Source organism: Arthrobacter globiformis (genome assembly GCF_030817195.1).
Classification (GTDB): Bacteria; Actinomycetota; Actinomycetes; order Actinomycetales; family Micrococcaceae; genus Arthrobacter; species Arthrobacter globiformis_D.
Map to the genome: position 1 here is coordinate 741,462 of NZ_JAUSYZ010000001.1, position 54,703 is coordinate 796,164.

At 66.3% G+C, this 54,703-nt stretch carries 56 protein-coding genes and 2 pseudogenes (1 of these 58 running past the window's edge); 36 read left to right on the forward strand and 22 right to left on the reverse strand.

Annotated elements, in window-relative coordinates; genetic code table 11:
• Window positions 1–82: 82 nt before the first annotated feature.
• Window positions 83–895: a putative protein N(5)-glutamine methyltransferase gene (locus tag QF036_RS03405; protein ID WP_307099251.1), complete on the forward strand. Its 813-nt coding sequence runs from the start codon at window positions 83–85 to the stop codon at window positions 893–895.
• A 379-nt stretch (window positions 896–1,274) separates the two neighbouring features.
• Here the strand turns inward: QF036_RS03405 and QF036_RS03410 are convergent, their stop codons facing one another.
• From QF036_RS03410 to QF036_RS03420, 3 genes are all read right to left on the reverse strand, one after another.
• Entirely contained in the window at window positions 1,275–1,757 is a 483-nt protein-coding gene (locus QF036_RS03410; RefSeq protein ID WP_307099253.1) for a hypothetical protein, read from the reverse strand.
• Window positions 1,758–1,869: 112 nt separating this feature from the next.
• Window positions 1,870–2,133: a GlsB/YeaQ/YmgE family stress response membrane protein gene (locus tag QF036_RS03415; RefSeq protein ID WP_214845850.1), complete on the reverse strand. Its 264-nt coding sequence runs from the start codon at window positions 2,131–2,133 to the stop codon at window positions 1,870–1,872.
• A gap of 147 nt (window positions 2,134–2,280) precedes the next feature.
• Window positions 2,281–3,111 carry an aldo/keto reductase gene (locus QF036_RS03420; RefSeq protein WP_307099255.1) on the reverse strand — a complete coding sequence of 277 codons (831 nt, stop codon included), beginning with the start codon at window positions 3,109–3,111 and terminating at the stop codon, window positions 2,281–2,283.
• A gap of 166 nt (window positions 3,112–3,277) precedes the next feature.
• On the opposite strand from QF036_RS03420, the gene QF036_RS03425 reads away from it, so the two are divergent.
• From QF036_RS03425 to QF036_RS03435, 3 genes are all read left to right on the forward strand, one after another.
• Window positions 3,278–3,994, forward strand: coding sequence for a CDP-alcohol phosphatidyltransferase family protein (locus QF036_RS03425; protein WP_307099257.1), 717 nt, complete (start codon window positions 3,278–3,280; stop codon window positions 3,992–3,994).
• Window positions 3,995–4,128: 134 nt separating this feature from the next.
• A complete protein-coding gene (locus QF036_RS03430) occupies window positions 4,129–4,338 on the forward strand; it encodes a hypothetical protein (RefSeq protein WP_307099259.1) in 210 nt (69 codons plus the stop codon).
• A 176-nt stretch (window positions 4,339–4,514) separates the two neighbouring features.
• A complete protein-coding gene (locus tag QF036_RS03435; protein ID WP_307099261.1) occupies window positions 4,515–4,706 on the forward strand; it encodes a hypothetical protein in 192 nt (63 codons plus the stop codon).
• Window positions 4,707–4,770: 64 nt separating this feature from the next.
• On the opposite strand, the gene QF036_RS03440 is transcribed toward QF036_RS03435, so the two are convergent.
• Both QF036_RS03440 and QF036_RS03445 read right to left on the reverse strand, forming a co-directional pair.
• A complete protein-coding gene (locus QF036_RS03440; protein ID WP_307099263.1) occupies window positions 4,771–4,983 on the reverse strand; it encodes a dodecin in 213 nt (70 codons plus the stop codon).
• A 75-nt stretch (window positions 4,984–5,058) separates the two neighbouring features.
• On the reverse strand, window positions 5,059–5,760 hold the full coding sequence (locus QF036_RS03445; protein WP_307099265.1) for a FadR/GntR family transcriptional regulator: 702 nt from the start codon (window positions 5,758–5,760) through the stop codon (window positions 5,059–5,061).
• A 153-nt stretch (window positions 5,761–5,913) separates the two neighbouring features.
• On the opposite strand from QF036_RS03445, the gene QF036_RS03450 reads away from it, so the two are divergent.
• From QF036_RS03450 to QF036_RS03475, 6 genes are all read left to right on the forward strand, one after another.
• Window positions 5,914–7,389 carry a four-carbon acid sugar kinase family protein gene (locus QF036_RS03450; protein ID WP_307099267.1) on the forward strand — a complete coding sequence of 492 codons (1,476 nt, stop codon included), beginning with the start codon at window positions 5,914–5,916 and terminating at the stop codon, window positions 7,387–7,389.
• Between the two features lie 22 nt (window positions 7,390–7,411).
• On the forward strand, window positions 7,412–8,320 hold the full coding sequence (locus QF036_RS03455; protein WP_307099268.1) for an NAD(P)-dependent oxidoreductase: 909 nt from the start codon (window positions 7,412–7,414) through the stop codon (window positions 8,318–8,320).
• Window positions 8,320–9,189 (forward strand): class II fructose-bisphosphate aldolase, encoded by an 870-nt coding sequence (locus tag QF036_RS03460; protein ID WP_307099270.1) that lies wholly within the window; start codon window positions 8,320–8,322, stop codon window positions 9,187–9,189. Before QF036_RS03455 ends, QF036_RS03460 begins: the two co-directional genes overlap by 1 nt.
• A 140-nt stretch (window positions 9,190–9,329) precedes the next feature.
• Entirely contained in the window at window positions 9,330–10,643 is a 1,314-nt protein-coding gene (locus QF036_RS03465) for an acyltransferase family protein (RefSeq protein WP_307099272.1), read from the forward strand.
• Window positions 10,640–10,993, forward strand: coding sequence for a GNAT family N-acetyltransferase (locus QF036_RS03470; RefSeq protein ID WP_307099273.1), 354 nt, complete (start codon window positions 10,640–10,642; stop codon window positions 10,991–10,993). The genes QF036_RS03465 and QF036_RS03470 overlap by 4 nt, the downstream gene beginning before the upstream one ends.
• 228 nt (window positions 10,994–11,221) lie before the next feature.
• Complete coding sequence (locus QF036_RS03475; RefSeq protein WP_307099275.1) at window positions 11,222–11,551, forward strand: hypothetical protein; 330 nt, start codon at window positions 11,222–11,224, stop codon at window positions 11,549–11,551.
• A 22-nt stretch (window positions 11,552–11,573) separates the two neighbouring features.
• Here QF036_RS03475 and QF036_RS03480 read toward each other — a convergent pair whose 3' ends face one another.
• Window positions 11,574–11,822: a hypothetical protein gene (locus QF036_RS03480; RefSeq protein ID WP_307099277.1), complete on the reverse strand. Its 249-nt coding sequence runs from the start codon at window positions 11,820–11,822 to the stop codon at window positions 11,574–11,576.
• 402 nt (window positions 11,823–12,224) lie between these two features.
• On the opposite strand from QF036_RS03480, the gene QF036_RS03485 reads away from it, so the two are divergent.
• From QF036_RS03485 to QF036_RS03505, 5 genes and pseudogenes are all read left to right on the forward strand, one after another.
• Window positions 12,225–13,862, forward strand: a complete 1,638-nt coding sequence (locus tag QF036_RS03485) for a pyridoxal phosphate-dependent decarboxylase family protein (protein ID WP_307099278.1) — start codon at window positions 12,225–12,227, stop codon at window positions 13,860–13,862.
• Window positions 13,859–15,229 (forward strand): lysine N(6)-hydroxylase/L-ornithine N(5)-oxygenase family protein, encoded by a 1,371-nt coding sequence (locus QF036_RS03490; RefSeq protein WP_307099280.1) that lies wholly within the window; start codon window positions 13,859–13,861, stop codon window positions 15,227–15,229. Before QF036_RS03485 ends, QF036_RS03490 begins: the two co-directional genes overlap by 4 nt.
• Window positions 15,226–15,798: a GNAT family N-acetyltransferase gene (locus tag QF036_RS03495; protein ID WP_307099282.1), complete on the forward strand. Its 573-nt coding sequence runs from the start codon at window positions 15,226–15,228 to the stop codon at window positions 15,796–15,798. Before QF036_RS03490 ends, QF036_RS03495 begins: the two co-directional genes overlap by 4 nt.
• Window positions 15,795–17,631, forward strand: a pseudogene (locus QF036_RS03500) (IucA/IucC family protein). The gene QF036_RS03495 and the pseudogene QF036_RS03500 overlap by 4 nt, the downstream one beginning before the upstream one ends.
• Before the next feature lie 54 nt (window positions 17,632–17,685).
• Window positions 17,686–18,489 (forward strand): SDR family NAD(P)-dependent oxidoreductase, encoded by an 804-nt coding sequence (locus QF036_RS03505; protein ID WP_307099284.1) that lies wholly within the window; start codon window positions 17,686–17,688, stop codon window positions 18,487–18,489.
• Here the strand turns inward: QF036_RS03505 and QF036_RS03510 are convergent.
• Together QF036_RS03510 and QF036_RS03515 are read right to left on the reverse strand one after the other, a co-directional pair.
• Window positions 18,428–19,513 carry an FUSC family protein gene (locus QF036_RS03510; protein ID WP_307099285.1) on the reverse strand — a complete coding sequence of 362 codons (1,086 nt, stop codon included), beginning with the start codon at window positions 19,511–19,513 and terminating at the stop codon, window positions 18,428–18,430. The genes QF036_RS03505 and QF036_RS03510 overlap by 62 nt on opposite strands.
• Before the next feature lie 226 nt (window positions 19,514–19,739).
• Entirely contained in the window at window positions 19,740–21,362 is a 1,623-nt protein-coding gene (locus QF036_RS03515) for an MFS transporter (protein WP_307099287.1), read from the reverse strand.
• Window positions 21,363–21,518: 156 nt separating this feature from the next.
• Between QF036_RS03515 and QF036_RS03520 the strand changes: the two genes are divergently transcribed.
• The 3 genes from QF036_RS03520 to QF036_RS03530 all read left to right on the forward strand — a co-directional run bounded on the left by QF036_RS03520 (window position 21,519) and on the right by QF036_RS03530 (window position 22,747).
• Complete coding sequence (locus tag QF036_RS03520; protein ID WP_307099289.1) at window positions 21,519–21,704, forward strand: hypothetical protein; 186 nt, start codon at window positions 21,519–21,521, stop codon at window positions 21,702–21,704.
• Between the two features lie 46 nt (window positions 21,705–21,750).
• Window positions 21,751–22,257, forward strand: coding sequence for a DUF2231 domain-containing protein (locus tag QF036_RS03525; RefSeq protein ID WP_307099292.1), 507 nt, complete (start codon window positions 21,751–21,753; stop codon window positions 22,255–22,257).
• Between the two features lie 229 nt (window positions 22,258–22,486).
• A complete protein-coding gene (locus QF036_RS03530) occupies window positions 22,487–22,747 on the forward strand; it encodes a hypothetical protein (RefSeq protein ID WP_307099294.1) in 261 nt (86 codons plus the stop codon).
• An 83-nt stretch (window positions 22,748–22,830) separates the two neighbouring features.
• On the opposite strand, the gene QF036_RS03535 is transcribed toward QF036_RS03530, so the two are convergent.
• A complete protein-coding gene (locus tag QF036_RS03535) occupies window positions 22,831–25,407 on the reverse strand; it encodes an ATP-dependent DNA ligase (protein ID WP_307099296.1) in 2,577 nt (858 codons plus the stop codon).
• A gap of 40 nt (window positions 25,408–25,447) precedes the next feature.
• Here QF036_RS03535 and ku point away from each other — a divergent pair, with 40 nt between their 5' ends.
• Entirely contained in the window at window positions 25,448–26,614 is a 1,167-nt protein-coding gene (gene ku / locus QF036_RS03540; RefSeq protein ID WP_307099298.1) for a non-homologous end joining protein Ku, read from the forward strand.
• 40 nt (window positions 26,615–26,654) lie between these two features.
• Here the strand turns inward: ku and QF036_RS03545 are convergent, their stop codons facing one another.
• From QF036_RS03545 to QF036_RS03575, 7 genes are all read right to left on the reverse strand, one after another.
• A complete protein-coding gene (locus tag QF036_RS03545) occupies window positions 26,655–26,921 on the reverse strand; it encodes a DUF7218 family protein (protein ID WP_307099300.1) in 267 nt (88 codons plus the stop codon).
• Window positions 26,922–26,974: 53 nt separating this feature from the next.
• On the reverse strand, window positions 26,975–27,454 hold the full coding sequence (locus tag QF036_RS03550) for an SRPBCC family protein (RefSeq protein WP_307099302.1): 480 nt from the start codon (window positions 27,452–27,454) through the stop codon (window positions 26,975–26,977).
• 257 nt (window positions 27,455–27,711) lie between these two features.
• A complete protein-coding gene (locus QF036_RS03555) occupies window positions 27,712–27,990 on the reverse strand; it encodes an HPr family phosphocarrier protein (protein ID WP_003799274.1) in 279 nt (92 codons plus the stop codon).
• 51 nt (window positions 27,991–28,041) lie between these two features.
• Window positions 28,042–30,099, reverse strand: coding sequence for a PTS fructose transporter subunit IIABC (locus QF036_RS03560; RefSeq protein ID WP_307099304.1), 2,058 nt, complete (start codon window positions 30,097–30,099; stop codon window positions 28,042–28,044).
• Window positions 30,100–30,101: 2 nt separating this feature from the next.
• Window positions 30,102–31,100 (reverse strand): 1-phosphofructokinase family hexose kinase, encoded by a 999-nt coding sequence (locus QF036_RS03565; protein ID WP_307099306.1) that lies wholly within the window; start codon window positions 31,098–31,100, stop codon window positions 30,102–30,104.
• Window positions 31,097–31,903, reverse strand: coding sequence for a DeoR/GlpR family DNA-binding transcription regulator (locus tag QF036_RS03570; protein ID WP_307099308.1), 807 nt, complete (start codon window positions 31,901–31,903; stop codon window positions 31,097–31,099). Before QF036_RS03570 ends, QF036_RS03565 begins: the two co-directional genes overlap by 4 nt.
• A 249-nt stretch (window positions 31,904–32,152) precedes the next feature.
• Window positions 32,153–32,410 (reverse strand): DUF6458 family protein, encoded by a 258-nt coding sequence (locus tag QF036_RS03575; protein WP_307099310.1) that lies wholly within the window; start codon window positions 32,408–32,410, stop codon window positions 32,153–32,155.
• A 170-nt stretch (window positions 32,411–32,580) separates the two neighbouring features.
• On the opposite strand from QF036_RS03575, the gene QF036_RS03580 reads away from it, so the two are divergent.
• The 3 genes from QF036_RS03580 (at window position 32,581) to QF036_RS03590 (ending at window position 37,037) form a co-directional block, all read left to right on the forward strand.
• Entirely contained in the window at window positions 32,581–33,198 is a 618-nt protein-coding gene (locus QF036_RS03580; RefSeq protein ID WP_307099312.1) for an alpha/beta hydrolase, read from the forward strand.
• A gap of 637 nt (window positions 33,199–33,835) precedes the next feature.
• Window positions 33,836–34,582 (forward strand): HAD family hydrolase, encoded by a 747-nt coding sequence (locus QF036_RS03585; protein WP_307099314.1) that lies wholly within the window; start codon window positions 33,836–33,838, stop codon window positions 34,580–34,582.
• 85 nt (window positions 34,583–34,667) lie between these two features.
• The gene (locus tag QF036_RS03590; RefSeq protein WP_307099316.1) at window positions 34,668–37,037 is read left to right on the forward strand and encodes a glycoside hydrolase family 65 protein; all 2,370 of its coding nucleotides are present in this window, start codon (window positions 34,668–34,670) and stop codon (window positions 37,035–37,037) included.
• 63 nt (window positions 37,038–37,100) lie between these two features.
• Here the strand turns inward: QF036_RS03590 and QF036_RS03595 are convergent.
• A pseudogene (locus tag QF036_RS03595) lies at window positions 37,101–38,421 on the reverse strand (MFS transporter).
• 61 nt (window positions 38,422–38,482) lie between these two features.
• Here QF036_RS03595 and QF036_RS03600 point away from each other — a divergent pair.
• The 3 genes from QF036_RS03600 (at window position 38,483) to QF036_RS03610 (ending at window position 40,732) form a co-directional block, all read left to right on the forward strand.
• Window positions 38,483–39,073 (forward strand): hypothetical protein, encoded by a 591-nt coding sequence (locus QF036_RS03600; protein WP_307099318.1) that lies wholly within the window; start codon window positions 38,483–38,485, stop codon window positions 39,071–39,073.
• Between the two features lie 128 nt (window positions 39,074–39,201).
• Window positions 39,202–39,999: a hypothetical protein gene (locus QF036_RS03605; RefSeq protein ID WP_307105745.1), complete on the forward strand. Its 798-nt coding sequence runs from the start codon at window positions 39,202–39,204 to the stop codon at window positions 39,997–39,999.
• Window positions 39,983–40,732 (forward strand): LamB/YcsF family protein, encoded by a 750-nt coding sequence (locus tag QF036_RS03610; protein WP_307099321.1) that lies wholly within the window; start codon window positions 39,983–39,985, stop codon window positions 40,730–40,732. Before QF036_RS03605 ends, QF036_RS03610 begins: the two co-directional genes overlap by 17 nt.
• A gap of 54 nt (window positions 40,733–40,786) precedes the next feature.
• Here QF036_RS03610 and QF036_RS03615 read toward each other — a convergent pair whose 3' ends face one another.
• Window positions 40,787–42,157 (reverse strand): DUF445 domain-containing protein, encoded by a 1,371-nt coding sequence (locus QF036_RS03615; RefSeq protein WP_307099322.1) that lies wholly within the window; start codon window positions 42,155–42,157, stop codon window positions 40,787–40,789.
• Window positions 42,158–42,207: 50 nt separating this feature from the next.
• On the opposite strand from QF036_RS03615, the gene QF036_RS03620 reads away from it, so the two are divergent.
• From QF036_RS03620 to QF036_RS03635, 4 genes are all read left to right on the forward strand, one after another.
• The gene (locus tag QF036_RS03620) at window positions 42,208–43,137 is read left to right on the forward strand and encodes a glycerophosphodiester phosphodiesterase (protein ID WP_307099324.1); all 930 of its coding nucleotides are present in this window, start codon (window positions 42,208–42,210) and stop codon (window positions 43,135–43,137) included.
• Between the two features lie 12 nt (window positions 43,138–43,149).
• Window positions 43,150–43,944, forward strand: a complete 795-nt coding sequence (locus QF036_RS03625) for an AzlC family ABC transporter permease (RefSeq protein ID WP_307099326.1) — start codon at window positions 43,150–43,152, stop codon at window positions 43,942–43,944.
• On the forward strand, window positions 43,941–44,252 hold the full coding sequence (locus QF036_RS03630) for an AzlD domain-containing protein (protein ID WP_307099328.1): 312 nt from the start codon (window positions 43,941–43,943) through the stop codon (window positions 44,250–44,252). Before QF036_RS03625 ends, QF036_RS03630 begins: the two co-directional genes overlap by 4 nt.
• 94 nt (window positions 44,253–44,346) lie before the next feature.
• Window positions 44,347–45,012 (forward strand): SIS domain-containing protein, encoded by a 666-nt coding sequence (locus QF036_RS03635; protein ID WP_307099330.1) that lies wholly within the window; start codon window positions 44,347–44,349, stop codon window positions 45,010–45,012.
• A 30-nt stretch (window positions 45,013–45,042) separates the two neighbouring features.
• On the opposite strand, the gene QF036_RS03640 is transcribed toward QF036_RS03635, so the two are convergent.
• Together QF036_RS03640 and QF036_RS03645 are read right to left on the reverse strand one after the other, a co-directional pair.
• Window positions 45,043–45,207 (reverse strand): hypothetical protein, encoded by a 165-nt coding sequence (locus QF036_RS03640; RefSeq protein WP_307099332.1) that lies wholly within the window; start codon window positions 45,205–45,207, stop codon window positions 45,043–45,045.
• A gap of 226 nt (window positions 45,208–45,433) precedes the next feature.
• Entirely contained in the window at window positions 45,434–46,054 is a 621-nt protein-coding gene (locus QF036_RS03645) for a TetR/AcrR family transcriptional regulator (protein ID WP_307099334.1), read from the reverse strand.
• Window positions 46,055–46,166: 112 nt separating this feature from the next.
• On the opposite strand from QF036_RS03645, the gene QF036_RS03650 reads away from it, so the two are divergent.
• Entirely contained in the window at window positions 46,167–46,514 is a 348-nt protein-coding gene (locus QF036_RS03650; RefSeq protein WP_307099336.1) for a thiamine-binding protein, read from the forward strand.
• A gap of 45 nt (window positions 46,515–46,559) precedes the next feature.
• The gene (locus tag QF036_RS03655; protein WP_307099338.1) at window positions 46,560–47,237 is read left to right on the forward strand and encodes an O-methyltransferase; all 678 of its coding nucleotides are present in this window, start codon (window positions 46,560–46,562) and stop codon (window positions 47,235–47,237) included.
• A gap of 102 nt (window positions 47,238–47,339) precedes the next feature.
• Here the strand turns inward: QF036_RS03655 and QF036_RS03660 are convergent, their stop codons facing one another.
• Entirely contained in the window at window positions 47,340–49,493 is a 2,154-nt protein-coding gene (locus QF036_RS03660) for a VCBS repeat-containing protein (RefSeq protein ID WP_307099340.1), read from the reverse strand.
• 360 nt (window positions 49,494–49,853) lie between these two features.
• Here QF036_RS03660 and QF036_RS03665 point away from each other — a divergent pair, with 360 nt between their 5' ends.
• From QF036_RS03665 to QF036_RS03685, 5 genes are all read left to right on the forward strand, one after another.
• A complete protein-coding gene (locus QF036_RS03665) occupies window positions 49,854–51,458 on the forward strand; it encodes a multicopper oxidase family protein (RefSeq protein WP_373460251.1) in 1,605 nt (534 codons plus the stop codon).
• Window positions 51,459–51,490: 32 nt separating this feature from the next.
• A complete protein-coding gene (gene lepB, locus QF036_RS03670) occupies window positions 51,491–52,021 on the forward strand; it encodes a signal peptidase I (protein ID WP_307099343.1) in 531 nt (176 codons plus the stop codon).
• A gap of 120 nt (window positions 52,022–52,141) precedes the next feature.
• On the forward strand, window positions 52,142–52,621 hold the full coding sequence (locus QF036_RS03675; protein ID WP_307099345.1) for a Dps family protein: 480 nt from the start codon (window positions 52,142–52,144) through the stop codon (window positions 52,619–52,621).
• Between the two features lie 42 nt (window positions 52,622–52,663).
• A complete protein-coding gene (locus tag QF036_RS03680) occupies window positions 52,664–53,872 on the forward strand; it encodes an acyl-CoA dehydrogenase family protein (RefSeq protein ID WP_373460067.1) in 1,209 nt (402 codons plus the stop codon).
• Window positions 53,869–54,057: a hypothetical protein gene (locus tag QF036_RS03685; protein WP_373460069.1), complete on the forward strand. Its 189-nt coding sequence runs from the start codon at window positions 53,869–53,871 to the stop codon at window positions 54,055–54,057. The genes QF036_RS03680 and QF036_RS03685 overlap by 4 nt, the downstream gene beginning before the upstream one ends.
• Before the next feature lie 60 nt (window positions 54,058–54,117).
• Here QF036_RS03685 and QF036_RS03690 read toward each other — a convergent pair whose 3' ends face one another.
• On the reverse strand, window positions 54,118–54,703 hold the end of the coding sequence (locus tag QF036_RS03690; protein WP_307099347.1) for a YihY/virulence factor BrkB family protein. Its footprint extends 593 nt past the window's final position; only the last 586 of its 1,179 coding nucleotides appear in the window; its start codon lies off the right edge, out of view — the gene reads right to left on this strand; the stop codon is at window positions 54,118–54,120.

The window sequence follows — 54,703 nt, forward strand, 5'->3', positions numbered from 1 at the left end:
TTCCTGCCCGCCGCCCTACCGACCGCCAAGGTTAGGCGGACGTATGCACGGAGCGCCCATCATTCAACCGAAGGACGCCTCCATGCCTGTTCAATCACCGCTTTCCCGCTCCACCGTCATCAGCAGACTGCGCGCCGCCGGCTGTGTCTTTGCCGAGGACGAAGCGGACCTCCTCCTTTCTGCCAGCCTGGCCCCCAATGAGCTGCTCAACGCCGTGCAGCGGCGAGTCGATGGGTTTCCGCTGGAGCATATTCTCGGCTGGGCCGAGTTTTGCTGTTTGCGGATCAGGGTCGAGCCAGGCGTTTTTGTGCCGCGCCGCCGGACGGAACTGCTGGTCTGCGAGGCTGCCGCGCTCCTTGGCGCAGCGTCCACAGGCTCACCGCCGTCGACCCCTCCGGTTGTTGTAGACCTGTGTTGCGGCTCCGGAGCAGTAGGTACCGCGTTGGCGGCCCTCGTGCCCGGCATTGAGGTGCACGCCTCCGACGTCGACCCTGCTGCGGTGCGTTGCGCCGGCCTCAACATCGTGCCGGTGGGCGGTGCGGTCCACGAGGGCGACCTCTACTCGGCGCTGCCGGCCCGGCTCAGGGGCAACGTTGAGATCCTGGCGGTAAATGCGCCGTATGTGCCCACCGCTTCAATCAGCAGCATGCCCCATGAAGCCCGCGTGCACGAGCCACGGGTGTCGCTCGACGGAGGACCCGACGGGCTCGACATCCAGCGCCGTGTCATCGCAGAAGCAGCCGTGTGGCTCAGCCCCGGCGGGCACCTTCTCATCGAAACGAGCCGGCGGCAGGCTCCCGTTACTGCAGCGGCCATGATCAGTGGGGGACTGAGCCCGCGGATCGCCACGTCAGCCGAACTGGACGCGACAGCGGTGATTGGGAAGCTGTTGTAGGTCGCGCTGCTTCCAGGTCAGGTATTGCCAGCGCCGGGACGCTTCGCTGGCTGACGCCAGGGCGGCCGTTCCGGCGCGGCGGTGGAAACGGGGCGTGCGGTGGCAAAAGCGGAGCCGGGCCCGGCTAAGCCCGGCGGCAGCACCGCCGTCGGACGAAGATGCGTCCGCAACGGCGGTGCCCGATCCGGCAGAAGCCGGACGTCCGGAAGCGGGGATGCCATGCAGCAGGGCGGCAGTCAGGCCGGGCAGTGTTGCCCGGCCTGACATACTGTCTGCGTTTTCCCCGGTGGCTTCCATAGAAAAAACATTGTCAGAGGGGTCTGACATTTTGTTTTTTGCCCACACCCGGGATGCAGGCTCAAGCAGCCAACTCTGGGAGTTACTGCTTGTCCGGATTTACATTCGTGGCGGCGCCGGCGGGAGTGGCTCCGCCCTCGTCCGACCAATCCTTCCCCGTGCTGTCGTTGAGTGCCGGATCGGACTCCACATCCGAGGTTCCGAGGTTGACCGTATCCGGGTGGGTGCTGTGGGCGGGCACGTGGCCGCTGTCTGCCGAGGTACCGGCTGCAGACGCAGTGCCGGCAGAAGCGGTGCCGGCGTCACCCGGCTTCGGCGTATCGTGGTGCATGGCCGAGCTGAGGACAGTTCCTGCCCGGCGCGCGGCTTCGGCCAGCTGGTCACCGACCTCAGGGGCCTTTTCCTTGACGGCTTCAGTTGCTGCCGTCACCTTGTCCTGGACCGGCTTGCTGTCCCAGATGCCTGCGGCCCGTGCTTTGAGCTTGTCGTAAGCTGCCCGGCCGGACCTGGATCCGAGCACGTAGCCTGCAGCGATTCCGGCGCCGAAGAGAAGCTTGGATTTCATGATGATCTCCTACTCGTGAGGGGGATCTGTACGAATTAATTCGGCCCGGTGGGCCTGGGGTGGGAAACCGGCTCCGGGAACTTTCCCGGAGCCGGTTCCGGCACTGTTCGGCCTAGTGGGCCGAGCGCTTGGTAATCATGCCGTAGACCAGCAGGACGATAAGTGCGCCACCGATCGCCAGCAGCCATGTGGACAGCGAGAAGAACTCGTTGATACCCACATTGAAGAGCGCGCTGCCGATGAAGCCGCCGAGAATCGCGCCGACCACACCGAGCAGAAGCGTGATGAAGATGCCGCCGCCCTGCCGGCCGGGGAGGATGGCCTTAGCAATGGCTCCAGCAATGAGGCCCAGAATCAGAAATGCAAAAAAACCCATTTTTTATCGTTCCTTCTTCAGCTAAAGGAGTTACCCGGATTGCCGGGTACGCTTCGTCCTTCTCCCCAATACTAAACATGCTTACTATTTTTCTTCCAGTCGCCCTCCGGTAAGGAGCGGCCGACAAAGCAAACGCCCGACCGGGCGTCAGTGGCCCTGGACGTCGGAATTGACGCCCGCCTCGGGCCCCTCATCGAGGGTGCTAATAGCGGTCAGGTCCTCCTCATCCAACGCGAAATCGAAGACGTCAATGTTCTCCGTCATCCGCTGCGGATCGGCGGACTTGGGGATGGCCACCAGCCCCTGCTGGACGTGCCAGCGCAGCACCACCTGGCTCACCGTCCGCCCATGTTTGCTGGCGATTCGGCTCAGAACGGGCGCGGACAGGAGGCCCGATCCTGCACCCAGCGGGCTGTACGATTCGGTGGCGATCCCGTGCCGCTCGTTGTAGGCGCAGTCCGCGGAGCGGGTCACGGACGGGTTGAGCTGGATCTGGTTCACGGCCGGTACAACGTCGGTCTCCCACATGAGCTTTTCCAGGTGGGCGGGCTTGAAGTTGGATACGCCGATCGACCGGACTTTCCCTTCGGCCTGCAGCCGCTCAAAGGTCTTCCATGTGGAGATGAAATCTCCGCGGCGGGGGAGCGGCCAGTGGATCAGCAGCAAGTCCACATAGTCCAGGTTCAGGCGCTTCAGCGCGCCTTCAAGGCCGGCCACGGCCAGATCCCCACCCTGGAATTCCCCGTCCAGCTTGGTGGTGATGAAGAACTCCGCCCGGTCCAGGCCGCTGGCTCGGATTCCGGATCCGACGCCGGCCTCGTTCCCGTATCGCACGGCCGTATCGATATGCCGGTACCCGGCTTCCGCAGCCCGTACGACGGCGTCACTCACCTCCCGGTCATTCAGCGGCCAGGTGCCAAGGCCGATTTGGGGTATCCGGTTGCCGTCGTTCAGCTCGATGACTGGTGCGAGTGCCATGCGGAAGAGTCTTTCCTATCGGGGGCTGTTTGCCCAGACCCCGGTTGCCGGCTTGAGCGCCCGTGTTGCTATCTTCCGAGGTCAGCCCGGGAATGCTTACGGGCCGCCTGTTGTTACGATGAGCGCAGGGAGGCACATGCAGGTCTTGCTCGGTAGGCGCGCTCTGGTGGACGTAGCCGTTGCCATGGCTGCTTTCCTTGTGTCCGGGACTTGGCTCCTGACCGCTACGGGTGCCGGGGCACCGCACTTCCTTGCCGCGATAGGTGCCGGGGTGGCGGTAGTGGGAAATGCTGCGGCTTCCGTGGTCAACCGCAAACCCCGGCTGACCACGGCCGCGGACCGCATTACCCTGATTCGTGCTGTCCTGGTGGCGTGCTGTGCGGCGGCAACGGTTCCGCCGTTGTTCAGCGGAAACGGACCCGGCATACCGGTGGTCGTGCTGGGTGCGGCGGCTTTTCTTCTTGACGCGGTGGACGGGGCCGTTGCACGGCGGTTTGCCTGCGTGAGCCCCGCGGGAGGTCGGCTGGACGTCCAGACCGACGCAGCGCTGGTCCTCGTGCTGTCGTGCGCAGCTGCACCTGTGGTCGGTCCCTGGGTGCTGGCCATCGGACTCATGTGGTACGCCTTCGTTGCCGCCGGATGGATCAGGCCTGAACTGAAACGAATGCTGCCCGTTAAAAGACTGCGCAAGGTTATCGGCGCCTACCAGCCCTTCGCCCTGCTGCTGGCACTCACGCCCGGAACACCCGGTGGAATCGGCATGGCTGCCGTTGTCCTGGCGCTCGCGGCGCTGGTGGCCTCGTTTGGCCGGGACGTCGTCGAACTGGAGCAAGGCCACCGCAAGTTGACCGGCCGCCACTCCAGGACTGAATTGGTGAACTGACGGCTACTGGTGAACTGACGACGCCGGCCCCTGCCGACGGGCTTGGTGCTCTGGACTAACCATGGCGGCGCTGGTAATCCTTGGAGTGGCCTGGCCGGAAAAGTCGGCCCTTCCAACAGCTAAGGATCCAGACCATGAGCGAAACGCCCGCCGATCCGGAGCAGAACCCGACGGACCAGCCCGAGGGAGGTTCACCCAAGGGATTCCCGTTCGACCCCAGCCAGGACCCGCCCCTGGAGGAGCCGGCAGTTCCGCACCAGGACACCCCGGGGCCACCCACCGGACGGGACGGCGAACCTGATGAGCCGGCGCTGGAGGATCCACAGCGGCCGCCCTCCCGCTAGCAACTGCCCCCTAGCAACCGCCCGCGAGCAACCGCCCGCGCCCCGGCGCTGGCCTGTGCTGATGCCCAGCCGGAGGGAAGGATTCTAGACATTCGTCCATTGGGCGCGTTTGGCGCGTTTCCTAGCCTTGGAGGAGAACCTCTCCCAGCCCTCCGACCCAAGGATGACCTTCAACGATGAAACGCATCGCACTGCTTCGGGAACGCTACACACCGTCCGCTTCGACCGGAACGCACTGCCCGGCGTCGGGAATGTGGGCCCCCGCCGACTCGCCGGACGAGGCGCACGCCTTCTTTGAAGGGCAGGTATTTCCCGCGTTCCGCGGCATGCCCACAGTGTGGCGCCGGAGGGTTGCCGGCCAGGATTAAACAAATGATGCGGCGCCGGCTGAACGACAGCCGGCGCCGCATTACTTGTTCCGCTGCCGCGGGGTCAGTCCCGCTCCAGGCGGAATCCAAGCTTGAGGGTGACCTGCCAGTCCGCCACCTGGCCGTTCTCGAGATGGCCGCGGATCTCTTTGACCTCGAACCAGTCCAGGTTGCGCAGGGTCTTTGAGGCGTCGGAAATGCCGTTGCGGACGGCCGCGTCGACGCCTTCGGTCGAGGTTCCGACAATTTCAGAAATGCTGTAGGTGTTATTAGACATCTTCGCTCCTCGTGATCGGCATCGATACCCGGCTGCGGGCCGTTCCTGCAGAGTATCGGACGAGGCGCCCGGGAACTAGGCTTCCAGCACGTAGCTTCTGAGGTCGTCGAGGGTCTGCTGCATGTGGGCGTCCATGGCGTTGCGTGCCTGCTGCGGATCGCGGGCAGCCAGGGCCCCGAAAATGTTCTGGTGGTGCCCGATCGCATGCTCCTGGATATCAGGCACCTTCGAGGTTTCGGTCCGCCCCTTTTCGAGGACGCGGTGCAGCGGTTCGAAGAGGACTGCCACGAAGACGTTCTCGGATGCTTGCAGAATCTGGTCATGGAATGCCAGGTCCGCGGCAACGAAGCTCGCCACGTCGTTGGCCTGGTGCGCCTTCCGCATGTCCGCCACGCAGTCCCGAAGACCATCAAGCTCGGCGTCCGTGATGCGCTGGGCCGCCAGCTCGCAGGCGCCTGTTTCCAGCATCCGGCGCAGCTCGATCAGCTGGATCGCGGCGGCCGCCCCGTTTTGGCCCTCGGAGGCGGCCCGGAGCACTGCCTCGAGGGACGACCAGCGGTTCAGCGGGTTCACGAACGTGCCGCGGCCGCGTTCCACGCTGAGGATGCGCTGCGCCTCAAGCGTCTTCATCGCCTCCCGCACCGTCATGCGGCTGACGTCGTGCCGTGCGCTGAGTTCGAGCTCTCCCGGCACGCTGCTGCCCGGCGGAAACTCGCCGGAGATGATGCGGTCAAGGAGTTCGTCGGCGACGACGCCCACCAATGATTTGCGTGCCATTTCTTCCGTTCAGCGTCTGCGGCTTACAGCCGTGAAGTCTGCAAAAGTGTACTTGCGCACGTGCTGTGCGTTATGCCACACTAGCACCAGACGCAAGATGTCTGACATCTGACAAATCATCCGCAAGACAGTTTCGACACAACGGAGTGCACAGTGCCCCTCGAATCCGACGTCCTGGCCGCCTTTCCCGCCGAGCTCCAGATCCCCGCCCGGCAGGTTGCCGATGCCGTCGCGGCCACGGCCGCAACGACCCCGCGCGTCCTCGTGGTGCTCGACGACGACCCCACCGGCACGCAGTCGGTGGCGGATCTCCCTGTGCTCACCCGCTGGGAAGTCGAGGACTTCCAGTGGGCTCTGCATCAGGGTAAGCCCGCCGTGTACGTGCTGACCAACACCCGCAGCCTCGACCCGGAAGAAGCAGCCGCCCGCAACGAAGAGGTGGTTCGCAACGCCCTGGCCGCTGCCCGCGACGGCGAGGGAGAGGTCCGGCTCGGCTTTGTGAGCCGCAGCGACTCGACCCTCCGCGGCCACTTCCCCCTGGAGCCGGACGTCATCGCCGCTACGGTGGCGGCCGAAAGCGGAGAGGCCACCGACGGCGTCGTGATGGTTCCCGCATTTCCCGACGCCGGCCGCATCACCATTGGCGGTGTCCACTACACGCGCGGGCCGGAGACCGGCCAGCTGACCCCCGTTGCCGAGACCGAATTCGCCAAGGATGCCACCTTCGGCTTCGCCAATTCCGAGATGGCCAAGTACGTCGAAGAGAAGTCGCAGGGGCGGTTTGCCGCAGACTCCGTGATCGTGCTGGACCTGAACATTATCCGCGCCGGTTCCGCCACCGGGCAGGCTGAGGTGTCGGCCAAGGCAATTGCTGACGCCATCGAGCCGGCCACGCAGTCCACGCCCATCGTGGTGGACATCGTCACGGAAAACGACATGCGCGCCCTGGCCCTCGGGCTGGAAGAGGCCGAGCGCCGCGGCAAGAAGCTGCTCTACCGGGTTGGCCCGCCGTTCATGCGCGCACGGATCGGCCAGGACATCCGGACCGAGCTCAGCGGCGAGGAAGCCTACGCGGGCAACACCCCGTCCGAAGCCGGCGGCCTGATCGTGGTCGGCTCGCATGTGGGCGTGACCACCAGGCAGCTCAAGGTGCTCACCGACCGGCACAGCAGTGCGCGCATTGTGGAGATCGACGTCGAAAAGCTCCTGGGCGAGGATGCGCCCGCCTACCTCGACCGGACGGTGGATGACGTGGTGGAGGCACTGCGCAGCGGCGACGTCATCGTCCACACCAGCCGCCTGCTCATCAAGACCGATGACCCGGCCGAAAGCCTGCGGATCGCGCGCACCGTGTCCGCCGCCGTCGTCGCCGTAGTGAACCGGACGCTGAAGACTTTCCCGCCGCGGTTCGTCATCGCCAAGGGCGGCATCACCTCCTCGGATGTTGCCGCGCACGGGCTGGAGATCCGGCACGCGATCGTCCGCGGGCCCATGCTGCCCGGCATCGTGAGCCTGTGGGAGCCGGTAGACGGCCCGGCCAAGGGGATCCCGTACATCGTTTTTGCCGGCAACGTCGGTGACGACGAGTCGCTCGCCCAGGTCACCAGCAAGCTCAGCAACACCTTCTAAGCAATTCAACGGAGAACTCACCATGACCTCGAATTACAAAGTCACCGTCCTCGGCCTGGGGGCCATGGGCCTGCCCATGGCCACCCGCCTCGCCAGCCAGCTGACCGTCCACGGATTCGACATCGCCGAACCGCGCCTGCGCCTCGCCGAAGAAGCCGGCGTGAAGACCTTCGCTTCAGCGCGGGACGCCGCCCAGGACACTGACGCCCTCCTGCTCGCCGTGCGCAACAGCGAACAGCTCGACGATGTTCTGTTCGGCGGGAACGGCGTGGCCTCGGTACTGAAGCCGGGCGCCGTCGTCATCCTGACCAGCACCGTGGGCACCGAGGCGATTCCGTCCACCGTCGCGCGCCTGGCCGAGTTCGGCGTCGGGCTCGTGGACGCCCCGCTGTCCGGCGGCCCGAAGCGTGCAGGCGAGGGCGACCTGCTGATCGTCGTCGGAGCCGAACCCACGGCGCTGGAATCTGCGCGTCCGGTCCTTGAGCTGCTCGCATCGACGCTGACCGTCGTGGGCGACAAACCCGGTGACGGCCAGGCGCTGAAGACAGTCAACCAGTTGCTGTGCGGTATCCACATCGCGGCCGCCGCTGAGGCAATGGCGCTGGCCGACGCGCTGGGCCTGGACCAGGCGAAGACCCTGGCCGCGCTGGAGGCGGGAGCGGCGGGCTCGTTCATGCTGTCCAACCGCGGACCGCGCATCCTGGAGGCCTACACGGAGGAGGGCGCCGAGGTGCTCAGCCGCCTGGACATCTTCGTCAAGGACATGGGCATCGTGGGCAAGGCCACGCGCAGTGCTGGCCTGGCGACCCCCGTTGCCGCCGCCGCCGAGCAGCTGTACCTGCTGGGCCAGGCCCACGGGCTGGCCGCCGCTGACGACTCCGCCGTCATCAAGGTTGTTGCCCCCACCAAGCGCACCGTCGGGGAAGGCTGATGCGGGCACAACTCGACGAGCTGGTGGTATCCGCCCTCAAACGGGGGTCGGCCGTGCCGGCGTTCACCTGCTACGACTTCACCACGGCCCTCGCGGTGGTGAGCGCCGCGGAGGAAGCAAAGCGCGGCGTCATCCTGCTGGTGGCACCCAAAACCGCCGCAACAGCCAACGGGCTCCGGCTCATCGCCGCGCTCCGGGGCCTGGCCGATGATGCGTCCGTGCCGGTTGCCGTGCAGCTCGACCACGCGACAGACCTTGACGTCATTTCCGCCGGCGTCGCCGCGGGGGCCGACTCCGTCCTGGCGGACGGTTCGGCGCTGCCGTACGAGGACAACATTGCCTTGGTGTGCGCAGTGCGTTCCGCGCTCGAAGCCCAAGGGCATGCCGGCGTGGTCCTGGAGGCTGAACTCGGCGGCCTGGCCGGCGACGAGGACAAGGCCTTCGGCGCGGAGGGCGACGGGGCGGGCAACGAGGTTGCCGGGCTCACCGACTCCGCCCAGGTGGAGGACTTCGTGGCACGGACGGGCGCGCAGCTGCTCGCGGTGGCGGTGGGCAACGTCCATGGGAAGTACAAGGGCGAGCCGCGGCTGCGCTGGGACGTCCTGCAGGACATTGCCGTGCGCACGCACATCCCGCTGGTGCTTCATGGCGCCTCGGGCATTCCGGCGGACGAGCTGGCCAAGGCGCCCGCCATGAACGTGGGCAAGGTCAACTTCAACACCGAACTCCGCACCGGCGTCCTCGCCACGCTCGAGCAACAGCTTCCCGCGCACCGGGCAGACGGCGAAAACCTGCAGGGACTCTTGAGCCGGTGGAACGCCGCCGCGAAGGATTTCGGCACGAGCACGCTGGCAATCCTCAGCCGCTGACTGGAGTTTTTGTACACGCATCGCGGGTTCGGGGGCCTTTAGGGGCCAATAAGTGGACAAAGACTCGAGGCCGCCACTTGTGGGGCAAGTTGGCGCACAATGGAAACTACAACGACGTAAGCGAGTTCCAGTGGGGCGCCATGAAGAATTCCACGGAGCCGGCGGCAGGAAAGGACATGGCCGGGACCGCCCGCGACCTGGCCATCGATCTCGCGCGCTTCGTCTGCCTGGCCCTTGTGGTGGTGGGGCACTGCATGATGACCAGCCCGGTACTGCATCCCGACGGCACCGTCACCACCGAAAACACCCTGGCCGAGCAGGACTGGTTCGAGCCGGTCATCTGGGTCTTCATGGTGATGCCGCTGTTCTTTGTGGCCGGGGGCATCACCGGGATTCAGTCCTGGCGGCGTATGCAGGCACGCGGCGGTAGCGGCCTTGAGTTCATCCAGTCCCGGCTGCTGCGCCTGGTCCGGCCGGCGGCGGCCCTGCTGGCGGTGATGTTCGTTGGCCTGTGGGGTGCGCTGCTGGCCGGTGTGGATCCGCAGGTGGTGCAGCTGCTGGCCAGCGGGGCCGGGATGCCGCTGTGGTTCCTCGCGGCCTATCTGGCGGCCCAGCTGAACATTCCGCTCCTGGTACGGCTGCACCGGCGTGCCCCGTGGCTGACGCTTCTGGGGCTGGTGGCGCTCGTGGTGACGGTGGACTGCTTCCGCGGCGCTTTCCCGACGTTCGCTTACATCAACATGGTGTTCGTCTGGTGCGCCGTGCAGCAACTCGGGTTCTTCATGGCCGACGGCTGGCTGGACCGGTGGAGGGGCTCCCAGCTGGTGGGGCTGATCGCCGCCTGCAACCTGGTGATGGTTGTCCTGGTGGTGCTGGGCCTGTACCGGGACAACATGCTGGTGAACCTGAATCCGCCCAACCTCAGCCTGGTCCTGCTGGGCGTCTCGCAGGCGGCGGTGCTGCAGCTCACCCGGCCCTTGCTGAACGCACTCGCCGCCGTGCGCTGGATCGGTGCAGTGGTGGCTGTTGCAGGCCGCCACGCGATGACGGTCTACCTGTGGCACCTGCCGCTGCTGGCCGCCATGACCGGGCTGCTCCTGCTGACCGACTTTCCCCAACCCGCCTCGGGCACGGCTGAATGGTGGTGGTCGCGTCCACTCGTTTTCCTCGGCGTGGTCCTCCTCCTGCTGCCCGCGGTTCTCCTGTTCGGGCGGCTTGAGGAACGGCCGACGCCGGCCATGCACTCACGCGGCCGGGCACCGGCCGCCGTGGTGACCGCCGTCGTCGTCGTTGTTGTCCCGGTGGCCGACGCCGCCGTCAACGGCCTGACGCTGGGACTCCTTGGCGGCGGTGCCGCCTGCTTTGCGATGGCTGTGCTGCTGCTGGGGCGCGTTCCCGCCCGCGGCACTCGACCATTGCCAGCACAGCCATTAAGTGCCAATGTCGAACCATGACGGAGAACACGGCAGCCACCGAGGACCATTTCACCCCGGACGTCACCACGTTCCGGAACGATGCGCTCCACCGCTACGAACTGCACGTGGGGGGAAAGCTGGCGGTGGAAGTCAGGTTCGAAGACAAGCCTGGGCACGTGGATTTCATCCACACCCAGACGTCCGAGCAGTTCCAGGGCCACGGCCTGGCCAAGGTGCTCATCCACTTTGCCCTCGACGATGTTGTGGCATCGGGTAAACGGATCATTCCGCATTGCCCCTTTACCGCCCGCTACCTGCGCAAACACGAGGTGTACACGCAGTGCATCGACTGGCCTGAGGCGGCCGCGCCCAAGCTTCTCGGCACCTGACGGGCGCCCAAGCCGGCACCGTCCCCGCGGCACTTGTGAGCCGCGATACTTGTGGGCCGCGGGACATTTCCGTACGATCGGGCAAGGCTATGCAGTTGGCCTTTGGACTCTCTTTCTGGGGATCTTTTTGAATCACAACTGCGTGGTGCCGGTGCGGGTCGAGTACTCCCGGCACGTCTCTTCCGGCCTCCGCGTGCCCGCCTGCCTGGTCCCGGCGGGGGCAGGGCGATGACTGATGAAATCTTGACTGACCCGGCGCTGAGCGACCGTGCCATGACAGGCGACCGTGCGATGGCAGACGAAGAACTGCGCCGTCACCTGGAGGGATGCCTGGACGAGGCCGTGGACCCGGCTGCAACCCTGGCTGCGGTGCCGGACGCGGAGCTGGCCCGGCTCGCGGACGGGCTGTACCGGCATTTGGACACGCCCAGCCCTGCCTTCGGCGCCCGGTTCTGGTACGTCCAGGTCACCGAGGAACTCAGGCGGCGCCGCCTTCGCCCGTCCCGCCCGGGCGCCGCTCCGGTGGACCCGGTGGCAAGCGAGGCCCCCGCCGGGTAGGTGCATTCGCGCTGGGTGGGGATTACGACGGCGGGGGCTGCTTGGCGCGGTTGCGTTGCCATTGCGCTGCGTGCCAGAAGAGCAGGCCGAGGAATCCAGCGAGGCCGGCGAAAAGCATCTGTGGCGCGAACGTGATCCACATGTAGCTCACGGGCATGACCTGTGACTGGGTGCCTGAGTTCAGTGACTCCTGCGCGAGCGTGAAGACTCCGAAGGGTGACACCAGCAGGATCGCCTCGATCACCCACAGCGCAACGATGAATGGGTTCACGGACAGGCGGCTCCGTTGCGTTGCGGGCTGCCCGGCGCCGGGCCCGTATCCGGTGGGATTTCCCTGCGAATCTACTTCCCGAAAATTTATCGGATCCTGCTCGTAGCCGGACATGTCCCCCTGCTTCCTGCTGCGGTCGACGCCTCGTGCAGAAACTCTACTCCGCCCGTCCCGCCGTGTCCCGGCTGGGCCTCCCGTCCTGACCAGGGCGGGCATTATGTGCGTTTCGGCTGTGCGGCGAAAGTCAATGAACCCGGATAACGGTGAAAAAACCTTGAATCTGCGCGAATTTGGGAAATACATCACACAAGTTTGACTAAAAGGCTCACCTAAGTAAGGCTTACCTTGCTTGGCGCCTGTTGCTGGTGCCTGGTGCATATCACGCCGAAAAAAGGATGATCTATGACGCTGCTGCCCGATGTGGAGGAACCACGCGCGGACTTCGATGCCGGAACTGGCCCTCATGCCCAAAACACGTCTGCCCAAGGCACTTCCCGCCTGGACTTCGGCTCCGGCGTGGAACTCGCGCTCGCGGCCAGCAACCAGCTGTTCAACGCCCGGAATGCGCCGCGCTACGTGGCCCAGGTGCTGCAGGGCGTCAACGCCGTGGCCACCAAACTCGAGCGCACCTCGCAGCCGTTCACCGGCGTCGGCCCGGCCGAGATGAAGCGCCGCGTCGAGGCAGTGGACCTGGAGCGGCCGCTGCCGGACACGGCGGCAGCCCTCGAGGAGCTGCAGCACACCTACCTGCGCGACGCCGTGTACTTCCATGACGCAAAGTACGCCGCCCACCTGAACTGCCCCGTGGTCATTCCCGCCCTCGTGGGCGAGGCAGTGCTTTCGGCCGTGAATTCGTCGATGGACACGTGGGACCAGAGCGCAGGCGCCACCATGATCGAGCGCCGCCTCATCGACTGGACCGCCGAGCGGCTCGGCCTGGGAAGCACGGCCGACGGCGTGTTCACGTCCGGCGGCAGCCAGTCCAACCTGCAGGCGCTGCTCATTGCCCGGAACCACGCGGTGGCCCGGCTGCGGCAGGATCCGGCCAACGAGGGGCTGCGCCTCCCGCTGCTGCTGGAGAAGCTGCGGATCTTCACCTCGGTGGACAGCCACTTCAGCATCCAGAAATCGGCGTCCATGCTGGGACTGGGCTTCGATGCTGTCGTGTCCGTTGCCTGTGCGGCCGACCACCGCATGGATCCGGCCGCGTTGGCCAACGCCCTGGCCACGGCCCACAACGACGGCCTGGTTCCGATGGCCGTTGTGGGTACGGCCGGGACCACGGACTTCGGCGCCGTGGATCCGCTGGCGGAACTGGCCGTCCTGGCCGGAGCCTACGGTGCATGGTTCCATGTTGACGCTGCCTACGGCGGCGGACTCATGGTTTCCAACCGCCACCGCCATCTCCTGGAAGGCATCAGGCTGGCGGACTCCGTCACGGTGGACTTCCACAAGACCTTCTTCCAGCCCGTCAGTTCCAGCGCGCTGCTGGTGCGCGAGGGCGCAATGCTGCGCCACGTCACCTACTACGCCGACTACCTGAACCCGGAAACCGCGGCCCGCGCCGAGATCCCCAACCAGGTGGACAAGAGCATCCAGACCACGCGCCGGTTCGACGCCCTCAAGCTCTGGCTGACGCTCCGCATCATGGGCGCCGATGCCGTGGGTGCGCTGCTCGACGAGGCGATCGACCTGGCGGCCCGCGTGGGCTCAGTTCTCGCAACAGACGACGACTTCGAACTGGCTGCAGAGCCGCAGCTGAGCACGCTGGTCTTCCGGTACCGGCCGCTCACGGCGGACGGGACACGGCTGTCCGAAGACGCGGCCGATGAGCTGAATCCGGCCATCCGCTCAGCCGTGTTCGCGTCGGGCCAGGCCGTCGTGGCAGGCACCAAGGTCGCAGGACGCCACTACCTGAAATTCACGCTCCTTAACGCCGAGGCAACGCTCGAGGATATCGGCGAGATCATCGCCCTGCTCCGAAGTGCGGGCGAGAGCCTGCTGGCCGGGTCGACCGCACGGGCGGAGGCACACGCATGAGCACCTCACCACTTAGCACCTCAGGCGCAGGCCGTATTTACGACTTCGCCGGCATCGGCGTCGGACCCTTCAACCTGGGTCTCGCCGCGCTGAGCGAGCCGATCGAGAGCCTGGAGGGCGTGTTCCTTGAGCGGCGCGAATCCTTCGACTGGCACCCCGGCATGATGCTGGAGCCGGCCCACCTGCAGGTACCGTTCATGGCGGATCTCGTGACCCTGGCGGATCCGACATCACCGTACTCCTTCCTGAACTTCCTCAAGCAGACCGGCAGGCTCTACCGCTTCTACATCCGCGAAAACTTCTACCCGCTGCGGGCCGAGTACAACCAGTACTGCCAGTGGGTGGCCGGCCAGCTGCCGTCGGTCCGGTTTGGCGCGGACGTCACCGACGTGGCGTACGACGGCGGCGTGTACACACTTTCGGTGGACGGCCCCGCGGGGCCGGAGGTGCTTCGTGCGCGCCGGCTGGTGCTCGGCACCGGAACATCGCCCTACGTTCCCGAAGCATGCCGCGGGATTCTGGGTGCGGGGGGACCGGTCCTCCACAACGCGGATTACCTGGCGCGGAAAAGCGAACTCCAACAGCGGCGGAGCATCACCATCGTGGGCAGTGGACAGAGCGCGGCGGAGATCTATTACGAGCTGCTTCAGGACATCGACGTGCACGGGTACCAGCTCAACTGGGTCACCCGCTCGGGGAGGTTCTTCCCGCTGGAGTACACCAAGCTCACCCTCGAGATGACCTCACCGGAGTACGTCGACTATTTCCACAGGCTTCCGCAGGACCGCCGCGACTCACTCATCAAAAACCAAAAGAACCTCTACAAGGGCATCAACTCCGAGCTCATCGACGCGATCTACGACCTCCTCTACACCAAGAGCCTCTCCGGCATGGTGGACACCCGGCTGCTCACGCATTCCGCCGTGACCGGTGCCGGCTGGAACGCCTCCACCGGGTCCCACACCCTGGAGCTGTCCCACGGGGAGCAGGGCGCGGATTATTCGCTGGAGACGGAGGCGGTGGTGCTCGCCACCGGATACGCCTACCGTGAGCCGGCGTTCCTTGCCGGCGTGCAGGAGCGCATTGCCCGCGACAGCGCCGGAAGGTTCGCCGTCCAGCGCACCTACAGCACCGGCGTCGAACCCGGCGAAATCTTCGTGCAGAACGCCGAACTCCACACCCACGGCTTCGTCACGCCGGACCTCGGCATGGCCGCCTACCGGAACTCCTGCATCCTCCGGGACATCCTGGGCCGCGAGGTCTATCCGGTGGAGCGCAGCATTGCTTTCCAGGAGTTCGGAGCGCCCACCGGAGTTGCGCCGGCCGATGCCGCCGGAGTAGCTGCGAAGGCGGAGGTGCCCGCATGAGCTTCACCTTCCGCTGCCTTGACGCAGCCGCCGACGCACCGCTCCTCCACAGCTGGGTCACCCGCCCGTACGCCTCCTTCTGGGGGATGCTGAACGCGTCAGTCGAGGACGTGGTGGAGGAGTATTCGAAGATCCAGTCCAGCGGACACCACCACGCGCTGCTGGGGATCGACGACGGCGTCCCGGCCTTCCTGATGGAGGAGTACCTGCCGGTATCGTCGCCGCTCAACAGCGTCTACGCTGTCCAGCCGGGCGATATCGGCATGCACCTGCTGGTCGCCCCGCCGCAGGGAATGCCGCGTCCGGGGTTCACTGCCGACGTCATGGAGTCGGTCCTGGACCGGCTCTTCCAAAAACCCGGCGTGGAACGCGTGGTGGTGGAACCCGACGCCCGCAACACGAACATCCACGTCCTCAACGCCCGGCTGGGCTTTGAGCCTGCCGGCGAGGTGACCCTTCCGGACAAGCAGGCCCTCCTGAGCTTTTGTACGCGTGAGTCATTCCACTCGGCCCGCGCTGCCCGTTCCCTAACCCCGAAACGCCAATCAACGCAGGAAGCATCACTGTGACCACCCTTGAATTTGCATCTGTCCTGACCGCAGGCAATGCGGCTCCCCACCTCACGCCGGAACGCTGGGCCGCTGCCAACCGGCACCTGGTCCGCAAAGCGCTCGCCGAGTTCTCGCACGAGCGGATCCTCGTCCCGGAACCGACCGGAAACGGCGACGGCGGGTACCGGGTCCGCAGCGACGACGGCACCGTTGAATACCGCTTCTCCGCCCGGATCCTGCAGCTGGACCACTGGTCCGTCGACGCGGCTTCACATTACCTGCAGCCGCGACGGCCAGGACGCCCCGCTGGACGCGCTGCGCTTCATTACTGAACTCTCCGGAACCTTGGGCATCCGCCAGGAAATGCTGCCCATTTACCTCGAGGAGATCAGCAGCACGCTCTCCAGCCATACGTTCAAACAGTGGATGGGCCAGCCGTCGTCGGCCGACCTGGCAGCCGGCGTGACCCGCGGGGCGGACGCAGCCACGGACTTCCAGACGATTGAACGCAGCATGACCGAGGGGCACCCGTGCTTTGTGGCCAACAACGGGCGGCTGGGGTTCGGAATCGGTGACTACCGCGCCTTTGCCCCCGAGGCAGCAGCCCCGGTGCAGCTGGAGTGGATCGCGGTGCACCGCAGCAAGGCGGTCTTCACGTCCAGCGAAGGGCTGGACTACGCCGCCCACCTGGACGCGGAACTGGGGGCAGGCACCCTGGCCTTCTTTGACGCCGAACTCGGCGCCCTCGGCCTGGACCCTGCCCAGTACTTCCTGATGCCCGTGCATCCGTGGCAGTGGGAGAACAAGCTGACGGTCACGTTTGCCGCCGAAATCGCCCAGCGGCACATCGTCCACCTCGGAATCGGGGCCGACAGTTACCAGGCCCAGCAGTCCATCCGCACGTTCTTCAACACCACCTCGCCGGGGAAGACGTACGTCAAAACAGCCATGTCCGTGCTCAACATGGGGTTCATGCGCGGGCTGTCGCCGCAGTACATGAAGGCGACGCCGGCGATCAATGACTGGCTCCAGGACCTGATCTCCCATGACGAGGCACTCCAGGGCCGCGGGCTTGCCATGATCCGTGAAGTGGCGGCCATCGGCTACCACAACGGCTACTACGAGGCAGCCGCTGCGAAGGAGTCGCCTTACCGGAAGATGCTCTCCGCGCTGTGGCGGGAGAGCCCGCTGCCGCTGCTCAAGGACGGCCAGCAGCTGGCCACCATGGCCTCGCTCCTGCACGTCGACGCCGCGGGCAAGCCCATGGTGTCCGCGCTGATCGAGCAGTCCGGGATGGAGCCGGGCGCGTGGCTGCGGCAGTACTTCGAGGCGTACCTCGTCCCGCTGGTGCACTGCCTGTGCCGCTACGAGCTGGCCTTCATGCCCCACGGCGAGAACGTGATTCTGGTCCTCGAGAACGGCGTGCCGGTCCGCGCCGTCATGAAGGACATCGCCGAGGAGATCGTGGTGATGGGGGACAGGCTTGACCTGCCCGAAGCGGTGTCCCGGATCAAGGTGGACATTCCCGACGGCGACAAGGTCCTGACCATCTTCACGGACGTGTTCGACTGCATCTTCCGCTTCCTCGCCGCCCTCCTGGAGGAAGACGGCGTGCTCAGCGGCGAGGAGTTCTGGCGCACCGCCGCGGCAACGGTTCGCGGCTACCAGGCGGAGCACCCGGAACTCGCGGACCAGTTTGCCCGCCACGATTTGTTCGCCCCGGACTTCGAACTGTCCTGCCTGAACCGGCTGCAGCTGCGCAACAACCAGCAGATGCTGGACCTGGCTGACCCGTCCGGGGGCCTGCAGAAGGCGGGACGGCTCGCGAATCCGCTGGCCAAATTCGCCTGAACACCGCCGTCAAGCAAGGCTGATTCATCGGTGCTGCGGGGCTAGGCTGTTGGCATGACGCCGAACACCGCCAGACCCACAGCCCTCGTCACCGGCGCCACCGCGGGACTTGGCGCCGAATTTGCCCGCCAGCTTGCCGAAAAGGGAAACAACCTGGTGCTCGTGGCGCGCGATACGGCACGGCTGCAGTCCACAGCGGATGAGCTGCAGCGGCGGTACGGAACCACGGCGGAGGTGCTGACCGCGGACCTGACCGACGACGGCGGCGTGGCCGCCGTCGTCGGACGCCTTTCCGACGCCTCGCGGCCGGTGGATGTGCTGGTGAACAACGCCGGAATCGGGCTGCTGCACAACTTCGACGAGAACCCGATCGAGGACGAGCGGAAGCACCTGAAGCTGCACGTGCAGACGGCCATGGAGCTCAGCCACGCCGCCCTGCAGGGCATGCTGGCCCGCGGTTCCGGCCGGATCATCAACGTGGCCAGTGTGGCGGCTTTCCTTCCCCGCGGTTCCTACTCGGCGGCGAAGGCCTGGCTGCTCAGCTTCAGCCGCTGGGCGAACCTCGCCTACTCGCCCCGCGGCGTTAAGGTAACCGCCGTCTGCCCGGGATTTGTCCACACCGAGTTCCATGACCGGATGGGGATGGACAAGTCCGTGGCCCCGGGCTGGACGTGGCTGCGGCCGGGGCGCGTGGTCCGGGAAGCGCTGGCCGACAATGAGCGCGGAAAGGCTGTTTCCATCCCGACCAAGCGCTACAAGGTGCTGGCCGCCGTCGTCCGCGTGGTGCCGGACAGGTTTACGGCCGGGCCGCCGCGCCGGCCGCAGGAGCCGGGCGTCGGTTCCGCCGCGAGCGGATAAGCAGCACCACGAGTATTCCGGTGCCGGCCCCCACCACGGTTTCGACGGCGCGTTCGACGATGAGCACCTGCGGGTCCGCCGGCGCCGCCAGCTGCGTCATCAGCAGGATCACCGGAGTGAACCAGACCATCGCCAGCCCGTAGTGCCGGGTCATGAACAGCTCGGTGCCGAACTGGAAGACGATCACCAGCAGCGCCAGCACCGCAGCCTCCGCCCCCGGGAAAAAGTGCAGCGGAGCCCATGGCCCCGGCAGAAGTACGACGGCGACCAGCACCAGCCCGAGGAACGTCCCCATGATCCTGTGGATGCCGCGGTGGACGCTGCTGGGCAGGTCCGCGCCGGCGAGGGGAACCGCCGCGGCGGCCATCGCCCAATGCGGGTGGCCGCTTCCGGTCAGGACGCCGATGGCGCCGGCGGCCCCGACGGCCAGCACGTAGCGGGCGGCGTCCAGGGCTGTCCGGCGGCGCAGTGCTCCGCGCAGCCGGGCGGACGGCCGCGCCGCGCCGCGGCGCCATGCCCTGCCGCGGACCCAGCCGCCGAATCCCACGAGCAGGGAGAAGGCGGCGGACGCGGCAGCGATGAGCAGCGCCACGTACCAAGGTACGGCGGTGGGAACGGACGCGCAGGCACCCAGGGCAAGGATCCCGAAGAAGGGGCCGTTGGGCCGGAGATGGACCTTGTCCGAATAGACGGAACCTGCGCCGGCCAGAAGGGCTTCGATGCCAACGAGCCACCAGGAGTGCAGGCCGTTGACCGAAAGGAACACGCCCACGGTCACGCCCGAAAGCAGGACCAGTGCCGCCTGGAGCTGGTGTTTGAGCCGGAGCTGGTGCGGCTCCGAGCGGCCGTACATGCCGGTAAGCGCGCCGAACACGGCGTAAATGGTGAGCTCCGGCCGGCCGGCGAGCAAGAGGACGAGGGAGGGGACGGCGACGCTGATGGCCACACGCCATGCGGAGAGGTGGTCGTTGTTGGCGGGGCCCAGGCTGTGGAGCTGCCGCAGGTGGTGCACTACAGACTGCACCGGCACGACCCCTTTCACCCTACGAAGGTAGCACCGCCGCAAAGATCTCACCGCGGGTTGCGTCACAAAGTGAGACAGGCAACAGGGCGGTTCGACTGGGCAGCGCTTTCGGCTTGGCAGCGCTTTCGACCAGGCAGCGCGAAGGCCCGCCCGGTATGCCCCTGGGAAAGGACAGCCCGGGCGGGCCTTCAGTCGCGTCAGCCTTCGGCACCAACAGCCTGCAGCATCAGGCGCGGGCGGGCACCTTGTTCAGTTCGTCGTCGAGGTCCTTATCCAGGTCCTCATCCAGATCCCTGTCGAGTTCATCGATGGTCTCGAACGGCAGTTCGTCGAGATCGATCAGCGGGTTCTCGTCCTGGGTGGCCACCAGTTCACGGGCCTCCGCCGGGGTGTCCACGCTGGGCATGGAGCCGGGCAGCGGGCGCTGGGCGGATTCCTTGAGGAAGTAGATCGCTACGGCACCAACAGCCGAAGTGGCCATCAGGTAGTAGGCAGGCATCATGTCGTTGCCGGTGGCGTTGATGAGGGCATCCACGATGAACGGTGTGGTGCCGCCGAAGATTGCCACAGAGAAGTTGTAGGCAATGCCCATGGCGCCGTAGCGGCTGGCGGTGGGGAACTGTGCCGGCAGCGCCGAGGCGAGGTTCGCAACGTAGAAGGTCACGGGGAATGCGATCAGCGACAGGCCGGCCAGGGTTGACCAGACGCTGCCGATGCCGATCAGCATGAACGCCGGGGCGGCCAGGACCACGGTGCTGACGGCACCGATCCAGAGAACCGGGCGGCGGCCGATGCGGTCAGAGAGCTTGCCGGTCAGCGGAATGCAGAGGCTCATGACCACGAGCACCGGGATGGTGAGCAGCGTGCCGTGGACGGGGTCGTACCCCTTGGATTCGGTGAGGTAGGTGGGCATGTAGGACGTCAGCGCGTAGCCGGCGGTGTTAGCCGCCGCCACGAGGATCATGGCCACGATGATCGAGCGCCAGTAAGCCTTGACGATGCCTACGGGCCCCTTTGCGGCAGCCTCATCACCGGCGGCAGCATCCTTGGCGAGTTCCTCCTGGGCGTCCAGGGTGGCCTGGAACTGGGGCGACTCCTCAATCTTGCTCCGGAAGTACACGGCGATCAGGCCCAGGGGACCCGCGATCAGGAACGGCAGGCGCCAGCCCCAGTCCTCCATGGCGGCCTGGCCCAGGGTCAGCTGCAGCGCGGACACCAGCGCGGCGCCCAGGGCGAAGCCGAGGTAGCTGCCCATGTCCAGGAAGCTGGCAAAGAAGCCGCGGCGCTTGTCAGGCGAGTACTCGCTCACAAAGGTGGTGGCGCCAGCGTATTCGCCGCCGGTGGAGAAGCCCTGCACGAGCTTGAGCACCACCAGGAGGGCCGCTGCCCACATCCCGATCTGCGCGTAGCCGGGCAGCAGGCCGACGGCGAAGGTGCTCGCCGCCATCAGCATCAGCGTGGCCGCGAGGACTTTCTGGCGGCCGATCTTATCGCCCAGCCAGCCGAACACGACGCCGCCGAGCGGGCGGGCGATGAAGGTGGCAGCGAACGTGCCAAGGAGGAACAGCGTCTGCACGCTCTTGTCAGCTTCCGGCAGGAACACGGGCCCCATGGTGGTGATGAGGTAGCCGAACACGCCGACGTCGTACCACTCCATGGTGTTGCCCACGATCGTGCCGCCGAGGGCCTTCTTGAGCATGGGCTGGTCGACGACGTTAACGTCGGATACCTTGAGCCGGCGCCGCGCGAGCAGCTTTGGTTTCTTCGCACCCCGGGGTGCGGCCTGGTTGGTTCCGCTGGCGTTCCTGGCGCCTGCTGAAGAGTCGGTCGTGCTTCGGTCTGTGGGCATTTGGGCAACTCCTGTGGAGGTCATTTGCTTGCGACTTATAGCTGCCCCGCTCCGGGCAGGCCTTCAATTTTACGGGATTTCCATGGAATTCGAGAGTTGGGTGCCGTATGATCACCCGGTTTCGGGGGGTGGAACGGGGCGAAAGTCAGATTTGTTTTGGCCGATCTGACCCCGCCATCCTCCGGATTTTCCGGCTCACCGGCGATCGTTATCAAACCTTTTTCTGGAACAGGGCTGCGGGGGCCCGATTTTCCGCCGATTCCGGCCCTGCCGGCGAGGGAAAACAGCCACGGACGGGTGCTGATTGAACCGTTCAACCGCGGTGCTCGTCTGATTGGTTAGGTCATAACTTCGAGCCAGTTCATCACTTCCAGACAGGGTGTTCGCCATGGACTACGAGATCAGCGGTCTGCCGATGCATGTGTTGCTCGTTCACGCCACGGTGGTCTTCGTTCCGTTGGCGGCCCTTTGCACGCTGCTCAGCCTTCTCTGGCCCGCCGCCCGGCGGCGTTTGGGGATCGTCACGCCGCTAATTGCCCTGTTGGCGCTGGTCCTGGTGCCGGTCACCGCCGCTGCCGGCGCGTGGCTCCTGGACCGCATTGATCCCACCCCGCGGATCAATGCCCATATGCAGCTTGCCGGGACGCTCCTGCCGTGGGTGGTAGGCGTATTCCTCGTGGCCCTGGCCCAGTGGCTGTGGTTCCGCTACGGCACCACACAGGCAGAAGGGATGCGGCGGCGAATGGGCACCGCCGGGTCCCGCATCGCGGGGATTGTCGCCGTCGTGGTCGCCCTGGTGCTCTGCGGCGGTGCCGTAGCTACCGTGGCGGTCATCGGGGAATCAGGGTCCAGGGCGGTATGGGAAGGATCCTTCCGGACCGGGGCTGAGGACTGAGAAAGTCTCTTCCCGGACGGCCTGTTTCTGCCTAAGGTGGACCCATGGGAACACTGATCTTCGAGTAATGCTGGCTCTGGCACTCGCCGCCGCAATCAACTCCGCCTGTTCAGGTTTCTGGCTTCGCACTGCTTCTTGGCTGGAGCAGGGCTAACTTGCCATCCGGTACCGGCGGAAGCACGGATCTCATATGGGGAACACTTCATTTCATCGCGGAAAGGAAGAACAAATGGCCGACTCCCACAACGGAAGCAGCATCAAGCCGGATGTCGCCGCGCATCTGGCGGAATCGATGGACACGCCGCCGCTGCCCACTCCGGAGACCCTGGCCGTGACCACGGCAATGGGTGGGGCGAAGCAGTGGCCGGACGGCAACGGCAAACGGCGCCACCCCAAGGAACACGGCGCAAGCCCCGGCCGCCTTGGACAGGGCGCTGCTGTCACGGCAATCCACCGGACCAGCCGCCCGCAGATGCCGCACTCGTCCTGACCAGCCGAAAATACTAAACAGCCTGGCTGCGCCCAATATTGGGTGCCGCCAGGCTGTTCTTTGTGGCTGGCAGGGCTGGGCCATCAAGGTTGCGGGGATTCCGTCACTACCTCCGCCGGTTCCTTGTCCAGCCGCCAGCCGCGCCACACCGGATGCCGGAGCTTGCCGCTTCCGGTCCATTCACCGAAGGTCACCTCACCCACCAGGGCGGGGTTCACCCAGTGCGCGTCTGCCGCGTCCGCCGAGGGAACGTCATCGAACGGCGACGTCTTCCGGGCCAGCCCCTCCATCTTTTTCCGCAGTTCCTCCAGTTCACGCATGCTGAAGCCGCTTCCCACACGGCCCACATACCGCAGCGCTTTGCCCTCCGGAATGCCGATCAGGAGGGAGCCCACGGTGTTGGACCTGTCGCCCCTGCCGGGGCGCCAGCCGCCCACCACCACTTCCTGGGTCTTCTCGATCTTGAGCTTGATCCACGTGTGGGTCCGCTGCCCGCTCACGTAGCGGCTGTCCGCCCGCTTTGCCATCACGCCCTCCAGGCCCAGCTCGCGGGCGCTTTCCAGGATGTGTTCCACCCTGTCGTCCAGGGTCTCCGATAGTTCCACCGGGCAATCGGCGGGCTTGAAAAAGTCAGCGAGGCGTTCCCGCCGTTTCCGCAGGGAAAGCCTGCGCAGGTCGTCGCCGCCATCGGCCAACAGGTCAAAGAGCATCATCCGGACCGGGATGGCAGCACGGGCACGTTTCACGTCGCCCGGCCTGGTCAGCTTCATCCTGCCCTGCAGGAGCCCGAAGTCAGGCGTGCCGGAAGGCCCGACGGCGATAATCTCGCCATCCGCGATGAAGTCCTGCGGTGGCCAGCAGCTCCGGTCCGTGAATTCGGGATAACTGGCCGACATGTCGTTGCCGTTGCGGCTCAGGAGCCGGATCCGGTCGCCGTCCGCCACTACGAGCGCACGGATCCCGTCCCATTTGAGTTCGAAGAGCCAGTCGCTGCCGTGCAAATCCGCCGGGGTGCCCGCCGAGGCCAGCATGGGGGCCGGGTCCTCCTGGAGGCTATCCCGTCGCGGTGCTGCCGGCCTGGAAGCTGCCGTGCGGGCAGGGCTGGCCGGTTCTTTGGCGCCAGCCGGTTCCCTGGTGCCACCCGGCCTTTTCCGTGCCCCTGGAACCCTGTCCATCAGATGGATGAGCCATTGTGACTCCTCGCCCTGGCCCTTCCCCGTGTGGATCAGGGCGAACCTCTTGCTGCCGCTTAGCCCGCCGCCCTCACGGCCCGTCAGCGTGGCAATGACTTCCTTGCCGTTGACCCATTTCTCGAGCTCATAGACGCCCTTGTCCCAGATGCTCACACTGCCCGCACCGTACTCGCCCTTGGGGATGTCGCCTTCAAAATCGGCGTAGTCCATGGGGTGGTCTTCGGTCTGTACCGCCAGATGGTTTTTGTCCCCTGACTCCGGCACACCCTTTGGCAGCGCCCAGGAGACAAGCACGCCCTCGTGCTCCAGCCGGAAGTCATAGTGGAGCCGGCTTGCGTGGTGTTCCTGGATGACGAAGATCTCCTTGCCCGCCTGCGCCGGTACGCCGTTGCTTTTTGCCGCGTGGTGCTCTTCCGCGGTGAACGGCTCGGGCGTCTTGCCCTGGTCGCGCAGGGACCGGTACTTGTTCAGCCGAGGGTCCGCGTGCCCGCCGCTGCGCGATCCGGCTGTTTTCGGAGGCTCGGGGGCTGCGTGGGTGGTGCCGGGGTGGACAGCATGAGCGGGGACGGGGTGGCCGGTGCCCGCACTGACCGGGGCGAAGGGGTCCTTGCCGGCCGCCACCCGGCGCATGACCTCCTCATAGTCCAGATGCTTGAGCGACGGCGAGCTCAACTCCCGCCAGGTCCGCGGAGCCGCCACGGTGGGGTGCAAGCGCCCGCGGAGCGAATACGGAACGATGGTGGTCTTCGCGGCGTTGTTCTGGCTCCAGTCCACCAGGACCTTGCCGGTCCGGAGGGTCTTCTTCATGTCACTGACGGCCAGGTCCGGGTGGTCGGCCTCCAGCGCCCGCGCCAGTTCACGGGCGAAAGCTGACACCTCATCCGAGGTCTGCGTACCTTTCAGGACCGCGTACAGGTGGATCCCCTTGCTGCCGCTGGTGACCGGAACCGGCTCAAGTCCCACGTCCTGCAGGATGGTCCGGGCCAACTTGGCCACCTCCACGCATTCAGGCAGTCCCGCGCCCTCCCCGGGATCGAGGTCCAGGACCAGCCGGTCGGGAGGCAGGGCACTGCCGTGGGAGTCCACTGTCCACTGCGGCACGTGGATCTCCAGCGAGGCGATCTGCGCCAGCCAGGTGAGGGTGGCAGGATCATTAACCAGCGGATAGTAGTTGGTGTTGCTCTTGTGCGTGATGGCGGCGCGGGGCACCCAGCCCGGGGCAGAGTCGTCCAGGTTCTTCTGGAAAAACATCTCGCCGGGCTGCGCCTCGGTTCCTACCCCGTGCACCCATCTTTTGCGGGTTGCCGGCCGGTTTCTGGCGGCGGGGATCAGCACCGGGGCCACAGCGGCGTAATAGGCGATGACGTCCGCCTTGGTGGTGCCGGTGGCGGGATACATCACTTTGTCGAGGTTGGTCAGGGTCAGTTCGCGGCCGCCGACCCGCACGCGTTCCTTACCGCCGGCCATGGGGCTTCACCTCCGGCGTTGTGTGCTGTTGACTTGTCCCATGAGAGCCATTTGGAAAGGCGCCATCGCGTTCGGGCTGGTCAACGTCCCGGTGAAGGTCTACAGCGCCACCGAGGACCACGACATCAGCCTCCATCAGGTGCACAACGCCGACGGCGGCCGGATCCGCTACCAGCGCCGCTGTGAGGTCTGCAGCGAGATCGTCGACTACTCCGACATTGAGAAGGCCTACGAGGACGACGGCCGGACAGTGATCCTCACCAAGGAGGAGCTCAAGTCCATTCCCGCAGAGAACAGCCACGAAATCGAAGTGGTGCAGTTCGTCCCCTCCGAACAGCTCGACCCCATCATGTTCGAGAAGAGCTATTACCTGGAGCCGGATTCCAAGTCGCCCAAGGCCTACATGCTGCTGCGCCGGGCCCTGGAGGACACCGAGCGCGTGGCCGTGGTGCAGTTCGCGCTGCGGGACAAGACCCGGCTGGGTGCTTTGCGGATCCGGGACGACGTCCTGATGCTGCAGGCGCTGCTGTGGGCGGATGAGGTCCGGGACGCCTCGTTCCCTTCCCTGGACACGTCCATCCGCATCTCCGCGCAGGAACGGGAGATGTCCGCCGCGCTGGTGGAGTCCATGGCCTCCGACTTCGAGCCCGAGCAGTTCACCGACGACTACCAGGCCCAGCTCCGGCAGCTTATCGAGGCAAAACTGGAAAAGGGCGATGCGCTGGACACCGAAGAGACGTTCGGTGCCGAGGCCGAGGGTGGCAAGGGAGAAGTCATCGACCTGATGGAGGCCCTGAAACGCAGCCTCGACAAGAAGCGCGGGGGAGGGGCGGCCGCACAGGAGACCTCTGAAGACGACTCGTCCGAGGACGAACCGTCCGGTCCGGCAAAGCGCAGCGGCCGCAGCAGCAGCCGGAGCAGCACCGCCCAAAAGGACGCCGAAGATTCCGACGCCGAAACTGCCAAGAGCGGTACCGCCAGGACCCGCAGCAAGACCGCCGGCGCCGCTAAGACGAGTGCTGCGTCCAAGACCAGTACCGCTTCCAAGACCAGCGCTGCATCGAAAACCGGCACAGCGTCGAAAACAGGTACGGCGTCGGCGACAAAGACCGCCTCCAAGACCGGCGCCGGTTCCAAAACCGGCGCTGCCTCGAAGACCGATACCGCTGCCAAGCCCACGGCGAAGGCCGCGCGGAAGGGCGCCTGACAGGGCGGGCGCCCCCCGGCGCGGCTGCACGTGCACCCGCTTAGGAATTCCTGAGCGCGGAGATGAGTTCGCTCTTTTTCTTGCCTGAGTACCCCTTGAGGCCGATTTCCTTGGCTTTGCCCTTGAGCTGGTCCACGGTCCAGTCCTCATAGTTCCCGGACTTGCCGCCCTTGCGGCCCACCTCCGAGCGTCCCTTCTTGGCTGCCGCGTTGGAGACGCGGGCCGCCTTCTGCTTCGAGGCCCCCTCGTCGCGGAGCTCTTCGTAGAGTTTTGGACTTTTCAGGCTGGGGTTCTTCTTCCCTGGCATTGCTACCTCCGTGATGGGACGACCCGTCGAAAGGAACGGTCGGGTGGATCAGGTCAGTGGGCTCCCGGACTGTCCACTTCGCCGCGGTCCACCGCGGCTCGCCAGGCGCCCGTCTCGATGCCGCGGGTTTCGATGAACTCCTTGAACCGCATCAGGTCGGAGGACACCTGCTGCTCATCAACGTGGGCGGCGGCTCCGGCCCTTTCCAGCAGGCTCTCGGGCTCCCATTCGAGTTCCACGTTCACGCGGCAGAGGTCCTCGCCCAGGTTCTCGAACGTGACTCGGCCGGCGTTGCGGGGCTTGTCCTTGCTGACCCAGGCAATGCACCGGTCCGGCGTCTGTTCCAGGATCTGTGCGTCGTATTCGCGCCTGACGCCCGCCACGCTGGTGCGGAAATGGAGGGATGTTTCATCGATCTGCTCCACGGACTCGACGCCCTTCATGAAACGGGGAAACGATTCGAACTGTGTCCACTGGTTGTAGGCCGTGCTGACTGGCACCTCGACGTCCACGCTTTCCTGCAAGGTTTCCACTCTGTCATCCTCCTTCAGCCCGGCAGTCCCGGGGTCAATCAAATGGCTGGCCACAGTTCCAAGCTAGTGCGGCGCAGAACCAAAAACAAGAAACTACTAAGGTTGCTTACTTCCGTAAAATCGCCCGCTGGTCAGGTGCGATGACGGCCACGGCAATGCACCAGCGGCCAAAAGCATCCGGAAACGGCAACGGCCGGCCTCCGCTGCAGTGCCCTAACGGGAGCTGCTGCGGAGGCCGGCCGTAAAGCGCGCGGTGCCTACTCGGCGTCGTGATCCGTTTCCAGGATCTGGACCAGGCGCTCGAGGGCGGCGTCGGCGCCATCACCATCGGCCCGCAGCACCACAACGTCGCCGTGCGATGCGCCAAGGCTCATGAGGGAAAGGATGCTGGCCGCGTCCATGGCCTCGTCGGCAGGCTCCCCTTCGCGGGCAATGGTGATGTCGAGGTCAAACTCGCCTGCTGCCTCAGCGAAGATGGCGGCGGGGCGGGCGTGCAGGCCTACGCGGCTGGCGACGGTTGCGGTACGTTCGGACATTTCTGCTCCTTGCATTTGCAGTGTGGGTTGGGGTGCTGAAGGACAGCGCGATCAGACAGTTACGGGGACGCTCTCCACCGTATCAACGGCCTTGCGGGCAGCCCAGCGTTTGAGGGCCACCACGATGAGCGCCGTGACCACGGTTCCGGCCAGGATGGACACGATGAACATCAGGACGTTGCCGATGGCGAAGAACACGAAGATGCCGCCGTGCGGTGCCTGGGACGTGACGCCGAAGGCCATGGTGAGCGCACCGGTGACAGCGCCACCGACCATGCTCGCCGGGATGACGCGGAGCGGGTCCGCCGCAGCGAACGGAATGGCACCCTCGGAGATGAAGGAGGCGCCCAGCAGCCAGGCGGCCTTGCCGTTTTCGCGCTCGGCCAGGCTGAAGAGCTTCTTGTCCAGGACGGTGGCCAGGGCCATCGCCAGCGGCGGCACCATGCCGGCGGCCATCACGGTGGCCATGATCTGCCAGGGCGCCTGGTTGGTGGCGCTGCCGGCGCCGAGGCCGGCGACGGCGAAGGCGTAGGCCACCTTGTTGACGGGGCCGCCGAGGTCGAAGCACATCATGAGGCCGAGGATGATGCCCAAAACGACGGCGGAGGCGCCGGACATGCCCGAGAGCCAGCTGTTCAGCCCGACGGTGATGCCGGCAATCGGTCCACCGAGGAACAGGAACATCGCGCCGGAGGCGATGATGGAGGCCAGCAACGGAATGATGACGACGGGCATCAAGCCACGGAGCCAGCGCGGCACTGACCATGTTCCGATCAGGTGGGCGATGTAGCCGGCGAGCAGGCCGCCGACGATGCCGCCGAGGAAGCCGGCGCCCATGAAGCCGGAGACGGCACCCGCTACGAAGCCCGGTGCAATACCCGGACGGTCGGCGATTGCGTAGGCAATGTAGCCGGCGAGGGCGGGAACCAGGAAGCCCATGGACAGGGCACCGATCTTGAAGAAGACGGTTCCGAGGTACAGGGCGAGGTTGCCGTCGGGAAGGTTGACCAGGGAGTTGTTGGCCAGAATGTCGTTGGCCTTGGTGCCCAGGGCGATGTCGAACCCGGCCAGCAGGAAGCCCAGCGCGATCATGAGGCCGCCACCGGCCACGAACGGGATCATGTAGCTCACACCGGTGAGCAGTGCCCTCTTCAGCTTCTGGCCAATGTGCTCGCCCTTTTCCGCAGCTTCCTTTTCCGCCTGCTCTTCGGCACCGAAGTGCGGGACGCGGCGCGCGTGCGGGTCGTTGGCTGCGGCGAGTGCTTCCTGGACCATCTTGGCGGGTTCGTCGATGCCCCGCTTGACGGGCGCGTTGATGACCGGCTTGCCGGCGAAGCGCTCCTTGCCGCGCACGTCCACGTCCACGGCGAAGATCACGGCGTCGGCTGCGGCAATGATTGCCGGGTCCAGCGGCTTGGCGCCGGAGGAGCCCTGGGTCTCGACCTGCAGGTCAACGCCCATTTCCTGGGCCGCGGCCACGAGGGAGTCCGCGGCCATGTAGGTGTGCGCGATGCCGGTGGGGCAGGCCGTGACGGCGACGAGGCGTCGCGGTCCACTGGCAGCAGCGTCACCGGAAGTAGCGCCGGCAGTGGCGGCACCGGCAGCAGTAGCGCCGGCAGCAGCCGGGGCCGCTGCTTCGGGGGCGGAAGGGGCCGGCTTGTCCGCCAGGGCGTTGTCCACGAGCTCCACGATTTCTTCCCGGGACGTGGCCGCGCGGAGTGCACCGGTGAAGTCCTTTTTGATGAGCGAGCGGGCAAGCTTGGACAGCAGCTTCAGGTGCTCCTGGTCGGCGCCGGCCGGTGCAGCGATGAAGAAGATGAGGTCGGCAGGACCGTCCTTGGCGCCAAAGTCGACGGGCTGGGACAGGCGTGCCATGGCAAGGGTCGGTTCGGTCACGGCAGCCGAGCGGCAGTGCGGGATGGCGATGCCGCCGGGAACGCCCGTGGCAGTCTTCTGCTCGCGGGCGAAGGCATCGGCGAAGAGGCCTTCAACTTCGCTGGCGCGTCCGTTGGCGGCAACACGGCCGGCCAGGTGCCGGATCACGTCCTCGGGCGAATTGCCCAGGTTCTGGTCAAGCTCGACCAGGTCCGCGGTGATGAGCTGAGTCACTGTCAATCCTTCCGGAGAGCCGTGATGGTTACGGCGTCGGGGGTTGTTTGGTGGACTGCCGGGACGGTGGAGCCCGGCAGGGAAGCGGCAGCGGCGCCATGCGCCACAGCCTGGCGGAGGCAGTCAGCCGGGGCGGCGCCCTGGCTGGCGGCCAGCAGATAGCCGGCCAGCGACGAGTCACCGGCGCCGACCGTACTGACTGCGGTGACCGGCGGGTGCGTGGCCAGCCACGCGCCGTCGGCCGTCACGAGGACAGCGCCCTTTGAACCGAGCGTTGCCAACACGGCCCCCACACCGGAACGCACGACGGCGGCAGCTGCCGCCGCGGCGGCATACGGATCCGCTTCAAGTTCCTCAGCCGTGCTTGCCGAGGAAAATCCTGCTGCTGCGGCCAGTTCGGCCAGCTCCTCGGCATTGGGTTTGAGCAGGTCCGGTTTTCCGGACGCCACTTCTGTTGCGTCACCGGCGACGGCCGCTGCCAGTGGAGCGCCGGAGGAGTCGACGGCGATCTTCGGGACCTGGGCCCCGGAGTCGGCATTGCGCAGCCGCCGCGTGACCGTGGCATAGAAGTCAGCGGGAACGCCGGGCGGAAGTGAGCCCGCCAGGACCACCCAGCTGGCTCCGCGTGAACGTTCCAGGAGCAGGCTGATCAGGGCCTCCTGGGCGTCCTCGGCGAGGACAGGGCCAGGTTCGTTGATTTTGGTGGTCACACCGCCCGGCTCCGTCAGCGCCACGTTGGTGCGCAACGGTTCGTGGATGGCCAGCGAAGCGAAGGGCACGCCTTCTTCCCGCAGGCCGGCCAGCACGGGATCGGTTTCCGCGCCGGGCAGGACAGCAAGTGTTTCGAGGCCGGAGGTTACGAGGGCACGGGAAACATTAACTCCCTTGCCGCCGGATTCCTGGCGGACGGAAACCGCACGCTGCACTTCGCCCCGCTCGAGCGGACCGGGCAGCGCCACCGTCCGGTCCAGGCTCGGGTTTGCTGTGAGGGTGACAATCATGCGACTACCACCTCCACGCCGGCGTCGGCGAGGGCCGCAGCTAGTTCCGAGCTGGGTTTGCGGTCAGTGATCACGGTATCCAGATCTTTCAACGAGGCGAACTGGACGAGCGTTTCCGCATCCAGCTTGGACGAGTCGGCCAGCACCACGATGCGGCGTGCCGAATGGACGAAGGCAGCCTTGACGGCGGCTTCTTCAGAATCTGGTGTGCTGAGGCCAAAGCTTGCATGGATGCCGTTGGTCCCCACAAAAGCGATATCCGGACGCAGCTTGCCGGCGGCTTCCACCGTGCCCTGGCCCACCGCGGCCTGCGTGAGTCCGCGGACCCGTCCTCCGAGAATCTGCAGGGCGATGCCTGGTGTGCTTGCAAGCTTGGCGGCGATGGGAACGGCGTGCGTGATGACAAGGAGTTCCTGGGCCGGATCGGCCGGTTTGGCCGGAGCTGCGGCGCCGCGTCGGGCGAGGAGGTCGGCGAGGACTTCGGTGGTGGACCCGGCGTCGAGGAGGATGCTGCTGGAGGGGCCCTTCGGAAGGAAACCGAGGGCGGCTTCGGCGATGCGAAGCTTCTGCGCCTGCCGCTGGATGGTCCGCTCGAGGATGCTCTCCTCCGTGGTGCTGAAACGGTCTGCGGATACCGCCCCGCCGTGCACGCGGCGCACCGTGCCTGCCGACTCCAGGGCGGCGAGGTCCCGGCGGACAGTCTCGGTGGTGATGCGGAAGCGCTCGGCGAGGTCGGTCACGCTGGCGCGGCCGCTGGCTGCAACGAGCCCGGCGATCTGCTGCTGACGTTCCTCGGCAAACACATACCCTCCATTGCGTAGTCACTGCGCTGCAATTTTGCAGTGCGTCTTCCTGCACCCGTCGTATCCCTCGATCAGTAACTTTGGTCAGTGACCGCTGTCACAAATCTGCAAGTACTTGACTTTATCTTCGTTCTTGTTGGTTTGTCAACGAAAAAGCAACAGAAAACCAAAATGGCCGGATCCGACCCGAAGGTCCGGTCCGGCCATGCTGCTGGCTTCACCGCTGCCCGTTCATTTTCGCCGTCGCAACTAGATACCGTTGTCGTGGCTTTCATTCCGGGTGATCCTTTCACCCGTGTTGGGGTCCACGACGGAACGTGTTTCGCTGATGCGGCGGCTCCGGCCGGGGGAGGCTATGACCAGGGAGGCGATGAGGCCGATCACCCCCACGGCCATCAGGATGTAGCCGATCAGAGCCTGATCCACGTTGGGAATGAGGCCTGGTGTGATGGCCCAGGCAAGGATCGCGCCCAGGGCGATGAGGAAGATGGCGGAACCGATTCTCATGACTTGCTCCTTGCGTTCGCGGACTTCTCGTAACTTGGTTCTTACGGTTGGTCGTGCGTCATTTGCTAAGTGTGCTGTCAAGCGTCAGGCTACATCCGGCTAACTTCCGTTTCAATCAAATCCGCAGGTCAGGGCGAGGGTGGCTTTCGGCAACTCGATAGGCTGATCGGATGGAGACGGTTGTATGGTCCAAGCCGGAGGAGGAGCGTCCCGGCACCCCGCTGCTGGTGATGATGCACGGCTACGGGACCGATGAATCCCGGATGGTTAATCTCTTCGATTATCTCCCCGCGGAATTCACCTGTGCGGCACTCCGCGCGCCCATGCCAATCGCTGAGGGCTACGGCTGGTTCCTGCTGGACTATTTCCTGACCAACGATTTTGCAGATGTCATCGCCGCAGCCAATTCCGTGTTTTCCTGGATCGACTCGGTCCGGTCGCGCCACACCAGCGTGAGCCTGCTGGGCTATTCGCAGGGGATGGCCATGGCGAGCACGCTCCTGCGCCTGCGGCCCCGGGGCTTCCCTGCCGTGGTGGGGCTTTCCGGGTTCGTCCTGGACAACGACCTGCTGGCGCTCAGCGAGTCGTTTGACGAGCGGCCCCCGTTCTTCTGGGGCAGGGACAAAGCCGACCTCGTGATTAACGGGGACGCAACCGCCTACACGGAGGAGTGGCTCAACACGCATACCCGGCTCACGGCGAGGACATATCCCGGCATGGGCCACGCCATGTCGAAGGCCGAGATGGTGGACGTCAGTGCGTTCCTGCGGCACTATGTCCTGGGCTGAATCCGGGCTTCGGCCGAGGCGGAATTAAAAACAGTTGCGGGCTAAAACTGCAAGCGCTTACACTCTTCTTCGGCCGGGACCCGGCCGGCAGGCGTCCATCCGGGGGTGGTGGCGGCTGGCAGTGCACCAGTGAAGAGTGTTCGAAAGGGCAGGACCGCGCCATGCATCCTTGCGCCACCCGTCCTGCGGGGATGTTCCGCTGGCTTGCCCTGAACCGCCCGCGCCCTCATCATGGACATAGACAAAAAACCGTGCGCCCGCGCATGGAAGCCTTCTGCCTGGCCCGCAACGCCGCGGCGCAAGTGGCGGAACCGCGCGAATTCACCCGCCGGACATAGCCCGGCCGGTACGTAACCAAACCGGCCGCGCAAACAGTGGGACGCCGTTGGCGGACGGGGCAACGCAGCCCGGTCGCAGGATACGCCAGCCTGTTGTTCAAGCTGCAGAATCACCGTAACTGAACCCGCCAAGCCCGCTGCTCGCCAAGCCCGCTGCTCTGAACGGCAGGTGCTGCAGGCGGCAGGCTTTGCAGCGGCCGGTTCTGCCAGCGCACCAAACTCTTAGGTCACCGGTGACCACGTTCCTCGTAATTCCCAACACATTGCTGTCCGACCCCCGAAAGGACACGGAACAAAGCATGATCAAAACCCTGAATACCAGCGCTGGCAGCCGGCCAAACAGCTGGACCCGCGCCGCCGCCATCCTTTTTGACCTTGACGGCGTGCTCACGCCCACGGCCGTGGTCCACGAGCGCGCCTGGCAGGAACTGTTCGACGGCTACCTCGAAACCGTTCCCGAAAAGGACGGCTACCGGGAAAGCGACTACTTTGACCACATCGACGGCAAGCCGAGGTTCGACGGCGTCCGGGACTTCCTGACGTCCCGTGGCATCACGCTTCCCGAGGGCCCCGCCGACGACGATCCGGACAACATCACGGTCCAGGGCCTGGGCAACCGGAAGAACCGGATCTTCAACGACATTGTCAGCTCCGGCGTGGAGCCCTTCGCGGGATCGGTGCGTTTCCTGGAAGCCGCGCTGGACCGCGGACTGAAGGTCGCCGTCGTCTCCTCCTCACGGAACGCCCCCTCGGTGCTGCGTGCGGCGGGGCTGGCGGACCGGTTCCCGGTGGTCGTGGACGGCGTCGTGGCCGCTGAGGAAGGGCTGCCCGGCAAGCCGGACCCCGCGACCTACGAGTATGCCGCCCGGCTTCTGGACCTGCCCAGCGAGCAGTGTGTCGTCGTCGAGGACGCCGTGTCCGGCGTGCAGGCGGGCAGCGCCGGCAGTTTCCACTCAGTCATCGGCGTCGACCGTGGGGCCGGGCGGCAGACGCTGCTCGACGCCGGCGCCACCCTGGTGGTCAACGACCTCGAGGAACTTCTTTAGGCCCGCAGCTCCCGTACACCAACCGGGCCCCGCAGGCCCGACAGAACTTCCAGCACCATTTTCGACCGTCTAAGGAACGCCACTCATGGCACTCATCAACGCTGACCGCGTCCGCTTCCCCAGTGATCCCTGGAGGCTCGTGGAGACGAGCCACGTACCCGGCGACGCCGGGACGCTCGAGACGCTCTTCGCCCTCGGCAACGGACACCTCGGTGTCCGGGGTGCCCACTGGGCATCGGCCGATGCTGAACTGCCCGGCAGCTTTATTAACGGGTTCCACGAGATCTGGGACATCAAGCACGCCGAGAATGCCTACGGCTTCGCGCGCACGGGCCAGCGCATCCTCTACATTCCGGACGCCAACAACTTCACGGTCATCATTGACGGCGAAATGCTCAGCCTCACCGAATCGGCAGTGCTGGACTACCGGCGGTCCGTTGATTTCGCCACCGGCATCTACGAGTGCAGCATCGTCTGGCAGTGCCGTTCCGGCGCCACGGTGACCACCGTGGAGCGCCGGGCCGTGGGCTTCGAAGCGCGCGGCAGCCTGGGCATCTCCTTGGAGGTTTCTGCCGACCGGGCAGTCTCCGTCGACGTCACCTCGTCCGTCATCAACCGGCAGGACCAGCCGGTGGAGGACCATTCCGCCCACGACCCGCGCCGGTCGGGCCGGCACGCGGGCCGTGTCCTGCTGCCTCTCAAGATGGAGGGCGGCGACGGTTCACTGCGCCTGTCGTGGGAGGCCGCTGAATCGAAGCAGCGGGTGGGGATGGCCGTCGAGCACTGGACGTCCGCCGGTCACCAGCCGTTCGATACCCTCGTGGACCAGGACGACAGCAGCGTCCGCTACGTGCTGGCGGTCGCCGCCGACGAGCCGTTCCGGCTCGAAAAGAGCGTCAGCTACGCCGTGTCCCGGGGTGTCCGGAGGGGTGTGCCCGGCGCTGCGGACGCGGAAGCCGGGGAGGACCCGGCCGTCGCCGCGGAAGCCGGGCTGAAGCCGGTTGGCGATGTCTTCGCCGAAAGCGAGGCACACTACCGCAGCTACTGGGCCAGCGCCGACATCCAGGTGGGCGGACAGCCGGAACTGCAGCAGGCCATCCGCTGGAACCTCTTCCAGCTCGCGCAGGCCACCGCGAGGGCGGGTGTCGCAGGCATCCCGGCCAAGGGCGTCACCGGCTCGGGCTACGACGGGCACTACTTCTGGGACCAGGAGGTTTACCTCCTGCCGTACATGACGTATTCAAACCCCGACGGCGCGCGCCAGGTCCTGGAGTTCCGCCACGAGATGCTCCCGGACGCCAAGATCCGCGCCAAGGAGCTGAGCGTGGACGGCGCGCTTTTCCCCTGGCGCACCATCAACGGCCTGGAGGCGAGCGCCTACTACGCTGCCGGTACTGCGCAGTTCCACATCGCCGCGGCCGTTGCCTTCGCCACCAACAGGTACCTCTGGGCCAGCGGTGATTCGGAGTTCCGGGCCGGGATGGGCGCCGACCTGCTCATCGAGACCGCCCGCATGTGGGTTTCCCTGGGCTTCTTCGGCAAGGACGGCCTGTTCCACATCCACGGCGTGACGGGCCCGGACGAGTACACCGCGGTGGTGAACGACAACCTCTACACGAACGTCATGGCCCGGTTTAATCTCCGGGCAGCCGCAGCACTGAACCACGCGGCGGTCGACGACGCCGAACGGGAGCTGTGGGAGGCGGCTGCAGAGCGGATCCAGCTGCCCTTCGACGAGCACTTCCAGGTGTACTCGCAGGACAACGACTTCATGACCCTGGAGCCATGGGACTGGACAACGCCGCGCTCCAAGTATCCGCTGCTCCTGAACTTCCACCCGCTGGTGATCTACCGCCACCAGGTGCTGAAGCAGGCGGACACGGTGCTGGCCATGTTCCTGCAGTGGCAGGAGTTCACCGCCGAGGAAAAGCGCCGCGCCTTCGACTTCTACGATCCGATCACCACGGGGGACTCCACGTTGTCGGCGTGTGTCCAGGGGATCATGGCCGCCGAGGTGGGTTACCGCAAGGCTGCCTTAGAGCACTTCACCAATGCCGTGTTCATCGACCTGGACAACTCCCACGGCAACACGATCGACGGCGTCCACATCGCCTCCACCGGCGGAGTGTGGAGCTCGCTGGTGTGCGGCTTCGCGGGGCTCCGCGACCAGGGCCCCGTGCCCTTCTTCGATCCCCGGCTGCCCGAGGAATGGGACATCCTGCGCTTCCACCTGCAGCTCCAGGGCCGCCGGCTCCTGGTGGAACTCGATCAGGACAGCATTACGCTGACGGTCCTCGACGGCGGAGCGCTGGACATCGACGTGCGCGGGGTCCGGCACTCCGTGGCTTCCCAGCCGGTGCGGGTTTCGCTGGAACCGGTGCACGTCCCCGAGCCCTCGGTGTTCCCCAGCGGGCCGCCGACGGCGAGCATCCCCGTGGTGCGCGCCCGCGAGTGACAGGAGCTTGCTGGCGCCCGGTCAGGGACGGGCGTCGGCGGACACACGGTAGCCGGCACACGGTTAGCTGGTGGCCTCGGCTCCGGCGGGCAGCGGGTCCCGGCGGTCGAGCGGATGGGCGATTTCGTCCGTGGACATCCGGGCCACCAGCAGGGCCACCACCGCCATGACCGGGCAGACCCCGCCCGCCACCAGGAAGATGAGCCAGATCGGGAGCACGGCGGCGGCGGGACCGGCCAGCGCCATCGAGACCGGCATCAGCGCCAGCGACACGAAGAAGTCCAGGCTGGAAACCCGCCCCAGCAGATGCGGCGGCACACGCCGCTGCAGCAGCGTTCCCCAGATGACCATGCCCACACTGCCCGTGGCGCCGAAAATGAAAAGTGCCAGGGCCAGCAGCCAGAAGCTATCCATGAGCCCCACCGCTGCCAGCGGCAGGGTGCCCGCTCCCCAGCACGCCATCATGACGGTCAGGTAGCGGCGCGGGAGCCGGACGGACGCCGTAACCAGCGAGGCCACGGCGCTGCCGACCCCCATGACGGCCAGCAGGAACCCGAACATGCGGCTGTCCCCGCCCAGCTGGTCCCGGATCACGAAAGGCAGGAGCACTTCGATGGGCCCGATCAGGAACAGCACCGAGATGCACGCCCACAGCAGCGTCCAGAGGAGCCACGGCGTCCGGACCGTGTAGCTGACACCCTCACGGAGGTCGGAGAAGAAGGACGTCTTGGCTGGTGCCTTGGCGGCTCTGGGGGTCTCTGCAGCGGGGGCCTCGGCGCCGGGGGCCGCAAGGGCGTGCTGGCCGAGGAAGTTCAGGATGATGAAGGCCAGCAGGTGGCACACGGCCACGCCCGTCACCGCATGCGACGGCGACAACGCCGCCACAACGAGGCCGGCCACGGCAGGACCCGCCGCCTGCTGCAGCGTGGGGCGCAGGGTTCCTTCCATGCCGTTGGCGGCCAGCAGGTCCTCCGGCGGCAGGATCCGCGGCAGAATCGCCGAGTATGCCGGGAAGAAAGAACGCCGCCCCGACCCCAAGGACGAAGGCGCCGGCCACCAAATGCCAGAGCTGAAGCCAGCCTGCCATCGCCAGCCCGCTGACAGTTGCGATCACCGCAAGGTTGGTTCCCTCGACGGCGATGATCAGCAGGCGCTGCGGAACGCGGTCCGCTGCGATGCCGCCGGCAAGGACGAACGCCACGAGACCCACGCTGCCTGCCGCGGCCACGAGGGACAGCTCGAGCGGACCGCCGCCGATGTGGATGACCTGGTACACCATGGCCACCGCCCACATGCCTGAGCCGAAGATGGATATGGCGAGGGCGCCGATCAGGACGCGGTATTCGCGGTGGGAAAAGGGTCGAAAGGCGCGGGGGAGGGGCACACGGCAATCTTAGGCCGAGCCTCTGGCGCGTGGAACGCGTGCGGCGGGATAGGCTCTAGCCATGGGGAACACACCGGCCCGGCCGGGGCGGCGCAATGTGGCGCTGATCGGCGCAAACTTCGGCCTTGCCCTGCACCCGGTGGACCGGAACGGCGTCCATATTCCCGGCGAACCGGCCAGTTGTTTCGCCTCCTTCTGGGTGGCCGACTGGTCCCGGTGGGGCACCGGAACGGTCCTCATGGTCGCCACGCTCCAGGGCTGGCGCAGCTACGGCTCCAACGAAATCTTCGCCTCCTGCCTTGCCACGGAACTGACACGCTTCTTTCCGGAGGCCGCGCGCTTTCCGCTCGGCGCGGTCAGTCACACCCAGGACGAGTTCGACGTCGAACTGGACCTTGAGCGCGGATTCCGGGCGACGGGGCGGCGGGCCGCCCTCGAAATCTCCGGGGTACTCGACCGGCGGCAGTTCTCCGCGCCGGACTTCCAGCTGGGACCCGCCAGCGCCTCCATGAGCAACGTCTACCATCCCTGCAGCGGAGGCAAACTCTCCGAGTTCGGCGTCGAATGGCCCGGCGCCCCCACTGTCTACCCCGGACCCCGCGGGCCGTCCTCGTCCGCGTACATGGCCGTGGGCGAGTCCTGGGCGCTGTGAGGGCCGGGCTGATGTGAGGGCCGGGCCGGCACCGCAGTGATCAGCATGCTTGGTATCTTGGCGTGTGGCCTAGTGTTAAGGCTAGACGGCGGGAATTGACCGCCGCTTGTTCCGAGGTAGAGGTGATGATGGCCAAGCGACGCAACCCCGCGATGAGAATCGCGCAGGAGACAGCCCACAACGCCGTGTTCGACGCCCACGGCAATCCCAAACCCGGCGTGCACAACGTGCTGCTGAGGGCGGTGGAGATCCAGCGCCCGCTGGTGGTGGCGAACATCCGCCGGCTCCAGCGGCGCAACCCGCGCGCATCCGCCGCCCAGCTCGCGGACATCCTGGAGCGCGACTATCTTCGGGCAGTGACAGGCGGGGGAGCGCTGGTCGGGGCCACCGCCCTCGTTCCCGGGGTCGGCACGGTGGCGTCACTGGGCCTCTCCGCAGCCGCCACCGTCGGTTTCCTCGAGGCAACGGCCCTGTACGCCACCTCGCTGGCCGAACTGCACGGGATCCGGATGACGGACCCGGAGAAAGCCAGCACCCTGGTGATGGCCGTGATGCTCGGCGAGGAGGGCACCGCGCTGCTTGGTTCGCTCAGCGGCCAGGCCATGGGCCGCGGCAAGGGTGCCAGCCAGGCCTGGGGAAATGCGCTCGCGGGCAGGATGTCGTCGTCCGGGTTCGGTTTCATCCGTGAGCGCATCCAGAAGGCCTTCCTCCGGAGCCTGCTCAGGCGGCAGGGAACCGCCCTGTTCGGACGTGCGCTGCCCTTCGGCATTGGAGCGGTGGTGGGCGGGGCCGGTAACCTCATGATGGGCAGGGCCGTCGTCGCCAACGCGAAAGAGGCCTTCGGTCCGATGCCGGACACGGTGCCGGGCGAGCTCACGAGTCAACGTGACACAACGGAAGGTAGTACGGGTGGATCTGAACGCTGACCTCGGGGAGTCCTTCGGCTCCTGGACCATGGGCGATGACGCGGCCATGTTCGAGCTCATCACGAGTGCCAACGTGGCCTGCGGCTTCCATGCCGGAGACCCCGTGACGATGCTGGACAGCTGCCGTGCCGCCTATGAACTGGACGTCACGGTCGGCGCCCACGTTGGCTACCGGGACCTTGCCGGCTTCGGGCGGCGCTCCCTGGACATGTCCTTCGACGAACTGTTCGGCGACGTCCTGTACCAGCTCGGGGCGCTGGACGGCGTGGCGCACGCGGTGGGCGCCACGGTGGACTACGTCAAGCCGCACGGTGCCCTCTACAACCGGGCATTCCACGATGCCGAGCAGGCTTCCGCGCTGGTGGCAGCCATCCAGGCCTACGATCCCGGCCTGCCGATCCTGGGGCTTCCGGGTTCCGAGCTGCTGAAGCAGGCCCAGGACGCCGGGCATCCCGTGTTCCGTGAGGCGTTCGTGGACCGCGCTTACCTGCCGGACGGCACGCTGGTGCCGCGCTCGCAGGAGGGTGCCGTGCTGCACGACGTGGAGCCGATCGTTGAGCGGGCGGTGCGCCTGGCGCTCAAGGGCGAGGTGGTGGCGGTGGACGGGACCGTGGTCCGGGTGGACCCGGATTCCCTGTGCATCCACGGCGACACCCCCGGCGCGGTGGAAATGGCTGCCGCCGTCCGCGCCGGCCTGGAGGAAGCCGGCGTGGAACTGTCGCCGTTCGCCTAAAACCGGTTCGCCAAAACCCGTCAGCCCGGGGACTCAGCCCGGGGACCCAGCCTGTCAGCCGAACGTCAGGTGGGCCACCGTGAAGATGGCGAGCCCGGCGAGGGATCCCACCACCGTGCCGTTGATCCGGATGAACTGCAGGTCCTTGCCCACCTGGAGCTCGATCTTCTGCGACGTTTCCTCGGCGTCCCAGCGGGCCACCGTATCCGTGATCACCCCGGCTATGTCGGACCGATAGGTGCGGACCAGATAGCCGGCGGCGTCGCCGATCCAGGCGTTGACCTTGCCGGCCAGTTCCTCGTCGTTGACCAGCCGGGTGCCGAAATCGCGGACGGCCGCCTTGAACTTCACCGTCAGTTCGCTGTCCGGGTCGTCGACGGCGGTGAGCAGCGCGCCCTTGATGGTGGCCCAGGTGCGGGAAGCAAGTTCACGGACCTCCGGATCGCCGAGCACCTGCGCCTTGATGCCCTCCGCACGGGCGATCATGGCAGGATCGTGCTGCAAATCCTGGGCCAGGTCGGTCAGGTACTTGTCGATGGACAGCCGGACCTGGTGCTGCTGGTCGTCCTGAACCGCCCGGGTGAATTTCAGCAGTTCGATGTAGACCTTGTCCCCCACCAGGCCGTCCACGAAGCTGGGCACCCACTGCGGGGAGCGCTCGGTGACGAGCCGGCTTACCATCTGGTGGTTGGCCGCCACCCAGTCCGCGGCCCGGTCCACTAGGAGGTCCACCAGCTTGTGGTGGTGCCCGTCGGCGAAGATCCGCTCGGCCATGCGTCCCACGGGCGGGCCCCACGGGGGAGCCAGGAGGTGCCTGCGGACCATGGCCTCGATAACGGCCTGGACGTCGTCGTCGTTCAGCACTTTGAACGTACCGCGGATGACGGCGGCGCCCTCTTTGGCCACGCGCTCGGCGCCGCCCGGCCCTGACAGCCAGCTGCCCACCTTGCCGGAGATGTTGATGCTGGCGAGCTTGTCATGGACCACCTGTTCGGAGAGGAAATTGGTCTCCACGAACTCGCCCAGGGACGCGCCGATCTGGTCCTTGCGGCGCGGAATGATGGCGGTGTGCGGGATCTTCAGCCCCATGGGGTAGCGGAACAGGGCCGTCACTGCGAACCAGTCGGCCAGGGCGCCCACCATGCCGCCTTCCGCCGCGGCGCGGACGTACTCCAGCCACGGGTACTGCTTCTGCAGCGCGAAGGCCACGACGAACACCACAGCCATGGCAATGAGCAGGCACAGTGCCAGCAGTTTCATCTTCCGGAGTGCGGCCGCCTTTTCGGCGTCGCCCGCCGTGAGCTGGCGTACGACAGCGGGACGCGCCGGAGGGCGGCCGCCCTGTTCGTCGGTCCGCTCGGGGCTTTCCGGGGAAAGCTCCTCCGCCGAATCTTGCTGGGTGGTTGGCTGAGAGTTCACCTGCATGTGCCAAGCCTAGCCCCGCTTTGGCGGCCGCGGTCGGCTAACGTGTGACCATGACAGCCGACGAGTCAGCCCTAACCCGTCCCCTGGTCTACGCCCACCGGGGTGCCAGCGCGGATTTCGCCGAGCACACCCGCGCCGCCTACCTCCGGGCGCTCGCCGACGGCGCGGACGGCGTGGAGTGCGATGTGCACCTCACCCGTGATCAGCACGTTGTCCTGCTGCACGACTCCAATCTGGACCGGACCTCGGACGGTACAGGTCCCGTGGCCGAACGGACCGTCGACCAGTTGCGGCTGCTGGATTTTTCATCCTGGAAGGGCGCCCGGATCCCCGAGGCCTACGGTCCCAGGTCCGAACAGTTCCTGACCCTGCCGGACCTGCTGGACCTGCTGCGGGCTGCCGGGCGGGAGATCGGGCTGGCCATCGAGCTGAAGCATCCCAGCCCTTACCAGCTGCGGCTGGAGGACCGGGTGCTGGAAGTGCTGCGGGCCGAAGGCTGGGACTCCGCCACATCCAGGTTGGGCAACATCCGGGTGACCTTCATGAGCTTCAGCCCGGACTCGGTCAGGCACCTTTGCAAGTCTGTGCCCGGGGAGTTCATCTGCCAGCTCGTGGACGACGTGAATGTCACCGGGATCCGTGAGGAGCTGGGCCTAGGGCCTTTCACGGGCAGTGCTGTGGCCAACGTGATGAAGGCCGCGCAGCTGGAGGGTGAACGGATTCTCAACGAGGGCGCAGTGGAAATGGCCGGGCCCGGCATCGATTATGTCCGCCGGCATCCCGGCACTATCCGGCGCTGGCTGGATTCCGGGCGCCGGTTCCGGGTCTGGACGGTGGACGAGGACGACGACGTGGAGCTGTGCCGGGGGCTGGGCATCCATGAGATCACCAGCAACCGGCCGGGACAGGTCCTGGCCCAGCTCCGGCAGCCAGCCCTGGCGGCAACCTCGACCACAACCCAGTCGCAGCCGCCGTTGTGATTGAGTGGTGGCATGCCCATCACCTGGCCCCCGAAACTCCTGCGTTCCCCTGCGGTCCGTGTCGGCTTGTCCATCAGCGTCGCCACCGGCCTCTACGGGGTGTCCTTCGGGGCCCTCTCCGTGACCTCGGGCCTGGACTTCTGGCAGACCATGGCACTGAGCCTGCTGCTCTTCAGCGGCGGCTCCCAGTTTGCGTTCATCGGGGTGGTTGCCGGCGGCGGCTCGGGTCTGGCCGCAATGGGGGCCGCCACGTTGCTGGGAATGCGCAACGGAATATACGGAATGCAGCTCAACGTCCTGCTCCGGCCGCGGGGGTGGCGCCGGTACGCCGCCGCCCAGCTGACCATTGACGAGTCCACGGCCACAAGTACGGGGCAGCCGGATCCTGCCGAGCAGCAACGGGGTTTCTGGTCCGCGGGCATCGGGATCTTTGTCCTCTGGAACGTCTTCACCGCAGTTGGCGCGCTGGCCGGAGGTGCGCTGGGAGACCCGAAACAGTGGGGGCTCGACGGCGCAGCCGTCGCGGCGTTCCTCGGTCTGTTGTGGCCGCGGCTCAAGGGCCGGGAGCCGGTGGCGATCGCCGTCGTCTGCGCCATGGCCACGGTGTTGGCCGTGCCGTTCGTCCCGGCGGGTGTCCCCATCCTGATTGCCGCCGTGGTGGCCGCCGTCATCGGCTGGTTCAGCCATGGCCGCCAGGACGAAGGGCTTGAACCGGACATCGACCCCTATACGGAGCGGCACGCCGGCCATCAGCCGGGCACCGAACAGTACAAGGGCAATGGGACCAACCTCGGAGGAGCCAAATGAGTCTGTGGGTGTGGTTGCTGCTCTCCTGCCTCTTCGCCTACGCATGGAAGCTGGTGGGCTACCTGCTTCCGGCCAGCCTGCTGCAGAACCCCAGAGTGTCCAGGATGGCCGGAACCATGACCATCGGGTTGCTGGCATCACTGACGATCGTCAACACCCTGGCCAGCGGGCAGGCCCTCGTACTCGATGCCCGGCTGGGCGCGTTGGCGGCCGCCGCTGCAGCCCTGTTCCTCCGGGCGCCCTTCCTGGTGGTTGTGCTGGCAGGTGCGGGAGCTGCGGCCCTGCTCCGGCTGGTTGGCTGGAACTGAGCCGGCTGACGCGTCAGCCAAGTAGACGCGGCAATTTGAGTGACGTGAATCACATCCGTTGTATGCTCGAAGTAGCTAAGAGGAGCATCAAAAAATGAAGGCCGTCAGCAGACTGTCCCGTACCCGCGCCACCGACGCGCAGTTCGAAGTGAAAGCCCCGGTTGATATCGTCCTCGAGCACCTGCGCCAGGTGGGCCCCGCGTTGGCCTCCCTGCGGAACGAATCCTCGCGCTTGGCTGGCTGGGGCGAGGAACTGGCCCGCCGCCTGCTGTCCGGAAACCGCCTGCTCACGGCGGGAAGTGCCGGTTCGGCGGCCGAAGTGCAGCAGTTCACCGCGGAACTGCTGGGGCGCCACGCAGGTGAGCGCCAGCCATTCTCCGTCATTGCCATTCGGCCAGGGGTGACAGCCGGCGCTGCGCCCGTCAGTGCCATCGAAATCGCGCAGGGCCACGCCGAAGAGGCCGCCATCGGGGTAAGGGCGCACATCCGTTCCGGCGATGTCCTCCTGGTAGTCTCCGCCAGCGGGCACCGGCATGCCCTGCTCGAGGCGACGACGGCGGCGCGGGCAGCCGGAGCCACAGTCTGGGCGGTGACGGGGGCGGCGCCCAATCCGCTGGCCCAGGCTGCGGATGAATCGATTTGCATCAACGCTCCCAAGCCTCAGGTGCGGGAAGCGCAGTTGATCGCACTCCAGGCCATGAGCGAATGCCTGGCTGCGGCCCTGCATACCATGGCCGCCCGGCCGGAGCCGCTCAGGTGAGTCCGAGGCTAAGGTGAGTCCGGGCCGGACTCAGGCGGCTCCGCAGGCGTCGGGGGAAGCTGGCTCGGACCGTCTGGCGAGCTCTTCGGTGGCGAGGTCATACCAGTCCTGGGCGCCGAACACCGGCGTCGGGGTATCGAGGTTCCGGTAGAGTGCGTCCACGATGATGGCGAGCTCATCGGTGGAGGCTGCCATCACGGTAGTTTCAGGGTCCGGTGCGTGTTTCATGAACTGGGCAAGCTGTGATCGGTTCATGGTGCCACGGCCGGTTTCAGATGAACACATGAAAAGAATGACATGATGTGCTCCGTATTTGGGATGCCCGAGGCTGGCTGCCTAGCCCATCGGTGTGCCTAGCTTACTGTGCAAGCACCGTGTGCGGAATATGCCGGACTGGTTTCCGTGGCGGCAACATCAGCTGTTACTCAAACTGTGAGGACGGGAGCGGCACCAGGGCAGGCAGTGGCCTGGTGGGCCGTTCCGCGCGGATGGCGTCCTCGACAAGGGCAGCCGGGCGGCGCCAGGCGTCCGAACCCGGCTCCATGGTGTCGACCACTCCGATCAGCATTGCCAGGAGCCGCACCATGTCCGTAAGTGAGATGTCCACCCGCAGGGTGCCCTGGTCCTGGCCGCGGTCAAGGAGTACGCCAACAGACTCAATCAGGCTCCCGGTGATTCCGGTCAGCAAGTCCCGCCGGCCGGCCACGGCGCCGAGCAGGTTGGCATTGTCGCTGGCTGCGGTCATCACGGCGTCAATGACCCGGAACAGGCCGTCGGCGGCATCGGTGCCGGCAAGGGCTACGTCGATAACGGGGTCCACATTGAGCCGGAGCTGGCGGTTCAGGGCAGCCAGGACGAGCTGCTCCTTGTCCGAGAAATTCCTGAACAGTGTTGCCGGCCCCACTCCCGCAGTGGCGGCAATGGTCTGCAACGGAACATCCGGGCCATACTGCCGGAAACACTCGCGGGCGGCATTAATGATCTTGTCCACGTTGCGTGCAGCGTCAGCACGAAGTGGCTTGCGCTCTACTGCGAGGTTCATGAAACCAAGGTTAGCAACGCTGTGTCAGCCTGACTCCGTTACCGGTTGGTAGCGCCGAATATGACACAGCACACGGTCCGGGCGGCAGATTCCTCCGTGTCAGACTGGACCCATGTTGCTTGCCTTTTCAGTCGCCCCTTCCGGAATTCCCGCTGATCCTGTCTACGCCGCGGCGGGGCAGGGCGATGCCTCAGTGCACGACGCCGTGGCTGCCGCCGTCAAGATCGTCAGGGAATCCGGGCTGCCCAATAAGACGGACTCCATGTTCACCACCATCGAGGGTGAGTGGGACGAGGTGTTCGACGTGGTCAAGCGCGCCACCGAGGCGGTGGGGAAATTCGGCAGCAGGGTGTCTCTGGTGATCAAGGCCGACATCCGGCCCGGCTATTCCGGCGAACTCACCGCGAAGGTGGAGCGCCTGGAAGGTGCCCTGAACGGTCCCCAAACCGAAGGCCACTGACGGGGCAGCCTAGCCGGGCCGGGCGCTTGCTGTAAGACTGGGCGCATGTTTGAGCACAAGCCGCGGCCCCAGTGGACGGCCGTAGAAGAGTACCTGTCCGACGTCGTCGTCCACCCCGACGCTGCCGTCCAGCGCGCCGTCCGGTCCGCCGAAGAGGCCGGGATGCCGCCGATCGAGGTGACCCCGAACGCCGGAAAGCTTTTGAAACTGCTGGTGCGGGCGTCCGGCGCCCGCAGGGTGCTGGAGATCGGCACGCTGGCTGGCTTCAGCACTATCTGGATGGCCCAGGGAATGCCCGACGACGGGCGGCTGGTGACGTGCGAATACCTCCAGAAGCATTCCGATATTGCCCGGGCAAACGTGGACGCGGCCGGCGTGGGCCACAAGGTGGAGATCCGGACAGGCGCGGCGCTGGACACGCTCGCCGCCCTCGAGGCCGAAGGTGCAGCTCCGTTCGACTTCGTCTTCATCGATGCGGACAAGGAAAACAACCCGCAGTACCTGGAGTGGGCAGTTCGGCTGGGCAAGGCCGGAACCAGCATCGTGATGGACAACGTCGTGTGGGAGGGTGTGGCGCTGGACCCCTCCATCGATGAGGTCAACGCCCCCGGAATCATCGGCGCGCTGAAGATGATGGGGGAGGACAGCCGGCTGGACGCCACCGTCATCCAGACCGTGGGGTCGAAGGGCTGGGACGGCTTCGCGCTGGCCGTTGTGCGCTAGCGCCCTTTAGCATCGCCCCCACAGCGAAGCACCGCCCGCGTACTGGCTGTACGCGGGCGGTGCTCTTTTTGCTGGGTACTCTTCCTTTCAGGAGCCGGTGAGCTACTGGATGGAGCTCATTGAGTTCCAGCCGATACCGGCTACGGACTTGCTGACGAGGGTGCTGCCGTTGCCGCGGTAAAGGAGGAGGCTTCCCCTCGAATCACGGGCGATGATGTCCGCCCTGCCGTCACCGCTGAGGTCACCGGGAGCCGCCAGGGAGCTCAGGCCGCCCCAGCCGGCGCCGATCTGGACCCGGGCGAGGAACCCGCCGGCTCCGTCGCCCCGGTAGAGCCAGAGGCTGCCGGCAGCGTCCCGGGAAACGATATCGGGCTTCGCGTCACCGTTGAAGTCGGTGCCCAGAATGCTGTTCTGGGTGTTCCAGCTGCTGCCGATCAGGATCCGTGCGGAAAGGCCGCCGTTGCCCGTGCCGGGGAAGGCGTAAAGCCTGCCAGCGCTGTCGCGGACCACCAGGTCTGCCTTGCGGTCACCGTTGACGTCCCCTGCAGCGGTGATGGCCGTGAAGGAGTTCCAGCCCGAGCCGATCTGGATACGTGACGAGAATCCGCCGAGGCCGTTGCCCTTGTAGAGGTACAGCAGGCCGGTGGAGGACCTGGCGATGACGTCGGCCTTGCGGTCGTTGTTGAAGTCGCCACTGCTGATGATCGACGTCATCGAGTTCCAGCCGGTTCCGACCTTGGTCCGGGTGAGGAAGCCACCCGTGCCGTTGCCGCGGTAGAGCCAGAGTGTTCCGGTGGAATCGCGGGAAACGATGTCGGCCCGGCCGTCACCATTGAAGTCCTGCACCTTGCGGTACGGAGAGGTGACAGTGGTGCCGATCTGCACGGTGCGGCTCGCCAGCGGGCTGACGTTGCCGGCGGCGTCCGTGGCACGGACGAGGAAGTTGTACGTGCCGCTGACCTGTGCGTCCCACGTCTTCGGTGAGGCGCAGGTCGGATCCCAGACCACGTTGGTGGGCTGGAGCTGGCATTCGAACCGCGCGCCCGTATCACTGCTCGTGAAGCTCAGGGTCGGGGTGTTGTCCAGGCTGGGCGAGGACGGGAACGGTGACACGATCGAAACCGGCGGTGCGACCGTGTCCACGGTGAACCTGAGGGTCCCGGAAGTCAGTCCGCCGGCAACAGACTGCACAGAGTGGGGGCCGTTGGCCAGCGTGGGCAGCTTCAGGGAGTAGGTAGAACCCGTAACGGTGGCAGCCCGGGGAGCGCCGCCGTCGACGATGAGCTGAACCGGACCAGCGGTTCCCGCGGGCAGGGTGCCCGTGATGGTAGGCGCGTTTACCCTCGTGATGTTGTCGGAGCTGGAGCGGCCGCTGTCGCTGGTTGCAGGCAGGTCAGGGGTATCGGGGCCCCCAACGGAGTCCGTCGCGATGAGGCCCTGGACCGTGAAGGTGTTCACCGTGAGGGTGTTCACGCCCGGCCCGCCGGCATTCGGTCCGACGACGCTCACGAAGTTGTTGCCCGAGGGGGCGCCGGTGACGGTCCGCGCGGTGTTGATGTCGCCCAGGGTGCCGGCCGCAGCGCCCACCTGGCGGAGGAAGGTCGCGGTGGTCCCCCTGCCGAAGTCCCCGAGGAAGGCGGCTCCGACGCCGGCCCAGTTGCACGCAGCGTCCGGGGTGGGGGCGCAGGCGCCCTGGTCCAGGGTCTCGTTGATGACGCCATCGGCGTCAGCCGTGAACGTGTGGATGCCGTACGGGTGGGTGATGGTGTACGACTGTCCGGCCACGAGGCCGTCCAGGCGGAACCGGAGCCGTCCAAAGCCCATCTGGTCGCCGTCGACCACTGGTCCGTTGGCATGCGCTGCTTCGAGGGCCGCTTCGTAGAGGCCAAGATTGCCGCTGGACGCTTCAGCGGCGAACCAGAAGGCTTCGTCGGGGAAGTTGTCCGGGTAGGACGCCGGCTGGTCCGGGTTCGGCGGCTCGACGAGGCACCCCTGCCCCGCCTGGTAGCAGAGCTGCAGCCGGACGGTGCCGTCCGAAAACCAGGTGGGGAACCCGTTTGCGGGGTCGACCGGGCCCATCCCGGCCGTTTCGGCGTTCGCGGGAACAGCGCCGAGGGGCGACAAAGCAGCGGCGAGCAGAGCGCCGGCAACAGCCGGGGCAAGGCGCCCGGCGGTGGTGGAGGGCTTGCGGTGCGCTGGCCGGGAGCGGTTGGCTCCGTCAGGCACCACAGGCCTGCTTACAGATTGCGAGAACATTGAGACTCCTTGTGGACACTCGATTTGTGGCCCCCAGTACCTTCAAGGCCAAGCCGGGAGATGCGTTCCCAACTGCGTCAACATTGGACGCAGCACCTTGGATAAAGGTCGTATAAAACCGGTGGAAATCGGGGTTTGCACTGGCCCAAGTTCGCGTACGTCCCTGGCTGTGGTCCGGAAATCATGTGGATTTCGGTCGGGAAACGGAATTAGACCATCGATTTGAGGGGGCCCAATTGGGGGTGGCCTCCGGCGACCCCCACCCTTCCCAGCCCGGTCCGGTTTTTTCCAAGTACGCCGCGACATCCTCGAAGCATCCCAACCGGTCTCGAACCATCCCTATCGAAAGGAGGCCCGGTGCTGACAGTGTCCAGACGAAATGTCCTTCTACTGGGCGGACTCGGCGTTGTCGGGGCAGGCGTACTGTCGCTCCCGCGGGGCGAGGTGGAGGCCAAGTCCGCCAGCAGGCTAAGCAGTGCAGAGATGCCCAAACCGTTCCAGTCCGCTTTCGTGAAGCCACCGGTGCTGGCACCGGACAAGGTGGGCGTGGACCCCGCCGACGGCCAGCCAGTCAACTATTACACCGTGACCGAGAAGGCAGCCATGGCGTCCATCCTGCCGCGGCTCCAAACACCGATCCTGGGCTACAACGGGATTTTCCCCGGTCCCACGATCAGCCTGGAGCAGGGCACCAAGGCAGTGGTACGGGTCCGGAACCAGCTTCCCGCAACGCACCCGAACGATGGGCACGTGCTCTCCACGTCCACGCACCTGCACGGTTCAGCCTCGCTGCCGCAGTTCGACGGGTATGCCAGTGACGTCACCCATCCCGGGTTTTTCAAGGACTATCACTACCCGAACTTCCAGCCCGCGCGCACGCTCTGGTACCACGACCACGGGGTGCACTTCACAGCACAGAATGCCTACTCCGGCCTGGCCGCCCAATACCACCTGCACGATCCGCTGGAACGGCAGCTGCTCCCGCAGGGCGACTTCGACGTGCCGCTCATCATTTCCGACGCCATGTTCGCCGCGAACGGCGCCCTGGGCTATGACGACAACACCCACTCAGGCCTGTGGGGGGATGTCATCCTGGTCAATGGCAAGCCGTGGCCGGTCATGAAGGTGCAGAAGCGCATTTACCGCTTCCGGGTCCTGAACTGCAGCATATCCCGCTCCGTCAGGCTGGTCCTGAGCACCGGGGATCCGCTGATCATCGTTGGTACCGACGGCGGCCTGGTCCCCGCACCTCAAAAGGTGGCCAACTACCGCCATGGCGGGGCAGAGCGGTACGAGCTGCTCATCGATTTCCGGAAGTACAAGACCGGCCAGAGGATCGAGCTGCGCAACCTGTCCAACCCGAACAACGTTGACTACGACTTCACCAACAAGGTGATGGCCTTCGACGTTACGGATGAGCCGGTCAACACGAGCGACCCGACCTGGAACACGGTGCCCACGCAGCTGGCGCCCGCGAACGAGGTCATGGCGATGACGGAGAAGCAGGCCACGAAGGTCCGGAAGTTCCGGGTCAAGCGGAACGATGCCACCAACATGTGGACTATTGACGACGACAGCTGGCAGGACGTCATTGCCAGCGGCTACAAGAAGGTTGCCGCGGAGGTTGACCTGGACGCCGTTGAGGTGTGGGAGATCGAGAACAGGTCCGGCGGCTGGTTCCACCCCGTGCACATCCACCTCGTGGATTTCAAGATCTTGAGCCGCAACGGCCGTGCACCGTTTCCCCAGGAGCTCGGACCCAAGGATGTTGTCTACGTGGGTGAGGGGGAGACGGTCCGGCTGCTCATGAAGTTCGGTCCGCACCGCGGCCGCTACATGGTGCACTGCCACAACCTGCCCCACGAGGACCACGACATGATGGTTCAGTTCCGGGTGGGGCTGAAGGAAGATGACAACGATCCCAACGACCCCATGACGGCGGCGCTGCCCCAATGGGACGGCTAGCGGCGCACAGGGCCGATCCAAAATCCAGGGTGGTGCCTGACAGCAGAGCAGTCACCGAGAACCCTGCCGGATCCGCCCGGCAGGGTTTTCGGGGGAGGACAATCACGACGGCGGTGCTGCTGGCCGCCGGTCTGCTCGCCTCCCGCCTGTGGCTGGTGGAGCCGGTGACGGTCAGCTCGGAAAGCATGGAACCGGCGCTGCCCAAGGGCAGCACGGTCCTGATGTTCAAGCCGGGGCCTGCGTTGGGTTTCCTCAGGGCCGGAGACCTGGTGGTGTTCACAAGCCCGGAGGACGGTAACCCTGCCGTGAAGCGGGCCATTGCCTTCGGGGGCCAGACCGTTGCCATCGAGGATTCGGTGCTGGTGGTGGACGGGATTGCGCAGGCCGAGCCGGGGATCGACCACAGCCGCATCGACGGCACCTACTTTGGTCCGGTCACGGTGCCGGCCGGTCACGTCTTCGTTCTGGGGGACAATCGGGCGGGCTCCATCGATTCACGCACATACGGGAGCGTTCCGCTGGAATCGCTGCAGGCAACGGTGCTGTGGCCCTTTGGCCGCTAATACAGATGCCCGCGCCAAAAAAGACCCCCGTCAAAAGATAAGTATGCTGGGACTCATCCTTGCTGGCTGACCGGCCGGCCAGGGATGGAAACGCATCGGTGACGGCAGCGGAGGAAGACAATGAAAGCATCCGACACTCTGGCCAGCAATCTGCAGAAGGTCCTCACCGACCTGATCGAGCTGCACGTTCAGGGCAAGCAGGCGCACTGGAACCTGGTGGGCACCAACTTCCGCGATCTGCACCTGCAGCTGGACGAGATCGTGGACAGTGCCCGGTTGCTCGCCGACCAGACCGCTGAGCGCATGCGGTCGCTCCACGCACTACCGGACGGCCGGAGCGCCACCGTTTCCTCCGGCACCAGGCTGGAACAGTATCCTGCCGGCCTGACCGTCACCAAGGACACCGCCAAGCTCATCACCAAGAGGCTGGAACAAACGGTCAAGACCATCCGCGACGTCCACGATGAGGTTGATGAAGAAGATCCCACCAGCGCGGACCTCCTGCACGAGGCCATCACCCGGCTGGAGCAGCTGGCCTGGATGGTGAACGCGGAAGTTATGCCCGCCTCGGCGTCCGTGACCGCCCCGGAACGGAAATAGCAACGCCATGATCCGGCCATCCCGCTCGTCAGCGGACACTGAATGAACATTCAGCACCGCCAGTGGCAGCCCGTCCGCCTCAGCCAGCCGTCGCAAGGCGAGTCCGTCCTGGAAGAACCTCCGCTGGACGTCGAGCGGCTGCAGGACAGGGTCGCGTCGGCCGTGGGGGACGTCCCTGCCCTGCTGGCCATCGCCCAGCAGGCCGGCCGTTCCGCGCCGAAGCCCGGTGACGGGCGGACAGTCCGGCTCTGGGAGCTACTGGCATCCGTGGCCGCGGTGGACGTGGCCGCTGCGCGGGTTATGGAACCGCACCTGGACGCCGGCGCCATCCTGTCCCAGGCGGGAACGCCGGAATCGTTTACTGGAACGTGGGGCGTGTACGCAGCCGAGGCCCCCGGCACGCGGCTGGCCGCCGAGGCAGGACCCGGCGAGGCAGGACCCGCCGAGGCAGAACCCGGCGAGGCAGAACCCGCCGGGAAAGCCACGGGCGTGCAGCTGAACGGCTCCAAGCCCTGGTGCTCGCTGGCCCAGTTCGTGGACCACGCCGTGGTGACGGCGCACACGGAGACCGGTGGCCGGGCCGCCTTCGCCGTCGATCTCAGGGCCGCCGGCGTCACGTGCGACGTCCCGGAATGGACCAGCCGCGGTCTGCGCGAAATCCCCAGCGGAACTGTCCATTTCGACCGGGTTCCGGCCGTTCCGCTCGGCGGCGACGGCTGGTACTTCCAGCGCCCGGGCTTTGCCTGGGGCGGCATGGGCGTGGCAGCGTGCTGGCTGGGCGGCGCCGTCGCGCTGGGCCGGCACTTCGAAGCCGCCCTCCTGCGCGGAGCCAGGTCCCAGCGCGAGCCGGACCAGGTGGCACTCGCCGCCCTCGGCGAAGTGGACCGGATCCTGACCTCTACCCTCCAGTACCTCACCCGTGCTGCCGACGCCGTGGACGCCGCCGGGGCGGACCGGGAGCCCGCCGTGGAAGGGGCCCATGGCGAGCCCAACACCGGGGGCGGGCTCGGGCTGGACAGCAGTGCTGTTGGCGGGTGGAGCGAAGCGCTCCGTGTCCGGGGAACTGTTGCCGCCGCCGTCGAACGCGTTCAGCTGCTGGTGAGCCAGAACCTGGGGCCCGGCCCGCTGGCCTTTGATGAACGGTACGGCAAGTGCATGGCGGACCTGTCCCTCTACGTGCGGCAGCACCACGCCACGCGTGACGACGCCCAGTTGGGCGCGCTCACCCTCAAGGGGGAGCACGCGTGGTGACGTTCTCGCACGCGGATGCGGGCACCGATGAGGCGGCCTGGGCGGCCGGCGGCTTCGCCGTCACCGCCACGGACAGCACGCGTGTACTGACTTCCGGGCGGACCGCTGCCCGGGCACCACACGGTTTTGGTTCATACCTGCGTGCCCTGGGCGTGGAGACGGCCGCGGCCCTCCAAAGCAGCTGAAGCCGGAAACGCCCCCGGGCAGCTGCCGGGAGGCAGCTGCCCGGGGTGAAGTCGGGTCGTTCAGCGGCTGTTGCCGTTGCCTTCACGGGCGGTGGCTCCGCCACTGCCGTTCCGGCGGTCGGCGTCCCTGTCGTGCTGCGCGCTGCCCTCCTGGCCTTTGCCCTCTTGGCCGTTGCCCTGCTCGCTGTACTTCTCGCGCAGTTCACGCCCCAGCCGGATGTCCTCCTCTTCCTTCTCCTGGAGCTTGTCGCTCTTCTTGGTGTCACGGGGCGGAAGCTGGAGCGTGTCCTCGGCCTCAATGCCCGCCTGCAGCTGCCGGCCACGTTCCATCTCGGCGTCGAACTCCGCACCAAAAAGCAGGGACATGTTCAGGATCCAGAGCCACAGCAGCATGATGATCACGCCGCCGATGGCGCCGTACGTCTTGTTGTAGTTGCTGAAGTTGCCCACGTAGAACCCAAAACCCACAGAGGCCAGCACAAAAATGAGCAAGGCGATGAGGGAACCCAGGCTCATCCAGCGAAACTTTGGCTGGCGGACGTTGGGGGTGGCGTAGTACAGGATGGCGATGACCACAATGACCAGTGCAACGATGACCGGCCATTTGGCGATGTTCCACACAGTCAGGGTCACGCCGCCGAGGCCC

What these genes read in the sequence shown, in the direction of transcription:
- QF036_RS03485 (WP_307099278.1), top strand. Translation starts at nt 12,225, where the DNA reads ATGACGCTGCTGCCCGATGTGGAGGAACCACGCGCGGACTTCGATGCC.
- QF036_RS03565 (WP_307099306.1), bottom strand. Translation starts at nt 31,100, where the DNA reads ATGATTGTCACCCTCACAGCAAACCCGAGCCTGGACCGGACGGTGGCG.
- QF036_RS03495 (WP_307099282.1), top strand. Translation starts at nt 15,226, where the DNA reads ATGAGCTTCACCTTCCGCTGCCTTGACGCAGCCGCCGACGCACCGCTC.
- QF036_RS03530 (WP_307099294.1), top strand. Translation starts at nt 22,487, where the DNA reads ATGGCCGACTCCCACAACGGAAGCAGCATCAAGCCGGATGTCGCCGCG.
- QF036_RS03615 (WP_307099322.1), bottom strand. Translation starts at nt 42,157, where the DNA reads ATGCAGGTGAACTCTCAGCCAACCACCCAGCAAGATTCGGCGGAGGAG.
- QF036_RS03655 (WP_307099338.1), top strand. Translation starts at nt 46,560, where the DNA reads ATGTTTGAGCACAAGCCGCGGCCCCAGTGGACGGCCGTAGAAGAGTAC.
- QF036_RS03555 (WP_003799274.1), bottom strand. Translation starts at nt 27,990, where the DNA reads ATGTCCGAACGTACCGCAACCGTCGCCAGCCGCGTAGGCCTGCACGCC.
- QF036_RS03545 (WP_307099300.1), bottom strand. Translation starts at nt 26,921, where the DNA reads ATGCCAGGGAAGAAGAACCCCAGCCTGAAAAGTCCAAAACTCTACGAA.
- QF036_RS03635 (WP_307099330.1), top strand. Translation starts at nt 44,347, where the DNA reads ATGAAGGCCGTCAGCAGACTGTCCCGTACCCGCGCCACCGACGCGCAG.
- QF036_RS03630 (WP_307099328.1), top strand. Translation starts at nt 43,941, where the DNA reads ATGAGTCTGTGGGTGTGGTTGCTGCTCTCCTGCCTCTTCGCCTACGCA.
- QF036_RS03430 (WP_307099259.1), top strand. Translation starts at nt 4,129, where the DNA reads ATGAGCGAAACGCCCGCCGATCCGGAGCAGAACCCGACGGACCAGCCC.
- QF036_RS03575 (WP_307099310.1), bottom strand. Translation starts at nt 32,410, where the DNA reads ATGAGAATCGGTTCCGCCATCTTCCTCATCGCCCTGGGCGCGATCCTT.
- QF036_RS03460 (WP_307099270.1), top strand. Translation starts at nt 8,320, where the DNA reads ATGCGGGCACAACTCGACGAGCTGGTGGTATCCGCCCTCAAACGGGGG.
- ku (WP_307099298.1), top strand. Translation starts at nt 25,448, where the DNA reads ATGAGAGCCATTTGGAAAGGCGCCATCGCGTTCGGGCTGGTCAACGTC.
- QF036_RS03640 (WP_307099332.1), bottom strand. Translation starts at nt 45,207, where the DNA reads ATGGCAGCCTCCACCGATGAGCTCGCCATCATCGTGGACGCACTCTAC.
- QF036_RS03600 (WP_307099318.1), top strand. Translation starts at nt 38,483, where the DNA reads ATGGGGAACACACCGGCCCGGCCGGGGCGGCGCAATGTGGCGCTGATC.
- QF036_RS03645 (WP_307099334.1), bottom strand. Translation starts at nt 46,054, where the DNA reads ATGAACCTCGCAGTAGAGCGCAAGCCACTTCGTGCTGACGCTGCACGC.
- QF036_RS03680 (WP_373460067.1), top strand. Translation starts at nt 52,664, where the DNA reads ATGAACATTCAGCACCGCCAGTGGCAGCCCGTCCGCCTCAGCCAGCCG.
- QF036_RS03620 (WP_307099324.1), top strand. Translation starts at nt 42,208, where the DNA reads ATGACAGCCGACGAGTCAGCCCTAACCCGTCCCCTGGTCTACGCCCAC.
- QF036_RS03445 (WP_307099265.1), bottom strand. Translation starts at nt 5,760, where the DNA reads ATGGCACGCAAATCATTGGTGGGCGTCGTCGCCGACGAACTCCTTGAC.
- QF036_RS03590 (WP_307099316.1), top strand. Translation starts at nt 34,668, where the DNA reads ATGGCACTCATCAACGCTGACCGCGTCCGCTTCCCCAGTGATCCCTGG.
- QF036_RS03625 (WP_307099326.1), top strand. Translation starts at nt 43,150, where the DNA reads ATGCCCATCACCTGGCCCCCGAAACTCCTGCGTTCCCCTGCGGTCCGT.
- QF036_RS03515 (WP_307099287.1), bottom strand. Translation starts at nt 21,362, where the DNA reads ATGCCCACAGACCGAAGCACGACCGACTCTTCAGCAGGCGCCAGGAAC.
- QF036_RS03535 (WP_307099296.1), bottom strand. Translation starts at nt 25,407, where the DNA reads ATGGCCGGCGGTAAGGAACGCGTGCGGGTCGGCGGCCGCGAACTGACC.
- QF036_RS03455 (WP_307099268.1), top strand. Translation starts at nt 7,412, where the DNA reads ATGACCTCGAATTACAAAGTCACCGTCCTCGGCCTGGGGGCCATGGGC.
- QF036_RS03440 (WP_307099263.1), bottom strand. Translation starts at nt 4,983, where the DNA reads ATGTCTAATAACACCTACAGCATTTCTGAAATTGTCGGAACCTCGACC.
- QF036_RS03580 (WP_307099312.1), top strand. Translation starts at nt 32,581, where the DNA reads ATGGAGACGGTTGTATGGTCCAAGCCGGAGGAGGAGCGTCCCGGCACC.
- QF036_RS03585 (WP_307099314.1), top strand. Translation starts at nt 33,836, where the DNA reads ATGATCAAAACCCTGAATACCAGCGCTGGCAGCCGGCCAAACAGCTGG.
- QF036_RS03490 (WP_307099280.1), top strand. Translation starts at nt 13,859, where the DNA reads ATGAGCACCTCACCACTTAGCACCTCAGGCGCAGGCCGTATTTACGAC.
- QF036_RS03435 (WP_307099261.1), top strand. Translation starts at nt 4,515, where the DNA reads ATGAAACGCATCGCACTGCTTCGGGAACGCTACACACCGTCCGCTTCG.
- QF036_RS03470 (WP_307099273.1), top strand. Translation starts at nt 10,640, where the DNA reads ATGACGGAGAACACGGCAGCCACCGAGGACCATTTCACCCCGGACGTC.
- QF036_RS03525 (WP_307099292.1), top strand. Translation starts at nt 21,751, where the DNA reads ATGGACTACGAGATCAGCGGTCTGCCGATGCATGTGTTGCTCGTTCAC.
- QF036_RS03475 (WP_307099275.1), top strand. Translation starts at nt 11,222, where the DNA reads ATGACTGATGAAATCTTGACTGACCCGGCGCTGAGCGACCGTGCCATG.
- QF036_RS03605 (WP_307105745.1), top strand. Translation starts at nt 39,202, where the DNA reads ATGGCCAAGCGACGCAACCCCGCGATGAGAATCGCGCAGGAGACAGCC.
- QF036_RS03465 (WP_307099272.1), top strand. Translation starts at nt 9,330, where the DNA reads ATGAAGAATTCCACGGAGCCGGCGGCAGGAAAGGACATGGCCGGGACC.
- QF036_RS03405 (WP_307099251.1), top strand. Translation starts at nt 83, where the DNA reads ATGCCTGTTCAATCACCGCTTTCCCGCTCCACCGTCATCAGCAGACTG.
- QF036_RS03660 (WP_307099340.1), bottom strand. Translation starts at nt 49,493, where the DNA reads ATGTTCTCGCAATCTGTAAGCAGGCCTGTGGTGCCTGACGGAGCCAAC.
- QF036_RS03420 (WP_307099255.1), bottom strand. Translation starts at nt 3,111, where the DNA reads ATGGCACTCGCACCAGTCATCGAGCTGAACGACGGCAACCGGATACCC.
- QF036_RS03415 (WP_214845850.1), bottom strand. Translation starts at nt 2,133, where the DNA reads ATGGGTTTTTTTGCATTTCTGATTCTGGGCCTCATTGCTGGAGCCATT.
- QF036_RS03410 (WP_307099253.1), bottom strand. Translation starts at nt 1,757, where the DNA reads ATGAAATCCAAGCTTCTCTTCGGCGCCGGAATCGCTGCAGGCTACGTG.
- QF036_RS03650 (WP_307099336.1), top strand. Translation starts at nt 46,167, where the DNA reads ATGTTGCTTGCCTTTTCAGTCGCCCCTTCCGGAATTCCCGCTGATCCT.
- QF036_RS03675 (WP_307099345.1), top strand. Translation starts at nt 52,142, where the DNA reads ATGAAAGCATCCGACACTCTGGCCAGCAATCTGCAGAAGGTCCTCACC.
- QF036_RS03505 (WP_307099284.1), top strand. Translation starts at nt 17,686, where the DNA reads ATGACGCCGAACACCGCCAGACCCACAGCCCTCGTCACCGGCGCCACC.